Source organism: Stenotrophomonas sp. YJH_SMC_14-1 (assembly GCF_059372275.1).
The window spans coordinates 111,854-166,657 of record NZ_JCAFVK010000003.1 but is presented as its reverse complement, the minus strand read 5'-3'; the positions used below and the strand labels follow the sequence as shown (position 1 = coordinate 166,657).

54 protein-coding genes (2 of these 54 only partly in view) are annotated in these 54,804 nt (G+C 67.3%); 20 read left to right on the top strand and 34 right to left on the bottom strand.

Annotation, left to right across the window (positions count from 1 at the left end):
- Both AC5P9P_RS10225 and AC5P9P_RS10220 read left to right on the top strand, forming a co-directional pair.
- On the top strand, positions 1-513 hold the 3' portion of the coding sequence (locus tag AC5P9P_RS10225; RefSeq protein ID WP_495232740.1) for an NAD(P)-dependent oxidoreductase. 126 nt of this gene lie to the left of the window's left edge; 513 of the gene's 639 nt are visible here — the last part of the coding sequence; its start codon lies off the left edge, out of view; its stop codon occupies positions 511-513.
- A 138-nt stretch (positions 514-651) separates the two neighbouring features.
- Positions 652-1,563 carry an MBL fold metallo-hydrolase gene (locus AC5P9P_RS10220; protein ID WP_495232739.1) on the top strand — a complete coding sequence of 304 codons (912 nt, stop codon included), beginning with the start codon at positions 652-654 and terminating at the stop codon, positions 1,561-1,563.
- Positions 1,564-1,882: 319 nt separating this feature from the next.
- Here the strand turns inward: AC5P9P_RS10220 and dinB are convergent, their stop codons facing one another.
- Entirely contained in the window at positions 1,883-2,971 is a 1,089-nt protein-coding gene (gene dinB / locus AC5P9P_RS10215; protein WP_111172507.1) for a DNA polymerase IV, read from the bottom strand.
- A 190-nt stretch (positions 2,972-3,161) separates the two neighbouring features.
- Here dinB and fabA point away from each other — a divergent pair, with 190 nt between their 5' ends.
- Both fabA and fabB read left to right on the top strand, forming a co-directional pair.
- Complete coding sequence (fabA, locus tag AC5P9P_RS10210) at positions 3,162-3,677, top strand: 3-hydroxyacyl-[acyl-carrier-protein] dehydratase FabA (RefSeq protein WP_005407930.1); 516 nt, start codon at positions 3,162-3,164, stop codon at positions 3,675-3,677.
- Complete coding sequence (gene fabB / locus AC5P9P_RS10205) at positions 3,677-4,885, top strand: beta-ketoacyl-ACP synthase I (protein WP_495232738.1); 1,209 nt, start codon at positions 3,677-3,679, stop codon at positions 4,883-4,885. Before fabA ends, fabB begins: the two co-directional genes overlap by 1 nt.
- A 94-nt stretch (positions 4,886-4,979) precedes the next feature.
- On the opposite strand, the gene AC5P9P_RS10200 is transcribed toward fabB, so the two are convergent.
- The 3 genes from AC5P9P_RS10200 to AC5P9P_RS10190 are packed head-to-tail and all read right to left on the bottom strand — an operon-like array spanning position 4,980 to position 7,422.
- Positions 4,980-5,663 (bottom strand): HAD family hydrolase, encoded by a 684-nt coding sequence (locus AC5P9P_RS10200; RefSeq protein ID WP_495232737.1) that lies wholly within the window; start codon positions 5,661-5,663, stop codon positions 4,980-4,982.
- On the bottom strand, positions 5,660-6,361 hold the full coding sequence (locus AC5P9P_RS10195; RefSeq protein WP_049402679.1) for a pseudouridine synthase: 702 nt from the start codon (positions 6,359-6,361) through the stop codon (positions 5,660-5,662). The genes AC5P9P_RS10200 and AC5P9P_RS10195 overlap by 4 nt, the downstream gene beginning before the upstream one ends.
- On the bottom strand, positions 6,358-7,422 hold the full coding sequence (locus tag AC5P9P_RS10190) for a class I SAM-dependent methyltransferase (RefSeq protein WP_111109134.1): 1,065 nt from the start codon (positions 7,420-7,422) through the stop codon (positions 6,358-6,360). Before AC5P9P_RS10190 ends, AC5P9P_RS10195 begins: the two co-directional genes overlap by 4 nt.
- A 156-nt stretch (positions 7,423-7,578) precedes the next feature.
- On the opposite strand from AC5P9P_RS10190, the gene AC5P9P_RS10185 reads away from it, so the two are divergent.
- Positions 7,579-7,842, top strand: a complete 264-nt coding sequence (locus tag AC5P9P_RS10185) for a hypothetical protein (protein WP_005407925.1) — start codon at positions 7,579-7,581, stop codon at positions 7,840-7,842.
- 82 nt (positions 7,843-7,924) lie between these two features.
- Here AC5P9P_RS10185 and AC5P9P_RS10180 read toward each other — a convergent pair whose 3' ends face one another.
- A complete protein-coding gene (locus AC5P9P_RS10180; RefSeq protein WP_024957100.1) occupies positions 7,925-8,215 on the bottom strand; it encodes a DUF3247 family protein in 291 nt (96 codons plus the stop codon).
- A gap of 43 nt (positions 8,216-8,258) precedes the next feature.
- Positions 8,259-10,244 carry a hybrid sensor histidine kinase/response regulator gene (locus AC5P9P_RS10175; RefSeq protein WP_495232736.1) on the bottom strand — a complete coding sequence of 662 codons (1,986 nt, stop codon included), beginning with the start codon at positions 10,242-10,244 and terminating at the stop codon, positions 8,259-8,261.
- A gap of 244 nt (positions 10,245-10,488) precedes the next feature.
- On the opposite strand from AC5P9P_RS10175, the gene AC5P9P_RS10170 reads away from it, so the two are divergent.
- Positions 10,489-11,052 carry a DUF3016 domain-containing protein gene (locus AC5P9P_RS10170; RefSeq protein ID WP_033833711.1) on the top strand — a complete coding sequence of 188 codons (564 nt, stop codon included), beginning with the start codon at positions 10,489-10,491 and terminating at the stop codon, positions 11,050-11,052.
- Between the two features lie 186 nt (positions 11,053-11,238).
- Here AC5P9P_RS10170 and alr read toward each other — a convergent pair whose 3' ends face one another.
- The gene (gene alr, locus AC5P9P_RS10165) at positions 11,239-12,306 is read right to left on the bottom strand and encodes an alanine racemase (RefSeq protein WP_005412128.1); all 1,068 of its coding nucleotides are present in this window, start codon (positions 12,304-12,306) and stop codon (positions 11,239-11,241) included.
- Positions 12,285-13,589, bottom strand: a complete 1,305-nt coding sequence (locus tag AC5P9P_RS10160) for a D-amino acid dehydrogenase (RefSeq protein ID WP_495232735.1) — start codon at positions 13,587-13,589, stop codon at positions 12,285-12,287. The genes alr and AC5P9P_RS10160 overlap by 22 nt, the downstream gene beginning before the upstream one ends.
- Positions 13,590-13,738: 149 nt before the next feature.
- Between AC5P9P_RS10160 and AC5P9P_RS10155 the strand changes: the two genes are divergently transcribed.
- Positions 13,739-14,218 carry an Lrp/AsnC ligand binding domain-containing protein gene (locus AC5P9P_RS10155; RefSeq protein WP_004140558.1) on the top strand — a complete coding sequence of 160 codons (480 nt, stop codon included), beginning with the start codon at positions 13,739-13,741 and terminating at the stop codon, positions 14,216-14,218.
- Between the two features lie 60 nt (positions 14,219-14,278).
- Here AC5P9P_RS10155 and AC5P9P_RS10150 read toward each other — a convergent pair whose 3' ends face one another.
- On the bottom strand, positions 14,279-14,455 hold the full coding sequence (locus AC5P9P_RS10150; RefSeq protein WP_033833709.1) for a hypothetical protein: 177 nt from the start codon (positions 14,453-14,455) through the stop codon (positions 14,279-14,281).
- A gap of 144 nt (positions 14,456-14,599) precedes the next feature.
- The gene (locus AC5P9P_RS10145; RefSeq protein ID WP_033833708.1) at positions 14,600-14,977 is read right to left on the bottom strand and encodes a hypothetical protein; all 378 of its coding nucleotides are present in this window, start codon (positions 14,975-14,977) and stop codon (positions 14,600-14,602) included.
- Positions 14,978-15,117: 140 nt separating this feature from the next.
- Between AC5P9P_RS10145 and msrB the strand changes: the two genes are divergently transcribed.
- From msrB to AC5P9P_RS10120, 5 genes are all read left to right on the top strand, one after another.
- The gene (gene msrB / locus AC5P9P_RS10140) at positions 15,118-15,585 is read left to right on the top strand and encodes a peptide-methionine (R)-S-oxide reductase MsrB (RefSeq protein WP_005412124.1); all 468 of its coding nucleotides are present in this window, start codon (positions 15,118-15,120) and stop codon (positions 15,583-15,585) included.
- A gap of 93 nt (positions 15,586-15,678) precedes the next feature.
- Positions 15,679-16,533, top strand: coding sequence for a flagellar motor stator protein MotA (motA, locus tag AC5P9P_RS10135; protein WP_005407915.1), 855 nt, complete (start codon positions 15,679-15,681; stop codon positions 16,531-16,533).
- Between the two features lie 3 nt (positions 16,534-16,536).
- Positions 16,537-17,475 carry a flagellar motor protein MotB gene (motB, locus tag AC5P9P_RS10130; RefSeq protein ID WP_012479024.1) on the top strand — a complete coding sequence of 313 codons (939 nt, stop codon included), beginning with the start codon at positions 16,537-16,539 and terminating at the stop codon, positions 17,473-17,475.
- 127 nt (positions 17,476-17,602) lie between these two features.
- Positions 17,603-18,091, top strand: a complete 489-nt coding sequence (locus tag AC5P9P_RS10125) for a hypothetical protein (RefSeq protein WP_012479023.1) — start codon at positions 17,603-17,605, stop codon at positions 18,089-18,091.
- Between the two features lie 13 nt (positions 18,092-18,104).
- Positions 18,105-18,380, top strand: a complete 276-nt coding sequence (locus AC5P9P_RS10120; protein ID WP_005412122.1) for a DUF4031 domain-containing protein — start codon at positions 18,105-18,107, stop codon at positions 18,378-18,380.
- A gap of 219 nt (positions 18,381-18,599) precedes the next feature.
- Here the strand turns inward: AC5P9P_RS10120 and AC5P9P_RS10115 are convergent, their stop codons facing one another.
- The gene (locus AC5P9P_RS10115) at positions 18,600-19,142 is read right to left on the bottom strand and encodes a DUF6630 family protein (RefSeq protein WP_005407911.1); all 543 of its coding nucleotides are present in this window, start codon (positions 19,140-19,142) and stop codon (positions 18,600-18,602) included.
- Between the two features lie 90 nt (positions 19,143-19,232).
- On the opposite strand from AC5P9P_RS10115, the gene AC5P9P_RS10110 reads away from it, so the two are divergent.
- Complete coding sequence (locus AC5P9P_RS10110) at positions 19,233-19,481, top strand: DUF3297 family protein (protein WP_005415112.1); 249 nt, start codon at positions 19,233-19,235, stop codon at positions 19,479-19,481.
- A gap of 99 nt (positions 19,482-19,580) precedes the next feature.
- Here the strand turns inward: AC5P9P_RS10110 and AC5P9P_RS10105 are convergent, their stop codons facing one another.
- The 3 genes from AC5P9P_RS10105 to AC5P9P_RS10095 all read right to left on the bottom strand — a co-directional run bounded on the left by AC5P9P_RS10105 (position 19,581) and on the right by AC5P9P_RS10095 (position 22,578).
- Complete coding sequence (locus AC5P9P_RS10105; RefSeq protein ID WP_005407909.1) at positions 19,581-21,230, bottom strand: Na+/H+ antiporter; 1,650 nt, start codon at positions 21,228-21,230, stop codon at positions 19,581-19,583.
- 117 nt (positions 21,231-21,347) lie between these two features.
- On the bottom strand, positions 21,348-22,136 hold the full coding sequence (locus tag AC5P9P_RS10100) for a dioxygenase family protein (protein WP_495232734.1): 789 nt from the start codon (positions 22,134-22,136) through the stop codon (positions 21,348-21,350).
- Between the two features lie 31 nt (positions 22,137-22,167).
- Positions 22,168-22,578 carry a DoxX family protein gene (locus AC5P9P_RS10095; RefSeq protein ID WP_005407907.1) on the bottom strand — a complete coding sequence of 137 codons (411 nt, stop codon included), beginning with the start codon at positions 22,576-22,578 and terminating at the stop codon, positions 22,168-22,170.
- 96 nt (positions 22,579-22,674) lie between these two features.
- Between AC5P9P_RS10095 and AC5P9P_RS10090 the strand changes: the two genes are divergently transcribed.
- A complete protein-coding gene (locus AC5P9P_RS10090) occupies positions 22,675-23,556 on the top strand; it encodes a LysR family transcriptional regulator (RefSeq protein WP_329772188.1) in 882 nt (293 codons plus the stop codon).
- 47 nt (positions 23,557-23,603) lie between these two features.
- On the opposite strand, the gene AC5P9P_RS10085 is transcribed toward AC5P9P_RS10090, so the two are convergent.
- Positions 23,604-26,666 carry a bifunctional diguanylate cyclase/phosphodiesterase gene (locus AC5P9P_RS10085; RefSeq protein WP_495232733.1) on the bottom strand — a complete coding sequence of 1,021 codons (3,063 nt, stop codon included), beginning with the start codon at positions 26,664-26,666 and terminating at the stop codon, positions 23,604-23,606.
- A 176-nt stretch (positions 26,667-26,842) separates the two neighbouring features.
- On the opposite strand from AC5P9P_RS10085, the gene AC5P9P_RS10080 reads away from it, so the two are divergent.
- Positions 26,843-28,954: a M13 family metallopeptidase gene (locus tag AC5P9P_RS10080; RefSeq protein WP_495232732.1), complete on the top strand. Its 2,112-nt coding sequence runs from the start codon at positions 26,843-26,845 to the stop codon at positions 28,952-28,954.
- A 224-nt stretch (positions 28,955-29,178) separates the two neighbouring features.
- On the opposite strand, the gene AC5P9P_RS10075 is transcribed toward AC5P9P_RS10080, so the two are convergent.
- Both AC5P9P_RS10075 and AC5P9P_RS10070 read right to left on the bottom strand, forming a co-directional pair.
- Positions 29,179-30,351: an MFS transporter gene (locus AC5P9P_RS10075; RefSeq protein ID WP_049402672.1), complete on the bottom strand. Its 1,173-nt coding sequence runs from the start codon at positions 30,349-30,351 to the stop codon at positions 29,179-29,181.
- Positions 30,348-31,559: an MFS transporter gene (locus AC5P9P_RS10070; protein WP_049402671.1), complete on the bottom strand. Its 1,212-nt coding sequence runs from the start codon at positions 31,557-31,559 to the stop codon at positions 30,348-30,350. The genes AC5P9P_RS10075 and AC5P9P_RS10070 overlap by 4 nt, the downstream gene beginning before the upstream one ends.
- Positions 31,560-31,692: 133 nt before the next feature.
- Between AC5P9P_RS10070 and AC5P9P_RS10065 the strand changes: the two genes are divergently transcribed.
- Positions 31,693-32,280: a TetR/AcrR family transcriptional regulator gene (locus AC5P9P_RS10065; protein ID WP_495232731.1), complete on the top strand. Its 588-nt coding sequence runs from the start codon at positions 31,693-31,695 to the stop codon at positions 32,278-32,280.
- Between the two features lie 263 nt (positions 32,281-32,543).
- On the opposite strand, the gene AC5P9P_RS10060 is transcribed toward AC5P9P_RS10065, so the two are convergent.
- On the bottom strand, positions 32,544-33,473 hold the full coding sequence (locus tag AC5P9P_RS10060) for an oxygenase MpaB family protein (RefSeq protein ID WP_495232730.1): 930 nt from the start codon (positions 33,471-33,473) through the stop codon (positions 32,544-32,546).
- A 309-nt stretch (positions 33,474-33,782) separates the two neighbouring features.
- On the opposite strand from AC5P9P_RS10060, the gene AC5P9P_RS10055 reads away from it, so the two are divergent.
- Positions 33,783-34,397: a hypothetical protein gene (locus tag AC5P9P_RS10055; protein ID WP_005407899.1), complete on the top strand. Its 615-nt coding sequence runs from the start codon at positions 33,783-33,785 to the stop codon at positions 34,395-34,397.
- 39 nt (positions 34,398-34,436) lie between these two features.
- Here the strand turns inward: AC5P9P_RS10055 and AC5P9P_RS10050 are convergent, their stop codons facing one another.
- From AC5P9P_RS10050 to AC5P9P_RS09990, 13 genes are all read right to left on the bottom strand, one after another.
- Positions 34,437-34,781 carry a hypothetical protein gene (locus tag AC5P9P_RS10050; protein ID WP_049402668.1) on the bottom strand — a complete coding sequence of 115 codons (345 nt, stop codon included), beginning with the start codon at positions 34,779-34,781 and terminating at the stop codon, positions 34,437-34,439.
- 34 nt (positions 34,782-34,815) lie between these two features.
- Positions 34,816-35,586, bottom strand: coding sequence for a LytR/AlgR family response regulator transcription factor (locus AC5P9P_RS10045; RefSeq protein WP_005407897.1), 771 nt, complete (start codon positions 35,584-35,586; stop codon positions 34,816-34,818).
- Entirely contained in the window at positions 35,576-36,835 is a 1,260-nt protein-coding gene (locus AC5P9P_RS10040; protein WP_005407896.1) for a sensor histidine kinase, read from the bottom strand. The genes AC5P9P_RS10045 and AC5P9P_RS10040 overlap by 11 nt, the downstream gene beginning before the upstream one ends.
- A gap of 212 nt (positions 36,836-37,047) precedes the next feature.
- Positions 37,048-38,697, bottom strand: a complete 1,650-nt coding sequence (locus AC5P9P_RS10035; protein WP_033833698.1) for a M28 family metallopeptidase — start codon at positions 38,695-38,697, stop codon at positions 37,048-37,050.
- A gap of 341 nt (positions 38,698-39,038) precedes the next feature.
- Positions 39,039-40,685, bottom strand: a complete 1,647-nt coding sequence (locus AC5P9P_RS10030; RefSeq protein ID WP_288468903.1) for a CsgG/HfaB family protein — start codon at positions 40,683-40,685, stop codon at positions 39,039-39,041.
- Positions 40,686-40,701: 16 nt separating this feature from the next.
- Positions 40,702-41,379: a hypothetical protein gene (locus tag AC5P9P_RS10025; protein WP_005407893.1), complete on the bottom strand. Its 678-nt coding sequence runs from the start codon at positions 41,377-41,379 to the stop codon at positions 40,702-40,704.
- Positions 41,380-41,476: 97 nt separating this feature from the next.
- Positions 41,477-42,577, bottom strand: a complete 1,101-nt coding sequence (locus AC5P9P_RS10020; RefSeq protein ID WP_005407892.1) for a hypothetical protein — start codon at positions 42,575-42,577, stop codon at positions 41,477-41,479.
- Positions 42,568-43,764, bottom strand: coding sequence for a hypothetical protein (locus AC5P9P_RS10015; protein WP_033833696.1), 1,197 nt, complete (start codon positions 43,762-43,764; stop codon positions 42,568-42,570). Before AC5P9P_RS10015 ends, AC5P9P_RS10020 begins: the two co-directional genes overlap by 10 nt.
- A gap of 107 nt (positions 43,765-43,871) precedes the next feature.
- Positions 43,872-45,134, bottom strand: coding sequence for an RNA polymerase sigma factor (locus tag AC5P9P_RS10010; protein WP_049402666.1), 1,263 nt, complete (start codon positions 45,132-45,134; stop codon positions 43,872-43,874).
- A 45-nt stretch (positions 45,135-45,179) separates the two neighbouring features.
- On the bottom strand, positions 45,180-45,536 hold the full coding sequence (locus AC5P9P_RS10005; protein WP_005407889.1) for a DUF1428 domain-containing protein: 357 nt from the start codon (positions 45,534-45,536) through the stop codon (positions 45,180-45,182).
- A 24-nt stretch (positions 45,537-45,560) separates the two neighbouring features.
- A complete protein-coding gene (locus tag AC5P9P_RS10000) occupies positions 45,561-45,971 on the bottom strand; it encodes a VOC family protein (protein ID WP_005415091.1) in 411 nt (136 codons plus the stop codon).
- Positions 45,972-46,007: 36 nt separating this feature from the next.
- A complete protein-coding gene (locus tag AC5P9P_RS09995; protein ID WP_005407887.1) occupies positions 46,008-46,430 on the bottom strand; it encodes a VOC family protein in 423 nt (140 codons plus the stop codon).
- 67 nt (positions 46,431-46,497) lie between these two features.
- Positions 46,498-46,911: a YciI family protein gene (locus tag AC5P9P_RS09990; protein WP_033833692.1), complete on the bottom strand. Its 414-nt coding sequence runs from the start codon at positions 46,909-46,911 to the stop codon at positions 46,498-46,500.
- Between the two features lie 728 nt (positions 46,912-47,639).
- Here AC5P9P_RS09990 and AC5P9P_RS09985 point away from each other — a divergent pair.
- On the top strand, positions 47,640-48,047 hold the full coding sequence (locus AC5P9P_RS09985; RefSeq protein WP_010484148.1) for a YciI family protein: 408 nt from the start codon (positions 47,640-47,642) through the stop codon (positions 48,045-48,047).
- On the opposite strand, the gene AC5P9P_RS09980 is transcribed toward AC5P9P_RS09985, so the two are convergent.
- Complete coding sequence (locus tag AC5P9P_RS09980) at positions 48,025-50,106, bottom strand: gluconolaconase (protein WP_495232729.1); 2,082 nt, start codon at positions 50,104-50,106, stop codon at positions 48,025-48,027. The two genes, AC5P9P_RS09985 and AC5P9P_RS09980, sit on opposite strands and share 23 nt — an antisense overlap.
- Before the next feature lie 165 nt (positions 50,107-50,271).
- Between AC5P9P_RS09980 and AC5P9P_RS09975 the strand changes: the two genes are divergently transcribed.
- The gene (locus AC5P9P_RS09975; RefSeq protein WP_024958636.1) at positions 50,272-51,792 is read left to right on the top strand and encodes a tetratricopeptide repeat protein; all 1,521 of its coding nucleotides are present in this window, start codon (positions 50,272-50,274) and stop codon (positions 51,790-51,792) included.
- 48 nt (positions 51,793-51,840) lie between these two features.
- Here the strand turns inward: AC5P9P_RS09975 and AC5P9P_RS09970 are convergent, their stop codons facing one another.
- Together AC5P9P_RS09970 and cycA are read right to left on the bottom strand one after the other, a co-directional pair.
- Positions 51,841-52,617, bottom strand: coding sequence for a lytic transglycosylase domain-containing protein (locus tag AC5P9P_RS09970; RefSeq protein WP_049433474.1), 777 nt, complete (start codon positions 52,615-52,617; stop codon positions 51,841-51,843).
- A 225-nt stretch (positions 52,618-52,842) separates the two neighbouring features.
- The gene (gene cycA / locus AC5P9P_RS09965) at positions 52,843-54,216 is read right to left on the bottom strand and encodes a D-serine/D-alanine/glycine transporter (RefSeq protein WP_049433473.1); all 1,374 of its coding nucleotides are present in this window, start codon (positions 54,214-54,216) and stop codon (positions 52,843-52,845) included.
- Positions 54,217-54,446: 230 nt separating this feature from the next.
- Between cycA and AC5P9P_RS09960 the strand changes: the two genes are divergently transcribed.
- Positions 54,447-54,804 carry the beginning of an EAL domain-containing protein gene (locus AC5P9P_RS09960; RefSeq protein ID WP_005412097.1) on the top strand. The gene runs 1,259 nt beyond the window's last position, so only the first 358 of its 1,617 coding nucleotides appear in the window; the start codon lies at positions 54,447-54,449; the stop codon falls past the right edge of the window.

Below are 54,804 nucleotides of genomic sequence, written 5' to 3'. Positions count from 1 at the left end.
GGCGCCCATCCGGTGGTCGCCCCGCTGGATGACCAGGACGCGCTGATCGCCGCCATCGCCGGCCACGACGTGCTGGCCAGCGCCTACGGCCCGCGCCCGGGCGATGACATCGGCCGCGTCGGCGACGTGGCTGCACAGCTGGCCGCCGCCGTGCGCAAGGCCGGTGTACCGCGCCTGGTGGTGGTCGGTGGCGCCGGCAGCCTGGAAGTCGCGCCCGGCGTGCAGCTGGTCGATACCCCCACCTTCCCGGAGGCCTACAAGCCGTACGCACTGGCCCATCGTGAAGCCTTCAATCGACTGCAGGCGGTGGACGACCTGGACTGGACCTTCTTCTCGCCGGCGGCCGAAATCGGCCCGGGTGAAGAGCGCGGCCAGTACCGCGTGCAGCCCAAGGCCTTCCTGGCCGACGCCAGCGGCCACAGCCGCATCAGCTATGCCGACTACGGCGCCGCGTTCGTCGCCGAGCTGGAAGCGCACCAGTACCCGAAGCAGATCATCACCGCGGCGTACTGATCGACGCGCGTGCCCTGTAGAGCCGAAGGCAACGGCAGGAGCCGTTGCCAACGTCACTTGCGACGGCCCGCAGGGGCCCGGGCAAGGACGCCCGGCATAGCCCACGTTCGGCTCCCCATTCGACACAAGGAATTTCCCATGCGCACCGCTGCCCTGCTGCTTCCCCTCGCCCTGGCCGCCAGCTTCACCACTGCGCCGCTGCTGGCCGCACCGGCCACCGCGGCGCCCGCGGCAGCGACAAAATCCCAGCTGCACCTGCAGACCTTCCACCCCGGCCCGCAGGCAATGTTCTCGGTGTCCTCGGTGCTGATCGGAGGCCGCCACGACGCGATCCTGATCAATGCGCAGTTTGGTGCCAGCGATGCGCGCAAGCTGGTCGAGCTGATCCGCGCCAGCGGCAAGCAGCTGACAACGATCTACATCAGCCACGGTGATCCGGACTACTACTTCGGCCTGGCTACCCTGCAGGACGCGTTCCCGCAGGCACGCATCGTCGCCACTGCGCAGACCGTTGCCCACATCCAGCAGACCCAGGCCGGCAAGCTGGCCTACTGGGGGCCGAAGATGGGTGCCGACGTGCCGTCGCGCATCGTGGTGCCGCAGGTGCTGGATGGCGATGCCCTGCAGCTGGAAGGCCAGCGCCTGCCGCTGATCGGCCTGGATGGCCCGACCCCGGACCGCACGGTGCTGTGGGTGCCGTCGCTGCGCGCGATCGTCGGCGGCATTCCGGTAGTGGCCGGTGAACACGTGTGGATGGCCGACACGCAGACGCCGAAGTCACACGCCGACTGGCTGCAGACCCTGCAGCGGTTGCAGGCGTTGAAGCCGAAGGTGGTGGTGCCGGGGCATTACGCGCCGGGTGCCGCACTGGATGTCAGTGCGCTGGTGTTCACGGCGGACTACATCCGCGCGTTCGATGCCGAGACGGCAAAGGCCAGGGACAGTGCGGCGCTGGTGAAGGCGATGCAGGCGCGCTATCCGAAGCTGGCGGGCGTGGCGTCGCTGGAGCTGAGTGCGAAGGTGGCCAAGGGCGAGATGCAGTGGCCATGAGGTAGGGGAGGCTTTTGCAGGGCTGCGCCCTGCACCTGCTCAATGCAACGGCAACAGCCGAAGCAACAGCAACAGCTGGCTATCCGTGGGATGGCGAGGTGTGTCCGGTTGCGGGGGACGCCGTGAATCCGTCCATGGAGGCTCGGTCGCGCCATCCATGGCGCTCACGCCCCCGCAACCGGACCCACCCCGCCTTCGACAGTTCTCTGCGATCTGCCTGGGTGGCATGTCTGCGCAACCTGTCGGGATGGAATGACCTGCTCTTGGTGGGTGTCGACCTTGGTCGGCACGTAGATCCACGCCGTGCGTGGATGAACGATCAGGAGCGATCGGTCTGGGTGTGCTCGAACAATTCGCCCTGCACCACCGGTTCCTTCTCACGAAAGCCACCAAGGCCGACGCCGACCAGGCGGTAACGGGTCTCCGCCGGCAGGTCGACGCGGGCGCGCAGGGCCAGCGCGATGTCGCGCAGCTCTTCCATCGATTCCGGCGGGCGCTCCGGGGTGAAGCTGCGGGTGAGGATGCGGAACTGCGCGGTCTTCAGTTTCAGCACCACGGTGTGGCCGATGCGCTCGGTCTTGCGCGTGGCGTTCCAGGTCTTCCCTGCCAGCTGCACGATCGCCTCGGTCAGGTCTTCCAGCAGCAGGTCTTCGGCGAAGGTGTCCTCCGAGGAGATCGACTGCACCTGCTGGTCCGGTTCCACCGGCCGCTCGTCGATGCCACGTGCGCGGTTGTACAGGCTGCGGCCGAAGCTGCCGAATGCCTCTTCCAGATCGATCAAGGCCCACTGCCGCAGGTCGCCGCAGGTGACGATGCCGCGCGCGGCCAGCTTGCCTTCCATGACCTTGCCGACGCCGGGCACGCGGTTCACCGGCAGCGGCGCCAGGAACGCATCCACGCGCTGCGGCGGAATCACGAACTGGCCGTCGGGCTTGCGCCAGTCCGAGGCGATCTTGGCCAGGAACTTGTTCGGCGCGATCCCGGCTGAAGCAGTCAGGTTCGTTTCCTCGCGGATCTGCGCGCGGATGGTGCGGGCGATGTCGGTGGCCAGTTCGATGCCACTCTTCGGCTCGGTCACGTCCAGGTAGGCCTCGTCCAGCGACAGCGGCTCGACCAGGTCGGTATGGCGCAGGAAGATCGCGCGTACCTGCTGTGACACCGCCTTGTAACGCGCGAAGTCCGGTGGCACGAAGATCGCGTCCGGGCACAGGCGCTCGGCACGCACGGCGGGCATCGCCGAACGCACGCCGAACACGCGCGCCTCGTAGGACGCCGCGCATACGACCGAGCGGGCACCACGCCATGCCACGACCACTGGCTTGCCACGCAGTGACGGATCGTCGCGCTGCTCCACCGACGCGTAGAACGCGTCCATGTCAACGTGGATGATCTTGCGCAGTCGGGTCATGTCAGCTGGGAAAGGCGGGGCCGGGCCGGGTGGGCCACACGCCGAAGTATGGTCGTTGCACATCAACAGGATGCGCGTATTCCCTTGAAAACACTACGGTTGCGTACGGTTGAAATGTTTGATCGGCGCAGTTTCCACGGGCATTCTCGGGCGCTTGTTTCCCTGTTCTTCGCTTCCAGGATTGTGCTTCATGACCCGTCTCCACGCGTTCAACCGCGAACAGCTGCTGGCCAGCGCACGCGGTGAACTGTTCGGCACCGCTGCCGGCCGTCTGCCCAACGACCCGATGCTGATGTTCGACCGCATCACCGACATCCGCGAGGACGGCGGACCGCATGGCAAAGGCATGGTACGCGCCGAACTGGATATCCGCCCGGACCTGTGGTTCTTCGGCTGCCATTTCATTGGCGACCCGGTGATGCCCGGCTGCCTGGGCCTGGACGCCATGTGGCAGCTGACCGGCTTCTTCCTGACCTGGCTGGGCGCCCCCGGCAAGGGCCGCGCGCTGGGCTGTGGCGAAGTGAAGTTCACCGGCCAGGTGCTGCCGGAAGCCAAGCTCGTGCGTTACGAGATCGACATCAGCCGCGTCATCAACCGCAAGCTGGTGATGGCCCAGTCGGACGCCCGCATGTACGTGGATGACCGCGAAATCTACAGCGCGCGCGACCTGCGCGTCGGCCTGTTCACCGAAACCGGGAGCTTCTGATGCGTCGCGTCGTCATCACCGGCATGGGCATCACGTCCTGCCTCGGCAATGATCTGGATACCGTTTCGGCCGCGCTGCGCCAAGGGCGCTCGGGCATCACCGCCCTGGCCGACCACGCCGAAGCGGGCCTGCGCAGCCAGGTCGGCGGTCGTGTCGACCTCGATCTGGAGGCGCTGATCGACCGCAAGCAGAAGCGCTTCATGAGCGATGCAGCGGCCTTCGCCTATCTGGCCATGCGCGATGCCATCGCCGATGCCGGGCTCAGCGCCGAGCAGGTCAGCAGCCTGCGCACCGGCCTGATCGCCGGTTCCGGTGGCGGCTCCAGCGAATGGCAGATCGGCGCGGTCGACCTGCTGCGCGAACGTGGTGTGCGCAAGGTCGGCCCGTACATGGTGCCGCGCACGATGTGCTCGACGGTCTCGGCCTGCCTGGCGACGGCCTACCAGATCAAGGGCGTCAGCTATTCGCTGTCGGCCGCCTGCGCGACCTCGGCGCACTGTATCGGCGCGGCCGCGGACATGATCCGCCATGGCGCGCAGGACATCATGTTCGCCGGTGGCGGTGAAGACCTGCACTGGTCGATGAGCGTGATGTTCGATGCGATGGGCGCGCTGTCGACCAGCTTCAACGAAACCCCGGCCAGCGCCTCGCGTCCGTACGACAAGGACCGCGACGGCTTCGTCATCGCCGGTGGTGGCGGCATGCTGGTGCTGGAGGATTACGACCACGCCGTCGCACGCGGTGCGCACATCCATGCCGAGCTGATCGGCTATGGCGTGACCTCCGACGGTGCCGACATGGTCGCGCCCTCCGGTGAAGGTGCGGTGCGCTGCATGAAAATGGCGCTGCAGGGTGTCGATCGCCCGCTGGACTACCTGAACACCCACGGCACCTCGACCCCGCTGGGCGATGTCACCGAGCTCAACGCGATCCGCGAAGTGTTCGGCGATGCGGTGCCGCCGCTGTCTTCGACCAAGGCGTTGTCCGGGCACTCGCTCGGTGCAGCCAGCGTGCACGAGGCAATCTACTGCCTGCTGATGATGCGCGATGGCTTCGTTGCCGGTTCGGCCAACATCGGCGAGCTGGACCCGAAGGTGGAGAGCTTCCCGATCCTGCGCGAGAGCCGCGAGGAGAAACTGGATACGGTGATGTCCAACAGCTTCGGCTTCGGTGGCACCAACGCTGCGCTGGTGTTCGGGCGGGTGTGATTGAACAGGTGTGCCGACCAACGGTCGGCACCCACCAGAAGATGTAGAGCCGAGCCATGCTCGGCTCAGTGCCAACCAAGGTCGGCACCCACCGCTACTTCGGCAGCAACGGCAGCAGCAGCGCGTGCGCGTCCACCAGGGATCCAACGATGCGGTGTCCCAGGGCACGCAACTCTTCATCCGGATGGACCAGGTCAGGCACCTGGATCACGGTCATGCCGGCCGCCAGCGCCGCACGCGTACCGGCCGGTGAGTCTTCCAGCGCCAGACAGCGTTCCGGCGCCTGGCCCAGCCGCTGCGCGGCCAGCAGGTAGATATCCGGCGCCGGCTTCGGCCGCGCGACGTCACCACTGGTGATCACCGCATCGAAGTATGGCAGCAGGCCGGCCGCAGCCAGCTTGCGGTTGGCGCGCGGCTGCCGCGTGGTGGTTGCCACCGCACGCGGTACCGCATGCGCCTTCAGCAGTTGCAGCAGCTCCAGGATGCCCGGCCGCAACGGCAGGCCGGTCTGCGTGCGTGCTTCATACAGGTCGTGGCAGCGCGCGGCCATCGCCTCGATCACGCTGTCCTCGATGCCCTGCGCACGCAGCAGCGCGTGCGTGTCACGGTCACCGAGGCCGACCATGCGCAGGAACACGGCCTCGTCCAGGCCCAGTCCGAATTCGTCGGCGGCCTCGCTCCAGCAGGCCAGCGAGACCCGCTCGCTGTCGATCATCAGGCCGTCCATGTCGAAGATGACGGCGTCGGGGAGGAACGGCAGCGCAGCGATGGTGGTCATGGAGCGAACAGCGTATCCAGGTCGGTGGAGGTGAGCTGCCGCCATTGCCCTTCGTCCAGCCCCTGCAGGTCCAGCCCGCCGACGCGGCTGCGGTGCAGGGCCTGCACGTGGTTGCCGGTGGCGGCGAACATGCGGCGTACCTGATGGTAGCGGCCTTCGTGCAGCACCAGGCGCGCGTGGCGCGCATCCAGCACTTCCAGTTCAGCCGGCAGCAGGGGCGTCTTCTCGGACTCCAGCATCAGCGTACCGCTGGCGAACAACGCGACCTCGTCGCCGCGCAGGTCGTCGCTCAACTCGACCTCATAGACTTTCGGCAGCTTCGACTTCGGCGAGATGATCCGGTGCAGCAGGCCGCCATCGTCGGTCAGCAGCAGCAGGCCACTGGTCTCGCGGTCGAGGCGGCCCACCGTGGACAGCACCGGATCGCGATCGCGGAAGCGCGGCGGCAGCAGATCGTAGATCAGGCGGCCGGTGTCCTTGGTCGAGCAGGTGTAGCCGGCCGGCTTGTGCAGCGCGATCGACAGGCCCACCGGCGGGTCCAGCGGCTCGCCGTCGACACGGATCGCCTCGTGCGGCACCTGGTCGTCGGCATACAGCACCTCGCCATCGGCGTCGGTGACGCGGCCTTCGCGGAACATCCACTGCACCTGCTTGCGGCTGCCATAGCCCAGGTTGGCGATGAGCTTGACCAGCTTCACTTGCCCTTCCCCTTCACCGCTTCCACCAGCTTGAAGCCATCACGCTCGGCGATCACGCGCACCGCGCCAAAGCTCTCGTTGAGCGTGTACTCGTACGGCAGGTGGCGGTTGGCCACCACGTACAGGCGTCCGCCCGGGCGCAGCGCCTGCGCGGCCACGGCGATGAAGCGCTGGCCGATGTCCGGGCGATCGGCGCGCGACGGCGTGTGGAACGGCGGGTTGCTGATGATGACGTCGTAGCCCGGTTCGATGCCGGCGGTGACGTCCTGCCACAGGAAGCGCAGCGGCAGCGGGCGCGGCGGCGGCGCCAGATTGAGTTCGGCCAGTGCCAGCGCGCGCTGCTCGGCTTCGTACAGGTCCAGCGCGGTGATCTTCGGGCAGCGTTCCAGCAGCTCGCGCGACAGGTAGCCGTAGCCCGCGCCGAGGTCGGCGGCACGCCCGGCCAGGTCGGCCGGCAGGTGTTCGGCCAACAGCGCCGACGCCGGGTCGATGCGATCCCAGGCGAACACGCCTGGGCGGCTGAGGAAACGGCCCCCGACAATCGGGCGCACTGCATCCAGCGCCGACCAGCGCTTGGCCAGGTCGGCGTCGTGCTGGCCCTGCATCGGCGCGGTCCAGTACACGCGGCAGTGATTCTTGGTCAGGCTGCCGCCGAGGCCGGTCAGCTGCTTGAGGTCACCCTCGCCCGAGCGTGCGCCTTCGTTGTTGGACTGGCAGGCAACGATGCGGCCGCCGTCGGCGACCAGCGCCAGCGCGCGGGCGAACAGCGCGCGGGCTTCTTCACGCTGGCGCGGCGGCAGCACCAGCACCAGCGGGTAGCGGCCCTTGCCGGCCACATCATCCAGCTGGCCGCTGACGGTCCAGCCGGCGGCCTGCTGCAGCGGCTGCGCGAACGGGGCGAAGCTCTGCTCGCAATGCACCTCGCGGTTGCCGGCCACTTCGCGCAGCGGCCAGCCGTCGCGGGCCCGCAGGAAAGCCACGGAGCCTTCCGGCCAGCGCAGGGCGCCTTGGGAGTACGGCAGGAACAGGGTCTGCAGGGGGGCGTCGTCGCTGGAGGCCATCGGCGCGGGTACTTCAAGCGTGAGGGCCGTCCATTGTACCGGCTTGACCGGGCCGGCCCCGGCAGCCGCTTTGCGAAACCCGAACGGGGCCTTGATCTGCCAGCAACATCGTAACGTTCAGGGTAGAGGCTCCCCCGGAAACCCAGGAGAACCTGCATGCGAGCCTTGTTCGTCGGTGGCGTGGTCGACAACAGTGAAATGGACCTGGAAGGCAGCCATCCGCCCGTGCATTACCCCGAGGACACCGGCGGCGGCCACTCGCGCTACCGGCTGCACCAGGTCGGTCATGGTGCCGACGGCAGCGTGGCCTATGCGGTGTATGGCGCGCCGGACCTGGCCGATGACGAGGTGGCGAGGGTTGCGGAGGAGCGGGCGTATGCACGCCGGTTCGAGGCGACGCCGACCCTGTTCGAGCACTGAGCGCAGCAGCCACGCATGGCGTGGCTCTACTGCAACCTCTGGTAGATCCACGCCAAGCGGGGATGGACCCGGCAGGTTGCCGTCAAACCCTCGGCGGCAACCTGCGGATGCTGGCGATCTCGTCCAACCACACATGGTGCTGCTGCACCGGCGTGTCGTAGTCATCCAGGCGCAGCTGGCCGTTGCTGCCTTCATCACCAGCGACGTTGCGGTATTGCTGCACGGTTGGCCTCACGGCCACCGTGCCGAGCAGGCGGCGGCCATCGTGCAGAATCAGTTCCACCTGCGTTTCGCCATCCAGCTGCGGCAGCAGGGCTTCCAGGCGCGCGATCTGCGCCGGATCGGTGTGGATACGTGGAGCTATACGGGACATCGGCGACCTCCTGATTGCAGGGTCGCCGATCGGCCGTGAATGTTCAGTGCAGCGCGTCCGCGCGCGGCACCTGCACCTTGCGTACGGCAGCCACCAGCTGCGCCACCGAGTACGGCTTGGCGACATGCTCCTGGAAGCCCGACGCCAGCGCGCGGCGGCGGTCATCGGCACGCGCCAGTGCAGTCACCGCCACCGCAGGCAAGGTTGCCGCGTCCACGCCCATGTCCTCGCGCAGCGTGCGCACCAGCCCATAGCCATCCATGCCCGGCATGCCGATGTCGGTCAGCATCACGTGGTACTGCAGATGGCCGTTGTCGGCCAGCAGTGCCAGTGCCTCGCCGGCCGAGCTGGCCGCCGACACGCTGGCGCCCTGCTCTTCCAGCATGCGCCGCAGATACTCCAGCACCTCCGGCTGGTCTTCCACCGCCAGCACATGCATGCCCCGCAGCGGATACGGTTCGACGATCACCGGCTCCAGGATCGGCCCGCTGATGACTTCGCGCAGCGGCCGGCGCTCGGCATCCGGCAGGTGCTGGGGCAGGCGCACGGTAAACGTGGCGCCGTGGCCATGGCCTTCGCTGGCGGCGGCGACGGTGCCGCCGTGCAGTTCGACCAGCTGCTGCACGATCGCCAGGCCCAGGCCGAGGCCGCCATGGCGGCGCGTGGTGGTGCCATCGGCCTGGCGGAAGCGGCTGAACAGGTGGTTGAGGAACTCCGGTGCGATGCCATCGCCGGTGTCGCGCACCGTAATCACCCAGTGGATGCCGTCGGCCTGCAGCTGAACGTCGATGCGGCCCTCGGCCGGGGTGAACTTGATCGCATTCGAGAGCAGGTTCCAGAACACCTGCTGCAGGCGCGTGGCATCGCCCAATACCAGGCTGGGCTGCTCGGGCAGCTGCAGGTGCACGTCCAGCGCCTTGCCTTCGGCCACCAGTTCCTGCGCGCCGATGGCTTCGCCAAGCAGCGTGCGCAGGTCCAGCACTTCCACCTCCAGCTGTACCTTGCCCAGCAGCATGCTGCTGAGGTCGAGCATGTCCGAGATCAGCCGCTTCTGCGCACCGGCGCTGTTGGCGATCACGTTCAGGCCCTTGTACAGCGGGCTGGTGTTGTCCACGCGCTGCAGCAGCAGCTCGCTCCAACCGAGGATGGTGGTCAGCGGCGTGCGCAGCTCGTGCGACAGCGTGGCCAGGAACTCGTCCTTCAGCCGCGCCATGTTCTCGGCGGCGCTGCGCGCGGCGCGTTCGGACTGCAGCAGTTCCTCGCGTGCCAGTTCGATCTCGCGGCGCTCGGTCACGTCCGGACTGCTGCCAGCCAGGCCGATGAAGCGGCCCATGCGCGAGAAGCGCGGGCGCGCGTTCATCTCCAGCCAGCGCCACTGGCCGTCGGCGCGCCGCGCACGTACCAGCGCATGCATCGAACGCTGCGCCTTCAGTGCTTCCTGCAGCTCGTACTCGAATACGGACGCATCGTCTGGATGTACCAGGCCGCGCCAGACATCTTCCGGAACGCGCGTTTCGTCGCCACCGAAAAACTCGCTGAAGGCGCTGTTGACGAAGCGGGCGTGGCCGCGCTCGTCGAGCACCCATACCGGCATCGGCAGGCCATCGGCCAGTGCGCTGAAGCGGGCTTCGCTTTCGCCCAGCTCCACTTCCATCTGCTTGCGCGCGGTGATGTCGAAGAACAGGATGCCGACCTTGTCTTCGCCCGGACGACCAACGCGCACCGCATCAACCGCGAACGAGCGGCCCAGGGCGCGCGCTTCCATCTCGAACTGGGCGGGGCGACCACTGCGGGCCACTTCACCGTAGATGCGGAACCAGTCTTCCTCGTGGTTCGGTTCCAACGCACTCATGCGCTGACCGCGTGCGTCCTTCAGGCCGGTATGGCGCTCGAAGGCGTCGTTGACCTCGATGAAACGATAGTCCACCGCGCGGTCGCCTTCGAACAGCACCTGGATCACGCAGAAACCGGCGTTGATGCGCTCAAGCACGCCATGATGCAGGTCGGATTCGGGCGCCGGCACCATCATCGGTGGGCGCTCCACTAGGGGCGGCAGTGTGGACAAGGGCGTCTGGACGGGCCGGATTGGAGACACAGCATGTTCCAGAGAGCGTATTCACAGCGTCAAGCGCCGTCAGTCAGGGTTGACGACGATGAATTGGCGGTAACCCCCCTTGCATACGACGCAGCCGGCCATTGCAGTGACCCGGCCACAGGATCACACTCGATCCGTGATCAACATCGTCCCCAGCGCGGGGACGCAGGAGACCGTCATGAAACGCGCACTCGTGATTGCCCTGCTGGCAGGCGCCCTGGTGGCGGGCGGCGCCAACGCTGCAGCCCGCAACGTAACCGGTACGGACGCGCCGCGTGCGTTGCAGGCCAATGGCCCGGTCAGCGTGAAATGGGAGGATCCGGCCACGTTCACCGAGATCCGCCAGAGCACCAACCGCTTCGAGGCCGAACGCGGTGACTGGGTACAGCAGCTGGCCCGCTACCTGCAGACCACCGCTGCCAAGCCGCTGCAGCCTGGGCAGACCCTCGATGTCACCCTGGTGGACATCAAGCGTGCCGGTGACTACGAGCCGTGGCACGGCCCGCGTGCGCGCGACATCCGCGTGATGCGTGATATCTACCCGCCCCGCATCACCCTGCAGTACACGTTGAAGGACGCCGACGGCCGTATTGTGAGCGAAGGCGACGCCCGCCTGAGCGACTCCGGCTACCTGCAGGGCAGTGGGTTGCTGACCAACAGCGATCCGCTGCGCTACGAGAAGCGCCTGATTGATGACTGGGTGAAGCGCCAGCTCGCCAGCCAAGCCACCGCTGCGCGCTAGGCCCCTCGGCAGGTGTCGACCCTGGTCGACACGCATTCACCGCGCCGACCAAGGTCGGCCGCGACCAGAGCTGCGCATGGCGACCGCTGCGCGCCAGGCCCCCCGGTAGGTGTCGACCTTGGTCGACACGCATTACAGGGCGCCGACCAAGGTCGGCCGCTACCGAAGCCGAGCGTGGGCTCGGCGCTACACGTACACCTTCGCCACGCGCTTGACCGCGCACGGCAGCTGGTACGCGCTCACGCCGCATCGCGGCGCCAGTTCCGCCAACGTCGGCGCACTGCCCCACAGTTCCACCACGCTGCCCACCGCGGCCTGCGGATGCGCGGTCAGGTCCACCGTCAGCATGTCCATCGACACGCGCCCGATCAGTGCGCCGGGCTGGCCATCGATCAATACCGGCGTGCCATTCGGGGCGAACTGCGGATAACCGTCGGCATAGCCGAGTGCAACCACACCCACGCGGGTGCGCGCCTTGGCCACGAAGCGCGCGCCATAACCCACCGGCTCACCCGCTTCGATCCAGCGTTCGGCAATCACCTTCGACTGCATCGTCATCACCGGGCGCAGGCGCTCGGTCAGCGTGGTGTCGTCCGGCAGCGGGTTCGCGCCATACAGCATCAGGCCCGGGCGCACCCAGTCACTGCGCACGTCCGGCCAGCCCAGCAGCGCCGGCGAGTTGCAGACGCTGGTCTCGCCGTGCAGGCCGTCGATGGCGCGCGCGAAGGTCGCCGCCTGTTCGTGGGTGCGTTCGCTGTCCAGCTCGTCGGCGCGCGCCAGGTGGGTCATCAGCACGATGCGCTCGACCTGCGGCAGCGCTGACAGGCGCGCGTGCGCCGCGCGGAAGCTGTCCACGTCCAGGCCGAGGCGATGCATGCCGCTGTCCAGCTTCAGCCACACCGTCAACGGGCGCGGGCTGTCGAAGGCGGCGACGGCCTCCAGCTGCCACGGCGAACCCACGGCGAACCAGAAATCATGCTCGGCCACCAGCGCCATGTCGCTGGGTTCGAAGATGCCTTCCAGCAGCAGGATCGGCGCACGGATGCCGGCCTGGCGCAGTTCCAGCGCCTCTTCGATGGTGGCCACGCCGAAGCCATCGGCCTCGCCTTCAAGCGCCTGCGCACAGCGCACCGCGCCATGCCCATAGGCATCAGCCTTGATGATCGCCAGGGCCTTGCCACCGCCCAGTTCACGGGCGAGCCGGTAATTGCTGCGCAGGGCGCCCAGATCGATCAGCGCGCGGGCAGGACGCATGTGCGGTTCTCTTGTTGCGGCGCGTGACCGTACTGGCCGTAGCGGAAAATATCCAGGCCTTCGGTGCTGATCTGCGGCTGGCGCGCGCTCATCAGGTCAGCCAGGTAGCGGCCCGAGCCGCAGGCCATGGTCCAGCCCAGGGTGCCGTGGCCGGTGTTGAGGTACAGGTTGCGGAACGGCGTGGCGCCGATCACCGGCGTACCGTCCGGCGTGGCCGGGCGCAGGCCGGTCCAGAACTGCGCGCGCGACAGGTCGCCGCCCTTCGGATAGAGGTCGCTGACCACCAGCTCCAGGGTCTCGCGGCGTCGCTGCGACAGCGACAGGTCGAAGCCGGCCACTTCGGCCATGCCACCGACGCGGATGCGGTCGTCGAAGCGGGTGACCGCCACCTTGTAGCTCTCGTCGAGGATGGTCGAGGTCGGCGCCATCGCCGGGTCGGTGATCGGCAGGGTCAGCGAATAGCCCTTCAGCGGGTACACCGGCAGGCGCATGCCCAGCGGTGCGACCAGCGCCGGCGAATAGCTGCCGAGCGCGACCACGAAGCGGTCGGCGGTTTCCAGCTTGCCGTCGATGCGCACGCCGGTGATGCGGTCGCCATCGACCTCCAGGCCGGTGATGTCCTGGTCGAAGCGGAACTCGACACCAGCATCCACGCACATCTGCGCCAGGCGACGGGTGAACAGCTGGCAGTCGCCGGTCTGGTCACGCGGCAGGCGCAGCGCGCCGACCAGGCCATCGACATGGGCCAGGGCCGGTTCGGCCTGGATGATGCCGGCGCGGTCCAGCACCTCGTACGGCACGCCGTACTGGGCCAGGATCTCGATGTCCTGCGCCGAGGCATCCAGCTGCTGCTGGGTGCGGAACAGCTGGGTGGTGCCCAGGTCGCGGCCTTCGAATTCGATGCCGATCTGCGCGCGCAGCTCGTTCAGGCAGTCGCGGCTGTACTCGGACATGCGCACCATGCGCGCCTTGTTGATCGCGTAACGCTCGTGGGTGCAGTTGCGCAGCATCTGCCACAGCCAGCGGTACTGGGCCAGGTCCATGCCCGGTTTGATCGCCAGCGGCGCGTGCTTCTCGAACAGCCAGCCGATGGCCTTCTTCGGCACGCCCGGGGCCGCCCACGGCGAGGTGTAGCCGAATGACAGCTGGCCGGCATTGGCGAAGCTGGTTTCCAGCGCCGGGCCGGGTTGGCGGTCGATGACCGTGACTTCAAACCCGGCCTGTCGCAGGTACCAGGCACTGGTGGTACCAATCACGCCGCTGCCGAGAACTAGGACTCGCATGGGACTTCTCCAACCCGATCATTCCCTGCACTGGAGCGCACAGGGACCATAATTGGGGAAGTATAGACAGCCATTCCCAGTTGATTTGCCTGTTTTGAAATCAACCGGCAGGATGTTCTCCTGCAATTCATTCCCCAAGGTTGACGACCATGGCCACCCGTACCCGCGAACTGGACAAGATCGACCGCAAGATCCTGCGCATCCTGCAGGCCGAGGGCCGTATTTCCTTCACCGAACTGGGCGAGCGGGTCGGCCTGTCGACCACGCCGTGCACGGAGCGCGTGCGCCGGTTGGAGCGCGAAGCGGTGATCACCGGCTACCACGCCCACCTCGACCCGGCCGCAGTGAAGGCCAGCCTGCTGGTGTTCGTGGAAATCAGCCTGGCCTACAAGTCCGGCGACATTTTCGAGGAGTTCCGGCGCGCGGCGCTGAAGCTGCCCAACGTGCTGGAGTGCCATCTGGTGTCGGGCGACTTCGATTACCTGCTGAAAGCGCGGATCAGCGAAATGGCCTCCTATCGCAAGCTGCTCGGCAGCACGTTGCTGACACTGCCGCACGTGCGCGAGTCGAAAAGCTACATCGTGATGGAAGAAGTGAAGGAAACGCTGAGCTTGCCGATTCCGGATTGAGGCGGTTGCGATCGGGGTCAGAGCCCGCGTTGCGGGCTCTGACCCCGGTCATGGCAACAGTCAACGCTGCTGTGGATGTTTCTGCGAGCGCTGTTCCTGCTGCTTGCCGCCCTTATGCGGCTGCTGCGGGTCCATCTGCTGTTGCTGTTGCTGCTGCGGGTTGCGGCCCTGCGGTTCCTTGCCGGGATGACGGTTCTGCTGGTTTTTCATGATCGCGATCCAGTGGACAAAGGACATGCGGCGGCGAAATGCCGGCGCACGGTCACGTTGGTCCCGGAACGGTTAATCGCAGGCGAAAAAGCAGTGATTGGCAGACCGTTGTTTTCGTGCGTTCAGCCCGCACAGCCTGCAGCCGCTGCCCACCTGGATTGGCGTTGGAGGTCAGCGCTTGATCTGCTGGCCATCGCCGGCCGGCACGCTGTCGTAATAGCGGCCGGTGCGCGAGTCGAACACGCGGTTCGGGCCGGCCGGGCGCACCCCGGGAACGATGCGGCCATTGCGGTCATAGACCTTGTCGGCAGACTTCGGGACCGGCGCCGGCGCGACCTGGGCCGGACCGGTGGACTTGATCGGCTGCGTCGGCTGTGGCGAGGGCAGTACCTGCGGCTGCGGGCGCGCGGCCTGTGGTGGCGGCACCACCGGCTGCGGTGCCACGGTGGTGGCACTGCGGGTGGCGGTCGGGCTCGACGACGTCGGTACCTGGGCCTGCGCGACCAGCGGCAGCAGGGCCATCAACAACAGGGGAAGTATCGGTTTCATGGCACGCTCCGACGTGGATCGTCTTCACCATGCGCCAACGCCTGTGTGCCGCCCATGAACGGCCATCGCACTTGCAAGCGGGCGCCAGCACCCCCACGTTTTCCGGCATCCCCAGGCCATCGACCCCACGGAGCGCCGCCATGACCGCCTTCGACCTGACGCCCCCCACTGCCACCCAGACCGAGGCGCTGGTTGCCGGCCTCAGCAGCGAGGAGCGCCGCGTGCTGCTGCAGCACGGCACCGAAGCGCCGTTCTGCGGGGTATTCCTCGACAACAAACGCGAGGGTGTCTACTGCTGCCGCCTGTGCGCGCTGCCACTGTTCCGCTCCAGCACCAAGTTCGATTCCGGCACCGGCTGGCCCAGCTTCTTCGCACCATTCGACCCGGCGCACGTACGCGAGATCCGCGATACCAGCCATGGCATGGTGCGCACCGAGATCACCTGCGCGCGCTGCGGCAGCCATCTGGGCCACGTATTCCCGGATGGTCCGCCGCCCACCTACGAGCGCCACTGCCTGAACTCCGTCTCACTTTCGTTCACCGGCAATGGCGAGCCCTGGCCCGACCCGTTGCAGCGTGGCGGCGCAGAAAGCGGTGTGGCGGGCTGAAACACCCCCCCTTGACCGATTTCACAGAATTCCCTCTTCAGAAAACCGGGCGACGGGCCGACAAGGAGATATCCCCTCTCCTTGCGTCGCCCCATGCTCATCATCGTTGGATTCCTGGTCGTCATCATCAGCGTGATCGGGGGCTATCTCGGTGCCCACGGCCGCCTGGGTGCCCTCTGGCAGCCCTACGAGCTGGTCATCATCGGCGGCGCGGCGCTCGGCGCCTTCCTGGTCGGTACCCCGGCCAAGACCGTCAAGCAGACCCTGCAGGCCATGGTGGGCGTGTTCAAGGGCCCGCGCTACAAGCAGCAGGACTACATCGATGTGCTCAGCCTGCTCTATGAACTGCTCAACAAGGCCCGCCGCGAAGGCTTCATGGCGCTGGAAGACCATGTGGAGCGGCCGGCCGAGAGCGCGCTGTTCGGCAACTACCCCAAGGTGCAGGCCGACCACCACCTGATCGACTTCATCACCGACTGCCTGCGCCTGATGATCGGCAGCAACATCGAGCCGCACGAGCTGGAACCGCTGCTGGAACTGGAACTGGAAAAGCATCACGCCGAAGCCATGGCGCCGTCGCAGGTGTTGACCAAGGTCGCCGACGGATTGCCCGGTTTCGGCATCGTGGCGGCGGTGCTGGGCATCGTCATCACCATGGGCTCGATCGGCGGGGACATCGTCGAAGTGGGCGGCCATGTGGCCGGTGCGCTGGTCGGTACCTTCCTCGGCATCCTGCTGGGCTACGGCTTCGTCGGCCCGATGGCGGCGGCGATGGAAGCGCGCGCCGAACAGGACAGCCGCATCTACGAATCGGTCAAGACCGCCCTGCTGGCCTGCCTGCGCGGCTACAACCCGAAGATCGCGCTGGAGTTTGCCCGCAAGACGCTGCCGTCGAACGTGCGCCCGGCCTTCTCCGATTTCGAGCAGCACCTGAAGACGGTCAAGTAAGCCATGGCCGAGAACAAGCCCACCGTCATCGTCCGCCGGGTCAAGAAGGCCGGCCACGCCGCCCACCACGGCGGCTCGTGGAAGGTGGCCTACGCCGACTTCGTGACCGCGATGATGGCGTTCTTCCTGGTGCTGTGGCTGATGGCCACCACCAACAAGAACGACCGTGCGGCCATTTCCGAGTACTTCCGCAACCCCAGCCCGCTGAGTGGGCAGAACGCCACGCCTGCACCCGGCATGGCCGGACCGGGCGGCGCCAGTACTTCGATGATCAAGCTGGGCGGTGCCACCGACATCTCGCGCGGCAACAGCAACGATCCCTTCCAGAACCAGAAGGAGGCCGTGCCGCAGCCGGTGGACCAGCAGCAGCGCGACAAGCAGCAGCTGGAAGCGCTGATGAAGGAGCTGCAGGAGGCGATCAGCAGGAGCCAGGCGCTGGAGCCGTTCAAGGACCAGCTGCTGCTGGACCTGACCCCGGAAGGCCTGCGCATCCAGATCGTGGACAAGCAGAACCGGCCCATGTTCGACCTTGGCAGCGCCACGCTGAAGCCGTACACGCAGCAGATCCTGCACGAACTGGCCGAGTACCTGAACCATGTGCCGAACCGGATCAGCCTGACCGGCCACACCGACATCACCGCCTATTCGGCCGCACGCGGCTATGGCAACTGGGAACTGAGCGCCGATCGTGCCAACGCCGCACGGCGCGCACTGGTGGACGGCGGCCTGGAGGACAGCAAGATCACCCGCGTGGTCGGCCTGTCCTCGTCGGTGCTGTTCGATAAGACCGACCCGCAGAACCCGATCAACCGCCGCATCAGCATCGTGGTGATGACCAAGGCCGCCGAGGAGGCCGCCCTGGCCGGTGCCGGCCCGCAGGTGGGGCTGTCGGCGCCCACCGCCGACCCGGACGTGCAGGCCGCGCAGGGTGAGGCAAAGTAGACGGTGGGTGCGGACCCTGGTCCGCACATCCGGGAAAGCGTGCGGACCAAGGTCCGCACCCACCAGGGGCATCACCCGGCGCACCCGCTACAATGGCGGTCTTTCCGTTTCCAGGTGATCCCACCCCATGTCCCAGAACTCCAAGGCCAAGCGCGACAAGCGCAAGAAGCAGCAGGCCAAGCGCCCGTTCCTGCGCCTGAACGCACAGCAGCAGGTGCAGAACCATGCCGTGCTGACCAACGAAGACGGCCAGGTGGTCGCGGCCATCGGCCTGCAGGGCCGTGAGTGGCTGCTGGCCATCGGCGGCCAGACCATGGGCAACGCCGAGAACCCGGTGCCGATGCTGGCCATGCTCAAGCACCTGGCCAACGTGCAGGAGAAGGAAGGCCGCAAGGTCAACCTGGAATACTCCGAACTGCTGCAGAAGCTGCTGGACACCCTGGCGGCCGAATCCGAGCAGACCGCCGACGAGTACCTGGACAAGCTGGTCGCCGAGTTCGAAGGCGTCGACGCTGCTGAAGGCGAGGAAGGCGAAGCCGCCGAGGGCAACGTGGCCGAAGAAGCCGCTGCCGAGGCCGCTCCGGCCGCTGACAGCGACAGCAAGCCGCAGGCCTGAACCGGCCGCGGCGGTGACGGTCTACGTCGATGACGCGGTGCATCCCTGGCGCGGACAGCGCTGGGCGCACCTGATGGCCGACACCCTGGCCGAGCTGCACGCGATGGCGGCGCAGCTCGGCATTCCCCCGCGGGCCTTCCAGAACAAGGCCAGCGGTGCCCACTACGATGTCACTTCCGAGCTGCGCGCACAGGCGATCGCGCTCGGTGCGCGGGCGATCTCACGGCACACCGACCGTGAACTGGTCAAAACGGTGATTGCCAACGCCAGGGCGCAGTACCGGCCGTAGGCCACGTCGCGGGTTCGCCGGCCACCAACCGGCACCGACCGGGTAGAGTCGACTGTCAGTCGACTGCTCTCCCATCCGGCCGCGAGAACCCCGCGCTGCGCGCGATAGTCGACCAACAGTCGACGCTACCCCGTCGGGTCGTCTCCAGCGGATCAACCCATCAGGCCGTGCCCAGCAGATCGTCCCCGCCGGGTGGTGCCGGGCGGATCGGCCCATCGCTCAGAACGGGTCGCTGCCCAGGCGGATTTCCACGTTCAGCAGCGAGCACAGCGCCAGCATTGCGTCGTCGTCGCGGGTCAGCGCCATCACGCCGGTGAAGCCGTCACTGCCGGCATCCACGCTCCACAGCGTGTAGTTGTGCTCGCGCAGGCGGTCGAAGGCGGTGGACATCAGCTGCACGCCGTCCAGGTCTTCGGCGAAGTCCTCGTCATCCAGGTCGCCGCCCCAGTCCAGCTGCAGATTGAAGCGCGCCGACAGCTCGTTCACTGCCGACTGCAGCGATTCCAGATCATCACGCTCGACCTCGAAACCGGACTGCCAGGCGATGGCCGTGAACAGGGCCGGCAGCCAGTCGCTGTCCGCTTCCAGCGGCTGCCCGTCCTCGGCCAGGTGCTCGCGCCAGCGGTTGAACTGCTGCAGGGCCAGTTCCTCGTCGCCCGGGTTGATCAGCACCAGCAGGTTCCAGACCCGTGCCTCGAAGCCATCTTCGTCGAAGTCGTGGATGTCTTCCTCGAAGTCGAAATAGTCGCTGTTGTCGGGCATGGCGGAACTTCCTCTGGGGCAGGCCGGCATTCTACGGTTTATCCTGTGCCGCTGAAGCCGGCCTTGGTGGCCGTCACTGTGAATGAAGCGATGAGCGATACCCCTCCCGACCACCTGGCGATCAACCCGGCCAGCCCCTTCCATGATGCGCAGGCGCTGGAGCGCGGCGTCGGCGTGCGTTTCAACGACGTCGAGCGTGACAACGTCGAGGAATACTCGGTCAGCGAAGGCTGGATCCGCGTGCAGGCCGGCAAGGCCCGCGACCGCCGCGGCAACCCGATGACCATCAAGGTCAAGGGCAAGGTCGAGGTGTATTTCCTGGACCAGAAGCCGGAATAAGCACGGCTCCCGGATCCTGGGGTCAGATCCCTTTCCTGCGGAAAGGGATCTGACCCCGATCAACGCGGACCAAGGTCCGCACCCACCCGGAGTACACGGTCATTCGCGCTTGCGCGATTCCAGCAGGTCCAGGTTGCGGATCAGGCGCCGCGAGATCTCATCGGAGATCACCCCGCGCCGGGTCAACCGGAACAGCTCCTCGCGCTCGGCATTGAGGCCGGCGCTGCGCAGCTGGCGGTAGCCCATTTCCATGCGCCGTACCTTCTCCGGGTCCACGTCGGGCCCATCACTGTCGCGCTCCAGGTGGCGCTGGTAGAGCAGGCTCACCCGCGAGGCGGCGTCGTTGTACAGCTGCACGTTCTCGGTGTTCTGGTTCATCACCAGCTGCTGGCGCATGCGCTCGACCCCGGCCAGCGCGGCCTTCGACGACAGCCGGCGTGCCAGGTCCTCTTCCTTGCGCTCGCCCGAGTCAGCCGGCAGCTGCAGGCCCTTCAGCAGCTGTGGCAGCGCGATGCTGGCGCCCAGCAGCGAGAACAGGATCACCGATGCGGCCAGGAAGATCACCAGATCACGCGCCGGGAACGCACTGCCGTCGGGCAGGAACAGCGGCAGGGTCAACACACCGGCCAGGGTGATCGCACCGCGCACGCCGGCCACCGAGGTCGCCACCACGATGCGCCAGTTCGGTGCCTCGCCCCGCTCCAGGCCGCGACGGCGCGCGCGCAGCAGGTTCCAGCGCAGCGACAACCACACCCACAACAGGCGCAGCACGACCAGTGCCAGATTGATCACCACCACATACACCAGCAGCCACCACGCACTCTGGTGGCCGGTCTCGTTCATGGTGGTGGTGGCGCGTTCGACGATGCCCGGCAGCTGCTCGCCCAGCAGCACGAACATGATGCCGTTGAAGCTGAACTGCAGCATGTTCCAGACCCCGGCGCGCTGCACGCGCATGCTGCCGGAGACGCGACCGGTCAGCTCGACATAGCTCATCGCGATACCGGCGGCGACCGCAGCGAGAATGCCCGAGGCATGGATCTCTTCGGCCAGCAGGTAGGCCGCGAACGGAATGAGCAGGTTGACCAGCATCGCCGCGCCGGGCTCCTCGCCAAAGCGGCGCCACAGCCAGCGCTGGAAGGTGGACACACCCAGCGTCACCGCCACGCCCACCGCCAATCCCGCCACCGCCACCCACACGAAGGTCAGCGAGGCCGTGGCCAGCGAGAAGGTGCCGGTCATCACCGCCGCCACCGCGAAGCGGAAGCAGACCAGGCCCGAGGCATCGTTCAGCAGCGACTCGCCTTCCAAGATGTGCATCAGGCGCTTGGGAATCGGCGCCTTCGAAGCAATCGCGCCCACCGCCACCGGGTCGGTCGGCGAGACGATGGCCGCCAGCGCGAAGCACACCGCCAGCGGCATCACCGGAATCAACCAGTGGATCAGGAAGCCGGCGCCGATGACGGTGAACACCACCAGGCCGAACGCCAGTTCGAGGATCGCGCCCTTGTCGCGGAACAGGCCCTGCTTGGGGATGCGCCAACCATCGAGGAACAGCAATGGCGGCAGGAACAGCAGGAAGAACACTTCCGGCTCCAGCGCGTGGCCACGGTTGAACACCCCGGCGATGACCGCACCCAGGCCGATCTGCACCAGCGGCAGCGGCAACGAGAACGGCAGGACGCGAACCAGGTAGCCGCTGGCGACAACGGCCACCAGCATCGCCAGGACGACTTCAATGGTATGCATGCTTCTTCCAGGAAGCGGCGCGTGGGGAGGCTTGGAGGCCAGCGCCGGAAACCCGGAAAAAACTACCACATGCGGCCATGGCCGCGACGGCCGGGGCCGCCGCGCGTCAGCCCCGGCTCATGCCCCGTCGAAGCGGTACAGATCCATGGCAAGGAAGCCGGCATCGATGCCGGCATCGATGCGGCGTGCGCCGAAACCGCCCTTGCCGGCCGCGCCCATTGCAAAGAACAGCGGCAGCAGGTGCTCGTCGGTCGGGTGCGCGCGTTCGGCGAACGGCGCCTGCCGACGGTAATCCAGCAGGGCCTGGCGGTCATCGGCGGCCAGGCGCTGCTCCACCCATTCGATGAAGGGCCGCACGTACGCCGCTTCCTTGCCGTCCTGGTAGTCGCCCCAGTCGTGCAGGTTGTGGGTGATGCTGCCGGAGCCGACCAGCAGCACGCCCTGTTCGCGCAGCGGCGCCAGCGCACGGCCCAGCGCGAACTGATGCTCGGGGCCGAGCAGCGGCTGGATCGACACCGGCACCACCGGGATGTCCGCCTGAGGGCGCAACAGCCGCAGCGGTACCCACGCGCCGTGGTCGAGGCCACGCTGCGGGTCGATGGCCACTGGCAGGCCTGCGGCGGCGATGCGGCCGGCCACTTCTTCGACCAGTGCCGGATCACCCGGTGCCGGGTACTGCAGTTCGAACAGCGCGCGCGGGAAGCCACCGAAGTCGTGGATGGTCGGCGGCTGTGGATGCGCACCGACCAGCGGCTGCCGGCCCAGCCAGTGCGCCGAGGCCATCACGATGGCGCGTGGCGTCGGCAGATCGCGCGCCAGCTCGGCCAGGCGCACGCCAACCTGGCCCGGCTGCAGGGCAGTCATCGGCGAACCATGGGAGATGTACAGCGAAGGCAGGCGGGACATGGAATTCTCCAGTTGCAGGATCAGGCGGCGATCAGCGCGAACGCAGGGTCCACTTGCCATCGCCGAGCAGGAACAGCACCACCAGCGCCAATGCCCAGAACGCCGGGTATTCCCAGCCGCCGCCGGCATTGGCGAAACCGAAGCCGTTGGCGCCGTGCACGGTGACGATGGTGCCCAGCAGCAGCGGCACGCCGACCAGGCCCACCCAGCGTGCGTAGATGCCCAGCAGCAGCGCGACGGTGATCACCAGCTCGACGCCGATGGTGAGGTAGCCGAGCACACCAGGCAGGCCCAGAGACTCGAAGAACGCCGCCGTACCGGCCGGGGTGAACACCAGCAGCTTGGTCAGTGCGTGGACCAGGAACAGCACGCCCAGAGCCAGGCGCAGCAGGGTGGCGCCATACGGCGCCAGCGGCGAAACAGGAGCGGTCGTGGTGTGCATGGCAAAGCACCTTGAAGGGAGTGGGCACAGGTTATTGCGCCTTCACGGGCCGATAAATACGATCGTTTGACCGTATTTATTTCACAAGGCGCAACAATGGACACCCTGGAAGCGATGCGCGTGTTCGTGGCGGTGGTCGAGCGCAACGGCTTCAGTGCCGCCGCCCAGGCCATGGACATGTCCACCGCCGGCGTCACGCGCCAGGTCGCGGCGCTGGAAAAGCGCCTGTCCACCCGCCTGCTCCACCGCACCACGCGCCGGGTCAGCCCGACCAGTGCCGGCGCCGCCTACTACGCCCAGTGCGTGCGCCTGCTGGCCGAATTCGACGCGCTGGAGGCCAGTATCGGCGCGCAGGCGCTGGAGCCTTCGGGCACGCTGCGCATCAACGCACCGGTGAGCTGGGGCATTGCCCGCCTCGGCCCGCTGCTGGCCAGTTATCGCCAGCGCTTCCCGCAGGTGGAGCTGGACCTGGCGCTGTCCGACCGGCTGGTGGACATGGTCGAGGAAGGCTACGACGTGGCCATCCGCATCACCCGCGAGCCCGGTCCCACGCTGATCGCACGTCGCCTGGGCGAATCGCGGGTGAGCCTGTGCGCCGCGCCGGCCTACCTGGCCGCACACGGCACCCCGCAGACCCCGCAGGAGCTGCAGGCACACGCATGCCTGAGCTACAGCTACTGGGCCGCCGGCAACAACTGGCCGCTGCAGGGGCCCGGTGGTGAGGTGAAGGTGGCGGTGAACAGCCTGCTGCACGCCAACAACGGCGACGTGCTGCGCGAAGCCGCGATTGCTGGCATGGGCGTGATCCTGCAGCCGGATTTCCTGCTGGAAGACGCGCTGGCCGATGGTCGCCTGGTGCGCATCCTGCCGGAGTGGGAGGCCTCGCCGATCGGCATCTTCGCGGTCTACACCAGCCGCAGCCACCTGGCACCGAAGGTGCGCAGTTTCATCGATCATCTGGTGGAAAGCGGGGTGTAGACGAGTCTGGTGTTTGCCGGCCAGCGACCGGCAAATCCGAGATCCGCTCAGGCAGCGACTTCGTCCAGCGCATCGATGATCCGTTCCAGCGGTGCCGGCCGCCCCAGCAGGTAACCCTGCACCTGGTCGCAGCCGTGCGCGGCCAGCCAGTCCAGCTGCCCCGGCGTTTCCACGCCCTCCGCGATGATGGTCAGGCCCATGCTGTGGCCCAGCGACAACAGCGCGCGGCAGATCGAGGCATTGCGTGGATTGGTTTCCACGTCGGCGACGAAGCTGCGGTCGATCTTCAGGATGTCCAGCGGCAGGTGCTGCAGGTAGGACATGCTGGAATAGCCGGTGCCGAAATCATCCAGCGACACGCTGATGCCCTGCTCGTGCAGGCGCTGCATGGTCTGCATCGCCTGCGCCGGCTTGCGCATCAGGCTGCTCTCGGTCAGCTCCACGTGCAGGGCACCGCGGGCCAGGCCGAAGTCCTGCTGGGCACGGGTGAATTCGGCCACCAGGTCGCTGTTGAAGAACTGCACCGCCGATACATTGACCGCGATCGGCAGCTCGCCCCAACCGGCCTCGACCAGCCGGCGCTGCGCTTTCGCCGCCGCGCGGATCACCCAGCGGCCCAGCGCGAGGATCAGCCCGGTCTCCTCGCACAGCTGGATGAACTCGTTGGGCGGGATGAAGCTGCCGTCGGCCTGCGGCCAGCGCAGCAGCGCCTCCAAGGCGGCCGGGGTGCCATCGCTGGCATGCCGGATCGGCTGGAAATAGAGCTGGAATTCGTTGTCGATGGCGGCATGGATGCGCCCGGCCAGGCGCAGCCGGTCGGCCAGCCGTGTGGTCACCGCCGCATCGAACCAGACCACCACGTTGCCCTCGGCACGCGCCGCGTGCGCCGCCTGCGCGGCCATGCCGATCACCTGTTCGGCGCTATGGCCGTCACCGGCCACATGCACCGCAACGCCGATGCGCGGCTCGAACTGGTGCAGTGAATCCTTGCCGCGCATCGGCGCCGACACGATCTGCAGCAGGTCGTCCAGCACGCGCTGGGTATCGTGCTCGGCACCGATGGCCAGCACGAAGTCCTCGGCTGGCTGGAAGGCCAGCGTGCCGCAACGCGCGCCCAGTCCACCGAGCCGGGTCGCCATCGACTGCAGCACGGCATCACCGATCTCACGGCCCAGCGTATCGGCCACCAGCTGCAGGCCACGCAACTGCACGAAGGCGATGGTGTAATTCTGTTCCTGCTCATCCAGCTGTTCGGTCAGGGCGCGCACGTTCAGCAGGCCAGTGGCCGGGTTGTGCCGTGCCCGATAGGCCAGGTCACGCTCGTAGGCCAGCCGTTCGCTGACATCCTCGGCCAGCACCAGGCAGGCCGGCTGGCCATCGAAATCGAGCTTGGACAGGTGCGCGCGCACTTCGAACACGCTGCCATCCTTGCGCCGGTGCAGGCGCACGGTAGCGTCCTGCAGTTCGCCGACACGTGCTTTGGCGATCGCACCCTTCACCTCGTCCCAACCTTCGCGCGGGCGGATGTCGAGGATGCTCATCGCCAGGAACTCCTCGCGACTGTAGCCGTACTGGCGCACGGCGGCATCGTTGACCTCGATGAAGCGCAGCGTGTCCGGATCGAACACCCAGAACGGCGCCGGATTGCGGTCGAACAGCAGCCGGAAGCGCCGTTCCACTTCGCTCACCTGCTCGCGCGCCTGGTAACGCTCGCTCAGGTCGGTCAGCGCGCCGATCATGCGCCGCTCGCTGTCGGCCACTTCCACCCGCTGCCCACGCGCGCCCACCCAGCGCACCTCGCCCCCGGGCAGTACCAGGCGGAACACCTGGTCGAGCACGGCGCCGCCGGCGAAGGCCTGGTCAAAGGCATGCTGCAGGCGCGCGGCATCGTCGCGGTGCACGCGTGCGAAGAAATCGGCCACCGGCAGCGCATCGGTCTGCACGCCAAAGATCTCGCGCGCCAGCGGCGACCAGCGCAGCAATGCGGCGTCCTCATCCACGTACCAGGTACAGACACGACCGACCTGGTGCGCAAGACGCAGCTCGGCGTGGCCTGTTTTCAGCTCCTCGGCCATCGCCTGCTGGCTGCGGGTGCTGCGCCGCACGGCGTACAGCAGCACCAGCAACACCGCGATGTAAGCCAGTACGATCGCCACCGACGCCTGCAGGTACGGCCACCAGGGCGCGAGCACGTCCTCGTCGGCCAGGCCGACCTGCACCGCCAGCGGGCTGCGTTCCAGCGTGCTGATGGTGATGATGCGCGGCACGCCGTCGACGACGCCCGGCATGCTGCCCAGTTCGACCACCGCCTGCTTGCCGAGCAGGTCGCGGCGCGGGAGATCGTAGCGACGGCCCACCGTGCCATGCGGATCGGGTACGCGGGCCAGCATGTAGCCCTCGGCATCGCTGATCGAGACCAGTCCGTTGGGGCCGACATCGAGGCCGCCGACGATGCGTTGCAGTTCGCCACAGCGCAGCCGCGCTAGCAGCCAGCGTTCATCGGCCATCGGCAGCGCCAGCGGGACCACCCAGCCGCCATCGCTGGCCCGCTGCGGCGGGCCGATGTACAGGGCGCTGCCCTGGCCACGACGCTGCGGGTCGGTCCACAGCGGCAGCTGCAGGTCGCCCTCGCCGGCCGTCAACGGTCGGCCATGGCGGTCGAGCACGGCGATGCTGTGCAGTTCGGCATGCCGGCCCAGCACCCCGCCGATGGAGGCATCCATCAAGGCCGGCGCCTGCGCCGGCACGCTGCGGAACAGCTCGGCGGCGTCGGCGGCGATGCCGGACATGGCCCGCTCCAGGTTGCGCAGTTCCAGCGCCAGCAGGCGCTCGCTGCCCACCGCCAGCGCCCGGCTCTGCCGCTGTGCCGCTTCCAGGCGGCGGTGGTAGTCATTGACCAGCATGAGGGTCAGGCCGGTTACCAGCAGCACGCCCAGCAACACCCCGCCCCAGGTAATGGCGCGCAGCGGCCGGGCCAACGCCCGTTTCAGCGCGGGCATCGGTTGGTCTTCCTTGTGCAGTCGGCTGGCTTCATGCGCGAACGAATCCTCCACGTCCCCGACCTCAACGGCCGGCGGACGCCATTCTTGACGCCTGACCCCGTCCTGCATGGCCACCTCCCCGTGTCCGCGCAGGGCTCCAGGGCCCAGCATGCACCACCCCGGTGACGGCGTGAAGATCGCTTCGGCGCGTTCAGCCAGATCCTGCACAGGACCGGCCAGCCACAGGGACGGCCAGCCGGGCTGCGGCGGATTAGACTTGGGGTTTTCCGCTGCAAGAGAAGTCCATGTCCAAGCTGCGCCGTCCCACCCTGGCACTGGCCATTGTTGCCAGCCTGTCCCTGGCTGCCTGCGACCGTCCGGCCGATCCGGCCGCTGGCACCGCCAAGCCCGCCGAGGCTGCACCCGCTGCCGCCAAGCCGATGCTGGGCAGCTTCGGCTTCGATGCCAGCGGCATGGACCGCAGCATCGCGGCCGGCGATGACTTCTTCGGCTTCGCCAACGGCACCTGGGTGAAGAACACCGAGATTCCGGCCGACCGTTCGCGCTTCGGCAGCTTCAACGTCATCGCTGAAAAGACCCTGGCCGACACCCGCGCCATCCTCGAGGGTGCGGCCGGCAATGCGCAGGCCAGCGGTGACGACAAGCTGATCGGCGACTACTACGCCGCCTACATGGACGAAGCCGGCATCGAGCAGCACGGCATCGCCCCGGTGCAGCCGCAGCTGAAGGCCATCGATGCGATCGCCGACAAGGCTGGCCTGGCACGTGCCCTCGGCGGCGAGATGCGCGCCGACGTCGACCTGCTCAATGCCACCAACTTCTACACCGACCGCCTGTTCGGCCTGTGGGTGTCGGTGGACCTGCTGCAGCCGGACCGCACCGCGCCGTACCTGGTGCAGGGCGGCCTGGGCATGCCCGACCGCGACTTCTACCTGGGCGGTGGCCGCATGGCCGAGCTGCGCAAGCAGTACCAGGCCTACATCGCACAGATGCTGCAGCTGGCCGGCGTCGCCGATCCGGCGGGCAAGGCACAGCGCATTCTCGCGCTGGAAACGAAGATCGCGCAGGCGCACGCCACCCAGGAAGAAACCAATGACGTGACCAAGGGTGCCAATCCGTGGACCCAGGCCGACTTCAATGCGAAGGCGCCGGGCATGGACTGGAGCGCCTTCCTCGACGCGGCCGCACTGGGCAAGCAGCAGGACTTCATCGTCTGGCAGCCCAAGGCCGTGGCCGGCCTGTCCAGGCTGGTCGCCACCGAGCCGCTGGATGCCTGGAAGGACTACCTGGCCTTCCACGCGCTGGACCGCGCCGCTGCCTACCTGCCGAAGAAGTTCGCCGATGCCCGCTTCGCCTTCCACGGCACCGCGCTGAGCGGCACGCCGCAGCAGAGCGACCGCTGGAAGCGTGCGGTGGACGACGCCAACCATGCCGTCGGCCAAGCGATCGGCAAGCGTTACGTCGAGAAGCACTTCGACGCCAGGACCAAGGAACGCGCGGACGAGATGGCGAAGAACATCATCGCCGCCTTCGCCAAGCGCATCGATGCGCTCGCGTGGATGTCGCCGCAGACCAAGGCCAGCGCCAAGGCCAAGGTGGCCGGCCTGACCGTGGGCATGGGCTACCCGGAAAAGTGGCGTGATTACACCGGCCTGGAGATCCGCCGTGATGACGCGCTGGGCAATGCGCAGCGCGCCGAACTGTTCGAGTACCAGCGCAACATCGCCAAGCTGGGCAAGGCAGTCGACCACAGCGAGTGGGCGATGCTGCCGCAGACCATCAATGCGATGAACGTGCCACTGGAAAACCGCCTGGTGTTCCCGGCCGCGATCCTGCAGCCGCCGTTCTTCGACGGTGCCGCCGACGACGCAGTGAACTATGGTGCGATCGGCGCGGTGATCGGCCATGAGATCAGCCATGGCTTCGACAACGCCGGCGCGCTGTTCGACGAGACCGGCAAGCTGCACAACTGGTGGACCGCCGAGGACCTGAAGCAGTTCAACGCCGCCGGTGATGCGCTGGCCGCGCAGTTCAGCAGCTACGAGCCGTTCCCGGGCGTGCATGTGAACGGCAAGCTGACCCTGGGCGAGAACATCGCCGACGTGGCCGGCCTGGGCACTGCCTACGATGCCTACCAGCTGTCGCTGCAGGGCAAGCCGGGCCAGACCCTGGAAGGCTTCACGCCGGACCAGCGCTTCTTCCTGGGCTTCGCCCAGGCGTGGCGCAGCAAGAGCCGCGAGCAGGCGCTGCGCAACTCGCTGCTGACCGATGTGCATGCGCCAGGGCAGTTCCGCGCACTCACCGTGCGCAACATCGACGCCTGGTATCCGGCGTTCGAAGTAAAGGAAGGCCAGAAGCTCTACCTGGCCCCGGACAAGCGGGTCAAGGTGTGGTGATGTAACCGGAACGGGCGCCGCGAGGCGCCCGTTTCATTTCCCGGTAGCTGCCAACCTTGGTTGGCGAATGCCCCGCTCGGGTGGATGCCAACCTTGGTCGGCACATGCCTCGCTCTGGTAGCTGCCAACCTTGGTTGGCAAATGCCCCGCTCGGGTGGATGCCGACGTTAGTCGGCATATCTACAGGTCTACAGGACTACAAGCCATCCATGCATGGCGTGGATCTACCGGCGCGTTGTGGCAATCACCAGCGTGGCGACCATGGCAAGCCCGGCCGCGGCCCACAGATTCGCATGCAGGCCCACGCCATCCAGCAGCCATCCACCGCCCCACGCGCCCATTGCGATGCCGATGTTGAACACACCGACATACAGCGCGGTGGCGATCTCCACCGCATGCGGCACTGCCTTCATCATCCAGCTCATCAGGCCGACCGACACGCCGCCATAGGCCAGGCCCCACAGCAGCAGCACCACAATGCCGCCGGTGGGTGTGCCGCCCAGCCACAGGAACAACAACGGCGTCAGCAGCAGGCCGCAAGAGATCGCCAGCAGCATGCCGCGCGGGTGACGAGCGGCCAGTGGCCCGGCGATGAAGTTGCCCGCGATGCCCGCCATGCCATAGGCGAACAGCAGCGCGCCGATCCAAGCGGCATCCGCGCCCGATCGCAGGGTCAGCAACGGGCGTACATAAGTGAACGCAATGAAGTGACCCGCTACCAGCAGCAGCGTCAGGCATAGGCCGCGCTGCAGGCCACGGTGGCCGAGCAGCTGCACGAACTGCGCCGGGCGCACCGACGCCACCACCGGCAAGGCGGGAACCACCCACAGATGCAGCAGCATCACCGCCGCACTGAACAGCGCCATCGCTGCGAACGCGAAGCGCCAGCCCAGGGCGTCGCCGATCAGTGCACCCAGCGGCACCCCCAGAACCGATGCTGCGGCCACGCCCCCGAAGATGATCGAGGTGGCCAGGCCGATGCGATGCGCCGGTACCAGGCGGGCTGCCAGCCCACCAGCGATGGCCCAGATCCCGCCCATGCAGAACCCCACCAGTACGCGCGCGGCCAGCAGCCAGCCGATGCCGGGTGCCAGCGCCGAAGCAACGTTGGCGACCAGCAGCAGCCCCAGCAGCACACACAGGATGCGACGACGATCGATGCCGCCGGCTGCGATCACCACCAGCGGTGCGAACACTGCCGCCAGCAGGGCCGGCAGCGAGATCATCAGGCCGACGGTGCCGGTGGACGCGCCGAGATCTTCGGCGACAGGGGTCAGCAGGCCCACCGGCAGCATTTCGGTGGTGACCACCGAGAAGGTGGCGAGGCCAACCGCAGAAACCGCCCACCACGGATGGCGATGCACAGGCGCGGCATGCGCAGGCGACGAAGCGCTCACGGGATAATTCCTTCAGGGGTGGATGCGGCAGCCGGGCGCAAGGCACGTCGCGCGAGAACGGCCAACAGCAGCACGCCCCCGCCTGCCACCAGTGCAACGACAAAGCCGCTACGCACGCCCCCCGCATCGACGCTCTGCCCGGACAGCGCCGCGCCCAGCGCCACGCCGATGTTCAATCCGGCCAGCAGCCAGGTCATGCCCTCGGTCAGGCGCGATTCGGGCACGCGTTGTTCGACCAGCGACATCGCCACGATCATCGTCGGTGCGAAGAACACCCCGGCCAGCAGCACCGCCACGGCCAGCCCGGGCAGGCTGCCGACCCACGGCAGCGGCAGGGTGGTCATCGAGGTAGCTGCTGCACCGAGCAGCAACAGGCGCCGCAACGGCGCCTGCAGCTTCAGTGCCCCGAACAGCAGGCCCGCCGCGCAGCTGCCCAGCGCATAGGCCGACAGCACCACGCTGGCGGCAAGCGGCTGCCCCCGCTGTTCGGCGAAGGCCACGCTGGTGATGTCGACCGTACCGACAATCACGCCCATCGCCAGCATCAGCAACGCCAGCAGGCGGATCTCCGTGTGCCGCAGCAGCGAGCCCGAGGGAGTTGCACCTTCGTGCTGCTGCAGCGGCGGCTCGGTGCCCCGCTGCAGCACCAATGCGGCGACGCCGACCACCAGCAGCAGGGCGGCCGCCAGTACGCCGGCCTGTGGCCATACCGCCACCGACAGCCCCACTGACAACGGTGGACCGACGATGAAGGTCACCTCATCGAACACGGTCTCCAGCGAATACGCGGTCTGCAGCTGCGGGCGACCGCGATGGATCGCAGTCCAGCGTGCGCGCACCATTGCGGACACGCTGGGCATGCACCCAGCCAGCATGGCGGCGACGAAAAGCGCCCAGTCTGGCGCAGCCAGCAGCGTGCACGCGAGCAGCAGCAACAACCCTGCCGCACTGGCCGCAGTAGCCCATGGCAGCACCCTGCCCTGCCCGCGCCGGTCGACCCAGCGCGATACCTGCGGTGACAGCAGCGCATAGGTCAGCACGAAGGTGGCAGACACCGCACCGGCCAAGGCATAGCTGCCGCGCAGCTGCGACAGCAGGGTGATGATGCCGATGCCGGTCATCGGCAGCGGCAGGCGGGCCAGCAGGCCGGCCAAGGCAAGGCGGGCGGTGCCGGGGGCGGCGAACAGGTCGCGGTAGGGGGTGGCCATCGGGATCTCCAGGGCAGCGGCTTGCCTGGCGCTCCCGGCGCCACGACAATACATACAGAGCGTATGAATAAGAGCCTACATTCATACGCGACGTATGTAAATAATCATGCACTGCGTATGTAAGGAGTTCCGGATGGTCCGTCGCACCCGCGCCGAGATGGAAGAAACCCGTGCCAGCCTGCTGGCCACCGCCCGCCGCGTGTTCAGCGAGCATGGCTATGCCGCCACCTCGATGGATGACCTGACCGCCCAGGCCGGCCTGACGCGGGGTGCGCTCTACCACCACTTCGGCGACAAGAAGGGACTGCTGGCCGCAGTGGTCGCCCAGCTCGATGCCGAGACCGACCTGCGCCTGCAGGCGATCAGCGATGGCGCGGATGATGCCTGGGACGGTTTCGTGCAGCGCTGCCGTGCCTATCTGGAGATGGCGCTGGAGCCGGAGATCCAGCGCATCGTGCTGCGTGACGCGCGCGCGGTGCTGGGTGGCGCCTCACCGGAATCGCAGCGCCACTGCGTGCACTCGATGCAGCGCCTGATCGAACAGTTGATCGCGCAGGGCGTAGCGATGCCGGTGGATGCGCATGCGCTGGCATCGCTGATCTACGGCAGCCTGGCCGAGGCCGCGTTCTGGATCGCCGAGGGCGAGGATGGCGACACGCGCCTGCGGCAAGCGACGGTGGCGCTGGAGATGCTGTTGCGTGGGTTGAAGTCGGCCGGGTGAGGCCCATCCACGCATGGCGTGGATATACTGCCGCATCCGCTCTGGTAGAGGCCAACCTTGGTTGGCCCTTCTGCGGCACCGCGCGCAACGCGTGTGCCAACCAAAACCATGGCATCAGTAGATCCACGCCATGCGTGGATGAAGCTTTATCGCGCAGCGCGTGCCAACCAAGGTTGGCACCTACCAGAACCATGGCGTCAGTAGATCCACGCCATGCGTGGATGAAGCTTTATCGCGCAGCGCGTGCCAACCAAGGTTGGCACCTACCGGGGAACGGTGGGCCACTCGCGCAGGGCTTCCACTGGCACGCCCATGCGCGCACAGGCGCGGCTGGCGAGGCCATCGGGCAGCGCACGGCGGAACAGCGGCGCCATGCCCTGCATCAGCTTCGCTGAAGCGACCGCCTGCGCACGCTGGCGGCCGCTGCGTTCAAGCATGCCTTCGGCCCAGTCCGGCAGCAGTGCCGCACCGGCGCCAAGGAACACCTCGCGCGACAGCCCCGGCACCGGTACCGGCAGGCGCACGCCGGACAACACCTCCAGCACTTCACGCGAGCGCTCGTCCACACGCAGCTCCGGTTGCCGCGCGCAGAAGTACGCTGCCACCTCGGCTTCACTGCGCGGCACATCCACCGCACCCAGTGCTTCGGCCACGCGGCGGTACTCGTCGTAGTAGCGGTCGGCGATGTGCGCCGGCACCTCGCGCCCGTAGCGACGAAAGCCCTGCAGGAAACCAAACGCCTCAGTCACGTGCACCCATGTCAGCAGTTGTGGATCGTCCGCCGCGTAGGGCTCGCCCTGCGCGGTCTGGCCGCGGATCTGTGCATGGATGCGGCGCACCTTGGCCACCAGCGCCTCTACCTCCCCGCTGGGTGCATAGCTGGTACCGGCGACAAACGCGGTGGTGCGACGCAGGCGACCCACCAGGTCCTGACGGAAATTGGAGTGGTCGTAGACCCCGGCCAGCGCGCGCGGATGCAGGGTCTGCAGCATCAGCGCACACAGGCCCCCGGCCAGCATCGAGGGGAACTCCGCGTGCAGGCGCCAGGTCACGCTGTCAGGTCCAAACCAGCCCGGGTCACCCAGCGGCTGGTCGTAATCGATGCCGCTCTGACCACGCGGGAAGGCCTCCAGTACCCAGCGCCGGATCGGCGCGGTGACGGGGCGGGAGAGTCGCTGCAGCAGAGCCGGCATCACAGGTCCAGGAAAAGCGAAAGGGTGGCCGCGAGTTGCGCGGTCGGCCCCGATTCTGGGCGATCACGACGCCGGCGGCGAGTCTTCGCACTCAGCCACGGTTTCATGTGCGCCCGCAGCACATTTCACCCTGCGACATCCTGTCGCAGGCTCCGGCCTCGATGCTGCGATGCAGCAACATTCACCGATTCAGAGAAGGCCCTTACGCGGCTTGGCATGGCGCCCATTGCACGGCTCGCTGGAAGTGCTAGAACTGGACCCGCCACACCGTCCAATGCTGATCGACGCACGTTCCACAAGGAGCCAGCCATGATTGCTTTGTTCAAGGGTTTGGGAATTCTGCTTCGCGACAACGAGCTCTACAGCAGCCCGTTCGATAAACAGGTTGCGCATTGGCGCAATCTCAGCGAGCAGCAGATCCGCGATGAAGTAGCCGTGCTGGCGCAGGCCAAGTGCCAATGGCTGATCGCCTCGATCGTCGGCTGGCAGGCAGCCTCGCTGCTGATTCTTGGCCTGATCGCCAACTACCTGTGGCGTGACGACTTCCATATCACGTTCACCCGCGTGGTAGTCGTGTTCGGCTCGTGGGTCTCGATCCTGTTCGTGATCTGGTTCATGGCCAACATGTTCGATCAGCAGGCCGGTTTCGAGCGCTGGATGAAGGCGTTCAACAGTCGCGCACGCATCAGCTCCAAGGCCGACAGCGTCGAGCACGTGGCCGAGGCCCTGGAACTGGCCGAGCATTACCCGGAAGTGCTCGATTACAAGCAGGCGGTCACCGCCAAGCGCGAGCTGCGCCACGAGGACATCCGCATCATGACCGAGATCGGGCGCATGAAGCAGCACTCCGAACTGGTCGGCCGCCTCAACCACGTGGGCGAGAACGAGCACCACCACGACCTGACACTGCAGCCTGCCTACTGACCCTTCAGGGAAGCGGGGGGACCCACAATGCCACCGTGATCACTCACGGTGGCATTGTTCTTTCCGATCCTCGCTGACGCACTGGGCGAAGCCTTTCGGCAGGTCCCTGAACTCCTGGGTGGTGCCGACCGCCAACGCGAACGACCGTATCGGCGCTTTCGCACACGCCGCGTCAGGACGACAGGCCGGGTCCAGCAACAGGTAATGGCACTGACCGCTGCGGCTGGCCATGCACTCAAAACGCGCCACGCCGTCCACTACCGTGCGCTTGCTGTACAGCGTGTCCACGCCATTGGCAGTGGTGCGGGTGATCGCGGTTTCGGTGGACTTCTGGCAACCGGCAAGCGCCAGTGCAGCGAGGGCTGCAAGCAGGAAAAGACGCATGCAATGCTCCTGGTAGCGGAAAGGAGCGGTGCGGCTACATGCCGCGGAACAGGCTCATGAATGGTTGGCTGACCACCAGTGTTTCCGTCCGGCCCCGCAGCCGCAGCACACCGCGCCCGGTATCGTCGCGGCTGACCGCCGCCACCGCCTTCATGTTGACAATGGTGGAGCGGTGGATCTGGCGGAAGTGCTGCGGGTCGAGTACTTCCAGCAGTTCGCGCAATGGTGTGCGCAACAGGCTCTCGCCGGCAGCGGTGACCACGGTGGTGTACTTGTTGTCGGCACGGAAGTAGGCGACATCTTCCAGCATGATCAGCTGCGTCTCGCGGCCGTTGCTGGCGGTGATCCAGGCCAGCGGCGGGCGCTCGGCAGCACCCTGCGATGGCCCCAGCCGCTGCAGCAGGCGTTCAAGCACGGCGTCATCCTGGCGCGTCGATGGCAGCCGCGACAGGATGCGCTCACGCGTCGCCAGCAGGCGTTCGTCACTGACCGGCTTCAGAAGGTAATCCATCGCGCCCTGCTCGAACGCGTCGATGGCGTACTGGTCATAGGCGGTGACGAACACCACCTGGGTACGCGGGCTCAGCTCGGACAGCGAGCGCGCAACTTCGATGCCACTGATGCCGGGCATGCGGATGTCGAGGAACGCAATGTCCGGCTGCGTCTCGGCCAGCTGCTCCAGCGCACTGGCGCCGTCCTCGCACTCGGCCACCAGCTTCAGCTCCGGCCACAACCGGCGCAGCTGTTCCACCAGTGACTGCCGCAGCAGTTCCTCGTCTTCGGCAATGAGGGCTTCAAGCGGCATGGCTGCGCTCCTTGTGTGTCTGCGGCAAGGTCATGGTCGCGGCCACACCGCTGGGGAAGTTGGCAACGATCGCCACGCCGGCCTGCTCGCCACAGGTCAGGCGCAGGCGTTCGCGCAGGTTCTTCAGGCCGATGCCGGTGCCGCTGGTGCCTTGGCCGAAGCCGAGCCCGTCGTCGGCGACGGTCACGGTCACATGGTCATCAAACCCACGCGCCAGGATCCAGATCGTGCCACCGCCGGGCTTGGGTTCCAGGCCGTGCTTGATCGCGTTCTCCACCAACGTCTGCAGTGCCATCGCCGGCAGGTGCACGCCATGCAGCTCATTCGGTACCTGCACTTCCACCGCCAACCGTGCGCCCATGCGGATACGCAGGATCTCCAGGTAGGCGCGCGTGCGTTCCAGCTCCACGCCCAGCGTCGACACCGACTCGTCCACCTGCGGCAACGAGCTGCGCAGGTACTGGATCAGGTGGCCCAGCATCTGCTCGGCACGTGCCGGGTCGGTGCGGGTCAGCACCTGCGCGTTGGCCAGCGTGTTGTACAGGAAGTGCGGCTCCACCTGCGCATGCAGCAGGTTCAAGCGCGCGACCGACAGTTCCTTTTCCACCTGGGTCTGTTCGGCGGCGGCCTGCTCATCGCGGCGCTGGTCGGCCACGCGGCGGCTGATCGCGCGGGTGACCGCTTCGGCGTTCTCGAAGTTGCTGCCCTCATCCAGCGCCAGCAGATCGGCCCACCAGCCAGCATCCGGTTCGAACAGCAGAGTGACGGTACTGGTGCCCTGCCCCGGCGTGACCGTCGCCAGCACGCTGTTGCGCTTGATCGCCAACCGCGCCGGCAGGTTCCAGCGCGACGGCTGGCGGCCATTCCAGAGGTCGACCCGGCGCACGTAGGCGCGCACCTGCAGGCTGCCGGCCGAGCTTTCCACATCTTCCACGCGCGGAAGTTCGGCAATCGCCGCTTCCACCACGGCATAGGCCTGGCCGGCATCCATCGGCAGTTCCACCTGGCGGCGCTGGCGCCCGGACAACGTGGTCGAATCCAATCGGCCGGCCACCAGCCACACCCGGCGCACATGGGTGATCGCGCTGCCCAGCGCGGAGATCATCAGGAACATCGCCAGCAGGCCGAACACCCAGCCCGGGCCATCGTTCATGCCGCTGAAGATGCCGCTCCAGACCATGCCGGCGACAACCAGCGCGGCGGCCCAGGCCAGCAGGTGGCGGATCAGGAGAGAGAGGCTGGCGAACACGGCGGCGCCTTGGAGGAAGGGGGTGAGCCGAGCATAGAGCGGCCCGCCGGGCAAACAAGCGGACTGCGACGAAGGCCGGAAAAGCGGGGATGGAAAGCCATCTGGTAGTGCCGGCCGCTGGCCGGCTCCCCACTATCTCCGCATGCATCACAGGGATGCCGGCCAGCGGCCGGCACTACCCGGGAGGTGCCGGGCGAACCCGGCGCATGCCCTTACTTGCGCTGGTCGGCGCTGGCATCACGCACGGCGCGGAACGATTCGTCCTTGCTCCAGTTCGGCCAGCTGCGCGTGTTGGCCAGCTGGTTGCCGAGCGTGTACAGCACTTCCAGGTCGCGGGCGGCACCGGCGAACACCCAGTCCGGCTGCCATTCGTCGCCCTGCTGGTGGTAGCGCTTGGCGGTGTAGTCCTCGGAGGCCTTCTTGCCTGCGGCCACCCCACCGTCCACCCAGTCCTGGCCGGCCGACCACGACAGCGCCGGCACGCCACGCTTGGCGAACGGGAAGTGATCGGAGCGGAAGAACAGGCCGGCTTCCGGCTTCGGGTCCGGGGTGTAGCGGATATCCCAGCCCTTGGCCACGTCCTTCAGCTGGTCCAGCAGCTCGAAACGCGCGGCACCGTAGATGCCGAAGTCACGTGACGGCCCGAACGGCGCCATGCCGTCCATGTTGATCACCGCCACGGTCTTCTCCAGCGGATACAGCGGATGGGTGGCGTAGTACTCCGAACCCAGCAGGCCCTTTTCCTCGGCGGTGACCGCCAGGAACAGCACTGACCTCTCCGGACGCTTGGCCTTGGCGAAGCCACGGGCCAGTTCGATCAGCGAGGCGGTGCCACTGGCGTTGTCCAGTGCGCCATTGAAGATGCGGTCGCCACGTGCGTCGGGCTCGCCCACGCCGATGTGGTCCCAATGCGCGCTGTAGACGATGGTCTCGTCCGGGTGGCGGCTGCCTTCCAGGCGCGCGGCCACGTTGTGCGAGGTGATCACTTCGGTCTTCACCGCGTACTTCGCGTCCAAGCTGGCGCCGGTCAGCGGCACCGGGGTGAAGTCGCGCTGCTGCGCCTTCTTCTTCAGCGCCTCGAAATCCTGCCCGGCCGAGCGGAACAGCTCAACGGCCAGGTCGCGCTGGATCCAGCCTTCCAGCAGCGGGTGGCTGTCGGCCGGGTTGTCGCGCACCACATCGAACATGGTGTTGGTGTTGGAGCCGGCCACGGTCGCCCAGCCATACGACGCCGGTGCGGTCTCGTGCACGATCAGCACGCCCAGCGCGCCCTGGCGGGCGCCTTCTTCGTACTTGTAGGTCCAACGGCCGTAGTAGGTCATGCCCTTGCCGTCGAAGTCACCCTGGCCGGTCTCGAAGTCCGGGTCGTTGATCAGCACGACGGCGATCTTGCCCTTCAGGTCCACGCCCTTGAAGTCGTCCCAGTTGCGCTCCGGGGCCTTCACGCCGTAGCCGAGGAACACCAGCGGGGCCTTGCTGATGTCGACGTTGCTGGCCCCGTTCATGGCGGCGCGCACGGCAATCTGCTTGCCCTGTTCCAGCGGCAGGGTCTTGCCGCCCTGGTGCAATGCCAACTGCGGCGCGCCGACGATGTCCCCCTTGCGCAGCGGCACGGCCTGGGTCCACAGGCGCTTGCCGTCCTTGAGGTCACCGCCCGGCTGCAGGCCGGCGTCGGCGAACTGCTTGCTGAGGAAGGCGATGGTCTTTTCTTCGCCGGCGGTGGCCGGGGAGCGGCCTTCGTAGGCGTCGGAGGCCAGTTCCTTGACGTCGGCGGAGATCCGCGCGCCATCGAATTTCGGGGTCGCCGCCATCAGTGCGCTCGACACCGACAGAGCCAGCACGCCCAGTACTACTCGTTTCATTGCTCTCTCCAGCAGGAAATCCTTCTGGAGTGTAATGGGATTCGGCAGGGCTGCGCCCTGCACCTGCCGATGCCAGGGCAACAGCAACAGCAGAAGCAGGCATTCGGTGGGATGGCGGGGTGGGTCCGGTTGCGGGGGACGCCGCAAACCCGTCCTTGGGGGCTTGGCCGCGGCATCCATGCCGCGGACACCCCCGCAATCGGCCCCATCCCGCCTTCGACAGCTTCCCGCTGCTGTTGGTGGGTGTCGACCTTGGTCGACACGGACTGAAACAAGAAGGGGTCAGATCCCTTTCCCGGCGGGAAAGGGATCTGACCCCATCGGTGTGTTGCTTGAGCCTGTTACCAGTTCGGGTCTTCGGCCGGCGTGGCAGCGGGCTTGGGCTTCGGCTTGGCGGCCGGGCGTGCGGCAGCTGCGGGAGCGGCCGAGGCAGTCGCACCTGCGGCGGCGGCGGCCGGCTTGCTGCCCAGCTTCTGGCGCAGTTCGATCTGGCCCGGACGGAAACCGCCGCGCATCGCGTCGACGCCGTCTTCGATGGTGCCGTACGAGGTCTGTGCAGCGACGCGGTCGATGCGGATGGTGCAGCACGGGTGTTCGCTGCGGCCCAGCGAGCGGCCGGTCTGCGGGTCCTTCAGTTCTTCGCCCAGGCGCACGGCCTGCCAGCGCTGGCCGGCCTGCACGGTGTCACCGCCCTGACTCAGCACCACCTGGTCACCGTCCACCGAGACCACCGACACCGGAAACAGCGTGGTGACGATGCTGGTGCCGATCTGGCCCGACAGCGATTCCATCATCGCCGCGGCCATGTTGCGGCCGTTGACCACGCGCGGCAGGGTGCTGGGGCCGGTCGAGGCCAGCTGGTGGTCGAAGCTGTCGGACATCACCACCTGGCCGGTGGTGGCGTTGACCAGGCGCAGGGTGATGCGGCCGCCACCGGAGTACGAGGTCACCTGGCGGTCGGACATGCGCAGGTTGCGCACGCTGCGCGGGTACTCGAAGCGTTCGATGGTCGGTATCAGGATCAGATCGGTCGCCAGCTGCTGGCCCACGCGCGCGGTGTCCTGCAGGCGCACGTTGCCGCTGTTGATGTGGTCGATCTCGGCCTGCAGTTCGTCGCCGAACTCGCGGTCCAGCACGATGAAGCGCTGGGTCTGGGTCAGCGTGTCGGACAGGCGCGCACGGATCGCGTCGGCCACTTCATCGGCATCCACGCGGCCATCGCCTACGGCGTAGCTGCCGGCCTTGGTGCGCGGCAGTGCAACCACGATCTTCGGCTTGCCCTGTTCGTCCGGTGCGCGGTACTGGGCGATCTGTGCACGCACGCGCACCTTCCAGTAGCTGCGCATGCTGCGGTGGGTCACGTCGGAATCGAACGAGCTTGCACCACGCTTGGCATCGACGCTGACCTTCTCGTCGTAGCTTTCCCTGACGCTGGCCGAGGCCGAACCGCTCTTGGCCGAGGCTTCGCCGGACGCAGTGGCCGACGCCGAGCCCTTGAAGCTCCAGCCTTCATCGCTGGCGCGCACGCGGGCGATGGTTTCCTCGTCCAGCTGCCGCACTTCATCCTGCGACAGGATTTCATAGCCCAGCACCGCGCCCTGCGAGCCGGCGATCATCTGCTGGGTGAACGCGTCGGCGCGGATATCGCCGACGTGTTCGCCATCCACATCCACATGCAGGCCTGCGCGCAGGCCCTGCATCTGGCTGGCCACGCGTACGCCGTTGACCTGCGCCACGGCCGACTGCAGCGCCGCCAGCACCGCCAGTTCCGGGGTGCTGCCGATGCCGTCGGCTTCGCGCGCGACCTGGGTGGTGCCGCCGAAATCCGGCGTGCCACGCAGGGGCGCTGCTTCCACTGGCGCATTGCTGGCCAGTGCACTGGTTGCCTTGTCCTTGGCGGGCGCGGCGGCCGGGGTGTCCTGCTTGCCGCAGGCTGCAAGCAGCGCGGCGGCCAGGCCCAGGCCGATCAAACGGGTTGTCATACGCATGGAGATTCGCCTCGGATCAGATCGAGTCGAGCATCGAGTCGGCGTTGGACGGCACCTTCACCTTGCTCTTCCTGGCGAAGGTCACGGCCGACTTGGTCGAACCGTACAAGCCCTGGATGAAGCCCGGCGATTCCTTGGCCACCCATGCGCCCGCTGCCAGCTTGCGGCCAACGGTGGCCAGCTGGGTCGCGCCCAGGTTCTTCATGCCGGCGGTGAAGCTGCTGGCTTCGCCGCCCAGCTTCTGTGCTTCGGCTGCCGACGCCAGCAGCGAGACCAGGCCTTCGGCGTAGTGCTGCTTGGATTCAGCGTTCAGTTCCGGCTGAGCGGCCTGGCGCTCGTTGATCGCGGCCTGCGCAGCTTCGCTGACCGACACCGACTTCTTCATCGCATCGACGCTGACCGAACCCGACGACAGCGCCTGGCGCTCGGCTTCCAGCAGCTGCACCTGCTCGGCCAGGCCGAAGGCGCGGGCGAACGAAGTCTGGGCCTGCAGCGAGTGCGACTGCGAGCTGACGAAACGACGCACCAGTGCTTCCTGCGCGGCTTCGTCCGGAGCGGCGGCGTTGGAGGCGCTGCTGCTGGAGGTGCCGGTGGCGGCACCGGCCAGGTCCTTCAGCTTGCCCAGGCCCGCGTGGGCCGGCATCGACAGGGTGGCGGCAGCGATGGCCACGACAAGAGCGGTATTGCGGATCATATGAGTGTCCTTTGGGAGAGACGGCCGCGAAGCGGCACGTGGGAATCGGTAACCCCAGCGCGATGCCGAGCGAGCTCGGCACCCACCGGGTGGCGTATCAGCGGACTGCCTTGACGTTCAGTTCGTTGATCATCTGCTGGGCGGCCTTCTCGGCAGCCAGCTGCAGGGCATTGGTACGGGCCACGGTTTCATTCGGGCCGGTGCCGGAGAACTGCACCGGGCCCACCGACGACACGGTGCGCGGGAAACGACCGGTCACGTCCAGCACCTTGCCGGTGACCGTGACGAACACGCGGGTGTTGCCGCTGGCCGGATCGCGGTCGCGCATGCCGACGTCGAGGGTACCGACGGCGATGTAGGGGATGTTGGCCGCTCGGATGCCGTTGGCGGTATCGCGCAGGGTGGCGGCAGACAGGTCGTTGCCGGTGCTGAAGTCCTTGCGGATGCGCTCGATGCTCAGCAGGCCGCGCGATTCGCCTTCCACGTACTCGGCTTCAACCACTTCGTAGCCGGCGGCGCTGAAGGCACCGGTCATCGCGGTGTTCACTTCAGCGGCGTTGGCCACCTTCCAGCTGATGTTGTCGCTGCGCTGGGTGGTGCTGCCACCGCTGGTGACCGACACCGAACCGTTCTGGTTGATGCTGCCGTTGGTGCTGACCGAGTTGCCACGGAAGCTGTCGCCTTCACGGGTGTTCTCGCTGTAGCTGCTGCTGGCGTCGACGCGACGGTATTCCTTGTCCTGGAACGACTGCACGGTGTCCTGCGAGCGTGCCATGAACAGGAAGGTCAGCAGCGAACGCTGCGCGGCGGTGGCACCGGCCACGGCCGAACCTGCGTCCAGCTTGGTCTGCAGCAGCGTGGTGTTGATCTCGGCGCGGACAGTGACGGTGTAGGTCTTGGCCTTCTTGTCTTCGGTGTCCGACAGCGGTACGGCACTGAGCACATAACGGTCGATCTCGCCGATGAACTCGGCGCGGCGGGCTTCGAACAGGCGCAGCTTGGCCGCACCGGTTTCAGCGATGTACGCCTCCAGTGCATTGACCTTGGCCTTGTTCAGGGCCTGGGCACGGGTGTCGGCGCTCAGGCGCAGACCGTAGCTGGCCGAACCGGTACCGCGCGAACTCGCGGTCTGCGCGGCGACCGGGGAGGCCACCACCAGCGCGATGAGGATGAGCAGGATGGTACGCATCAACGACATGACTTGATCAACTCCTGGAGGGCTTGGGTCTGCTGCTGCAACGGGCGGCCGCCCGGCTTCTGTTCGTCCAGCCAAGCGCGCGAATCGGCACGCTTGGCGGCGGCGCCGGCGAAGGCATCGAAGCCGGCCAGCAGGGTTTCGTAGCTGGCCGACCACTGGTCGACCTGCCACTGCGTGACCGGCACCACCTTGGTGGCGCCCTTGCGCAGCGGCTGTTCGAAATAGACCTTGCCGGAGAAGGGCTCGGTCACCTTGGCGGTGAAGAATGCGCCGAACAGCATCGTCTTCATCGCCGGGGTTTCATTGATGACGCCGTTCTTCAGCGCATCGACCTGCACAGTGATGACGTAGTCCGGCTCGGGAATCTTCAGCTGGTAGACCTTGCCGTCGGCAAAGCGGGCGGCCATCGCACCACCGATCGCCTGGCCCGAGGCCGGCGGCAGCAGGCCGACGCCGGTATTGGACGACAGCGTCTTGGAAAGCTCATGGGCCAGCGTTGCACGCAGCGGGGTTTCCCACTTGGGGTCAGGCAGCTTGGCACGGACCGCGTCGGACAGGGTTACGCCACCGACCTGCAGGCGACGCACGGCGGCATCGGGCAGCTTGGCCTGGGCGAGACTGGCGGCCAGCACCTGCGACAGGCTGGTATCGGCGCTGCCGTACAGCAGATCGGCGACGATCGCGTCGATATCGTCGTTGTCCGGCCGGTAATCCTGCACGTCGATGCGCTGCAGGGTCAGCGGATAGGACGCGATCACCTGGCGCTCGCGGAAATCGAAGAACAGTGCCTGCAGGGCCACTTCCACCAGCACTTTGTACTGGTTGCCGATCGGCTCGACCGAGACCAGTTCGCGGTCCAGTGCGGCGGCCAGCACAGTCGCGCTGGTGGTGCCGTCGAGCATCGCCACCGGCTGGTCGATCAGCTCCAGGTTCGCCGGCGGCCGGCGCTTGAGCGCCTGCGCCAGGGTCTGGTTCAGCGGGATCAGGCCGCGCTTTTCCAGCACGGCATGCGCATGCGGCGTGGTCGCCTGCACGGCAGCGGCATCCGCGGTATAGGCAAAACCGGCCCAGTAGGCCTGCTGCGATTTGTCAGCCGCCTGCGCGGCCATCGGCCACACGGCCAGGCACAGGGCACAGGCAAGCAGGCGCGCAAAAGCGCGCGATGCGCTCTTCGTCCTTGAATACATCCAACCGCTCCTCGGTCAATACGCACGGAATGCGGACGCTGATGCGTCCGCTGGGCGCGAAACATAGCCGCTCAGGCGCCTGCCGACAAGTGCTGCGTTCGTCGCAGTCACTCCTGGGGCGGCAGTCCGGCCCGTTGGCGCAGCAGGCCCCGCTCCGCCTGGTTCTGGCTGAGTCTGGCGGCTTCGGCAAAAGCGTCACGTGCGTCGAGGTCGCGCCCCAGCGCCTGTAGTATCTCCGCGCGCACCACCTGCAGGGGCGCGTACTCGCGTAGTCGCGCATCCACCAGCAACGGCTGCAGCTGCGCCCACGCAGCGAACGCGCCCTCGCTGCGCAGCACCGCCACGACCCGATTCAAAGCGACAACCGGCGAAGGCATCACCTGCAGCAACTGGGTATAGAGCGAAGCGATACGTGGCCAGTCGGTGGCTTCAGCCCGACGCGCAGCCACATGGCAGGCGGCGATGCGCGCCTGCAGCACATAGGGATCATCAGCACCACCGGCGGCCAGCGCGCGGGCCAGCACCTGCTGCCCGCGTTCGATCTGCAGCCAGTCCCAGCGCGCGCGGTTCTGCTGGTCCAGCAGCACCGGCGCGCCCTGCGCGTCGGTCCGTGCCGCAGCACGCGATGCCTGCAGTTCCATCAGTGCCAGCAGGCCCAGCACCGGCGGCACCGGCAGCCGGTGCGCCAGGATGCGTGCGAGCCGCAGTGCTTCCTCGCACAGCGCCGGACGCATCCAGTCATCGCCGGCGCTGGCCGCGTAACCTTCATTGAAGACCAGGTAGATCGCCTCCAGCACCGAAGCCAGCCGCTCGGGCATCGCGTCCGCGCGCGGCACCTCATAGGGCACCTGCTTCTGCGCCAAGGTGCGCTTGGCGCGCACGATGCGCTGGGCGATGGTCGGCTCGGGCTGCAGGAACGCACGTGCGATCTCGACGGTGGTCAGGCCACCGAGCAGGCGCAGGGTCAGTGCCACCCGCGCATCAGCCGGCAGCACCGGATGGCAGGCCACGAACATCAACCGCAGCAGATCGTCACCCAGGTCATCCTCCAGCGCCTGGCTGTCATCCGGTGCCGGCAGCGCCGCTGGGTGCAGTTCCTCGCCCCACTGCGCATGCTGCTGCGCCACCCGCTGGTGTTGGCGCAGCACATCGATGGCACGGTTGCGCGCAGTGGTCATCAGCCAGGCTCCGGGGTTGTCCGGGATGCCCTGTTCCGGCCAGCGCTCCAGCGCGGCCAGCCAGGTGTCCTGGGCCAGCTCCTCGGCACGGCCGACATCGCCCCCGAGCAGCCGCGCCAGGCGCGCGATCAACACCGGCGACTCCATCCGCCAGAGGGTTTCCAGACGCTGCGTCAGTGCGGGATCGGGCATGCGCCGATCACAGCACGCAGGCCCGGCCCGCACAAGCGCCACAGCTCACGCTTCAACAATCGGCTTGAAGCCACCCCAGAACATGCGCCTGGTATCGAACGGCATGTCCTTCGGGCCCAGCGACGCCAGCCGCGGGTCGGCCATTACCCTGGCGTTGATGCGGTCGCGCGCCGCGCGCGAACGGAACACCACGAAGGCGACGATCACCGTTTCGCCGGGCTTTGCCTTGACCGCACGCGGGAACGAGGTGCTCTTGCCCGGTTCCACATCGTCAGCCACGCATTCCATGTACTGCAGCGCGCCATGGTCCTTCCACACCGCACCGGCCTTGCGGGCAAGGCGGCGGTAGGCCGCCACCTTGTCCTGTGGGCACGGCAGCACGTAAGCATCCACGTAAGCCATGAGGGTTCTCCCTTGCGGCGGCCGTCAGCCCGGCTCGCCGTCCATGTGTGCGATTTCCCAGAGATGGCCATCCAGGTCCTGGAAGCCGCGCTGGTACATGAAGCCGTAGTCGCGCGCCGGCTGCGGTTCGCTGGCGCCTGCGGCCAGTGCCTTGTCCACCAACTCGTCAACTGCCTTGCGACTGGGGGCCGAGAGCGCATTGATCACTTCCGTGTGAGTGTGCGCATCGGCAATCGGCTTGTTGGTGAACTGCTGGAAAAAAGGTTGGGTCAGCAGCATCACGTAGATGCTCTCACTGATGACCATGCCAGCCGCATCGTCATTGGTGTAGGTGGGATTGAAGCTGTAGCCCAACGCGGTGAAGAACGCCTTCGACTTTTCCAGGTCCTGCACAGGCAGGTTGACGAAGATCATCTGCGGTTGCGGTGCACTCATCGGTGAAGCTCCTTGTGGATGAAAGAAAGAGAGGAATCAGGGTTGCTTCATGCAGTTGACCATCCACGGTTTGCCGTAGCGGTCGATCAGCATGCCCCAGCGGTGCGCCCAGAACGTTTCGGCAATCGGCATCTGCACCTGGCCACCCTCGGCCAGTGCAGCGAACACGCGTTCGGCTTCTTCGATGCTGTCGACGTCGACATTGATGGTGGTCGAGCCACCCTCGCCACCGCCGGGACCGTCGGCCGCCATCACGATGGCGCTGCCGATTTCCAGCTGGCTGTGCGCGACGTGGTCCAGGGTTTCCGGCGGCATCTCGTTGCAGCCGGGCGACCCATCGGAGGGCGGCATGTCGCGGTACTTCATTTCCGAGGTGACCTGGCCACCCAGTGCCTTGGCGTAGAACGCCATCGCCTCATGGGCCTGGCCGCTGAAGCCGAGGAAGGGAATCAGTTTCATGGCAATACTCCGTTGTGCGGTTCAGGGCAGTAGTGCCGTGTCGTGCCCGGCAGGGAGATGAATCGGGTCAACCTTCCAGCTGTGCACGCAGACGCTGTTCCTGCTGCTGTAAGTCGGGGGTGAAGGCTTCACCGAAGTCTTCGGCGGAGATCAAGGGACGCAGTTCGAGCGTGCCGCCACTGCCGAACGGCGCACGGCTGGCCCACTCGACGGCCTCGTCCAGCGACCGCACCTCCCACAGCCAGAAGCCGGCGATCTGTTCGCTGGCAGGACCGAACGGACCGGCCTCGACCTTGGGTGCCCCGCCGCCGAAATGAATGCGACGGCCGCGCTGGGTGGCGTGCAGACCTTCACCGGCCAGCATGATGCCGGCGGCCACGAGTTGCTCGTTGAAGGCGCCCATTTCGGACAGTTCCTGTTCGCTGGGCATGCGGCCGGCTTCGGAGTCGGCGTTGGCCTTCACGATCACCATCACTTTCATTTTGGTCTCCCGTGGGACGCGTGGTGCGTGCCCTTCACTGGGTACAACGAACCAGGGGGCTGGGAATCGACACGTCTGTTGGGAATTCTTTTCTTGCGCGGAAAGCGCGCCTTCGGCGAGGGTCGGCGAACGGCGGAGCCCCTCCGTGGTGGGGTTGGGTTGGTCGCTGAAAGCTCGGGTTCATGGTTTTGGCCGGGTGGGGAGGCAGGGCAGGGGACGCTGCAAGTACGTCCATGTAAGCTCGGTCGCCGCATCCATGCGGCTCACGCCCCTGCCCTGCCTCCCCACCCGGCCTTGGACAGTTTCCTGCCTCCGGCACGCACCACGGGAAGATCAAGAAAAAAGGCAAAAGCAAAAGCAAAAACAACGGCGATTGGCTGGCGGCCTCGGCTTTGCGAGCGAAGCGATCCGCTTTTGCTCTTGTTTGTGATTTTCCGTGGTGGATCAGCTGCAGAGATCTGTCCAAGGCCGGGTGGGTAGGCGGGGCGGGGGTGTCCGCGGCATGGATGCCGCGGCCAAGCCCCCATGGACGGGTTTACGGCGTCCCCCGACCCGCCTACCCGCCCGGCCAACCGCCAGGAACCAGCTTTCAGCGACCAACCCAACCCCACCACGGAGGGGCTCCGCCGTTCGCCGACCCTCGCCGAAGGCACCGCCTCCCGCGCTGCAACATGCCCACGCGCAATCCTGCGCGATCATGGACACCCCGCCGCCGCCAGGACCGTCCCATGCAGCAGTACCTGCTTCTGATCTATATCGAGCCTGCCCTGCTGCAGGCCCTGCCCATCGAAGAATTCAACGCGCTGATGCGCGACTGCCTGGCCCATGCCGACAAGCTGCAGGCCGAAGGCACGCTGCTGGCCGCGCAGAAGCTGCAACCGGTCGACACCGCGCAGACCCTGCGCGTGCGTGATGGCCACAGCCGTGTATTGGATGGCCCGTTCGCCGAAACCCGCGAACTGCTGGCCGGCTTCAACCTGATCGTCGCCCGCGACCGCGACGAAGCCATGCGCATCGCCCGCGACTTCCCATGGGCGCGCTTCGGCAGCATCGAGGTGCGGCCGCTGGAAGACATGGACGCCGAGCGCGAGCGCTGCGGCGCCCCGGCTGCGGCTATGGCAGCAGCCGTACCCTGATCTCGCGCGGGCCGACGCCTTCGTTACCGCTGTAGTCGCGCACGCTGGCGCGCACGATGTACTCGCCCGGTGGCAGCGCCGCCGGCTGCCAGCGCCCGGTTTCCATCAGGCCATCACGCACGGTGTTGGTAGCCAGGTAACGGAACCGGGTCACCGCACTGCCATGCACCGTGATACCGCTGTCCGGCGCGTAGGCCACGCGCACCGCTTCCTTCTGCGGCGGCATGCGGTTGAACACGATGTTCCAGCGCGGCTGCTCGTAACCCTGCAGCGGCTGTCCGCCGGCATCGAGGATCTGGTAGCCCACCTGGTACATGCCCAGGCGACGACGCGGCAGGTTGTTGTCGACCTGGTCCCAGGCCTCGATCACGATCTGCACGCCACGCCCCTGCCGTGCGACCATCACCACGCCATCACTGCCGGCGGCCATCGGCTGGTCGTTGTCGTCCAGCAGTGCGACATCAGTGATGCGCGGTGCGAAGTGATCGGCGTAGTCGTGGAAGCCCAGCGCCACGGCATTGGTCTCGAAACCACCGGTACCCACGGCCAGGTGCACGTGCGCCTGGTTGTTGACGCTGCCCAGACGGTCGCCGACGTGGATGCGCATGCCGCGGCGCACGCGCATCCGCTCAAGCTTGCCCTGCTCGTCATACAACGCCTGCCAGCGCGCATCGTAGGGCTCATCGCGCGGGGTGCGGCCGACGCGCATGTGGATGTACTTGAGGCGGTCCACCGCCAGGCCCTCGGCCTGCTCACCCAGGTTCCAGGCGGCCACCGGGCTGCTGATCTTGCCCTCGGCAATCGCCAGTACGGTCTGGCCCACATCACCGCGCACGTCGAAACCGCCATGCAGGTGGTGGCGGCTCTCGCCGGTGAAGTTGCCGCGCACCTCACCCAACGTACCGACCACTTCATGCCAGCCGTCCTGCGGTGCCAGCGGCCAGCGGCCGCCCGTCTCCGGCAACGCCGCATCGGCAGCCGGGCCGACCAGTGCCGGTGCCGGCAGTTCGCCCACCGGCAGCGGGCGCAGGCGATGCAGGCGGTAGCTGGCGGCGTCGGCCACCAGCACGCTGCCGTCGGCGTCCATCGCCAGGCCACTGGGGCGGGCCAGGCGTGGCAGTCGACCGTTGCCGACCAGCGCGATCTGATGGCCCTGCGGCGTCACCTGCACGATGCGGCCATCCATGTCGCCCACGTACAGCACGCCATCGTGGGTGGTGGCCAACGACAGCGGCCCATTGATCACGCCACCACCACCCACCACGGTGCTTACCGTGCCATCGGCACCGACGCGGCGCACCGCGTTGTTGAACAGGTCGGCCACCAGCAACGCGCCCTGCGCGTCGAAGGCCAGTGCCACCGGCGTATCGAAGCGCGCAGCGGCGCCCGTGCCATCGGCCAGGCCCGGCCGATCGCCACCGGCCAGTGTGCGCACGTTGCCATCGGTACCGATCACCCGGATGCGGTCATTGAAGGTATCGGCCACGTAGACCTGGCCCTGCGCATCCACTGCGATGCCCATCGGCGCATCGAAGCGCGCCTGCGCGGCAGGTCCATCAACGTGGCCCTGTTCACCACCGGCCAGCGTGGTCACCTGGCCGTCGGTGCCGATGCGGCGGATGGCATGGTTGCCGGTGTCGGCCACATACAGGTTGCCCTGCGCGTCGGCGGCAATGCCCGAAGGCGTGTTGAAACTGGCCTGCAGTGCCGGGCCATCAACGCGCCCCTCGCCCTGCCCGGCCACCGTTTCGACGCGGCCATCGGGCAGGCGGCGACGGATCCGGTTGTTATCACCGGCATCAGTGAAATAGACACTGCCATCGGCACTGCGCAGCAACGCATAGGGATCGGCGAAGCGTGCCTGCGCGGACGCGCCATCGCGGTCACCCGGGTGGCCATCGCCGGCCAGCGGTTCGATCTGCGCGGTCCACGCCAGCGGCGTTGGAACCGGACCCGCCGGTTCAGCCAGCGTATGCAGCGGTGTCTCCCACCAGGTTGCGGCCAATGCCACTACCGTCGCCAATGCTACGCCTGCCGCCATCCATTGCCACCGTGCCATCGTGCTGCGCTGCCTGCCTGCTGTCCGAAGAGGCACCGACAATAGTCGCTGAACGCACGATCCGCCATGGTCAATCGTGCGGTCAAACGCCAGAGTTCCATCCACCGCGCTTGTTCTCGCTGGCTGCAGCGGGTTCAATGCGGTTCCCACGGATGGAAATCCTCCATGCCCCGCATCCTCCCCGTCGCCGCCCTGCTGATTGCCGCATTGGCCAGCACATCCGCCACTGCTTCGATCACGGTGGTACCGCAGAAGCCGTCCGTCACCGCCGATGCGATGCACCAGGCCTATGCCACGCGATGGGATGAAGCCATCCAGCAGTCGCGCAGTGGCAACACGCTGGGCGCGCTGATCGCGATGGAACGGCTGATGGAAGATCCGATGCTGGATGACTTCGATGCCGAACACCGCGGCCGCGCCGCGCAGGTGGCCGGCTGGACCGCAATGGTGCAGAAGAAGCCGGACCAGGCGCGCCGCTACCTGCAGCGCGCACAGGAAGCACTGCCGGACGACGCGCAGATACTGCTGACCCTGGTCTCGGTGGAACTGTCCGAGAACCAACCGGCACCTGCCACGAAGCACCTGGTGCAGGCGCTGAAGCATGCCGACGCGCCGTTGCCGGTGGACCACCACGCGATCAACTACCTGCAGTTCCGCCTGCGGGACCAGCCCCAGCAGCGCATGGAACTGCTGCAGGCGCTGTTCGACAACGGCTGGAAAAGCGGCGGCCTGGAACCCACCGGGCTGTGGCTGGCACTGGCCACGCTGCAGGCCGACAACGGCCGTGGCGACAGGATTCCCGCCACGCTGGCGCGCATCACCGGCCCCGCCGAGATCATCCGCCTGCGCAGTGACAAGCGGTTTGATCGCTATGTCGACCGCGCCGATGCCCGCTTCGATCCGGTGCAGGCTGCACAGAAACACCTCGACGAACTGCGGGTCTCCGGCCTGCTCGACCGGGCGCTGGACGCACGCATGGCCGAGTTCAGCAGTACGCTGCTGATGCTGGACCGCAACGAGGAAGTGCTGGCACTGACCGATGGCATGGCCGGTGCGGCGGCCGAAGGTGAGTCGCCCTCGGCGGCGGAAGCCGAATGGGTGGCATGGCTGCTCAACAGCCGGCTTACGGCGCTGCGCCGGTTGGGCCGTACCGACGATGCGCTGGCCACAGCCAGGCTGGCCGCACGCATCGGTGCGCTGGGCCCGGATGGTGCCGAGCACCAGTTCAACGTCGGCTTCGTGCTCAGTTCGCTGGGCCGCATGCAGGACGCTGCTGCCGCAGTGAATGACATGCCAGGCCTGGCCGGTTACGGCAAGGCGGCCCAGGCACTGCTGCAGTTCGCTGCCGCCCGCGAACGCGGCGATGCCCAGGCAGTGGAAGCCGCCCGCTCGGTGATCCTTGCCCAGCGCGACGACGCACGCCTGTTCCATCGCGAGATGCTGCTGGACGAAGGCAACCTGGACGGCGCAGCCGCAGTGCTGATCGAACAGCTGCGCTCCCCCACCGACCGTGGCGAGACGCTGGCCTCCCTGCAGGACATGCGCACCTACCCCTCGCTGCCCGGTGACGTGAAGATCGATGCGGCCTGGCGTGCGCTGAAGCAGCGCGCCGACGTGCAGGCCGAGGTGGCACGCGTCGGCCGCATTGAGCGCTACGACCTGGTCAGCGCTTCCACTTCGCGCTGAGCCGATTTTCTGTGGCGCTGAGCGTGGGCTCGGCACTACACCTTCCGCCTAGCGGGCTGGCACCTCGGTACGGATGCCCATCGCTTCGCGGTAGCGTGCGTACAGGGCCATCACCTTGTCCACATAGGCCAGGGTTTCGGCGTAGGGCGGCACGCCCTTGTAGCGGGTGACTGCACCGATGCCCGCGTTGTAGGCGGCCGCCGCCAACGGGCGATCGCCGTTGTAGCGGCGCAGCAGCGCGCGCATGTAGCGCGCGCCGCCCTCGATCGACTGCTGCGGCGAGAACGGATCGCGCACGCCATATTCCTGTGCGGTCTCCGGCATCAACTGCATCACGCCCTGTGCGCCCTTGGTCGAGACCGCCAGCGCATCGAAGTTGCTTTCGGCATGGGCAATCGCGCGCAGCCATGCGTCATCGACACCGGTGGCCTTGGCCGCGGCCTTGAACTGCTTGGCGTGCTGCGCCAACTGCGGCTTGCCGACCTTGCCCAGGCCTTCGTGGGCAGGTTCGCCCGGCGGCGTGGCCACTGTGAACTTCAGGAACACCCGCGAGCCGGGCAGGTTGCGGGTGGAGTAGACCAGCGCGCCATCCTGCTCGCGCTCGTACAGCACGCCGCTGAACACGCCCATGTTGCCCCACAGGTTCGGGGTCTGGATGGCGTTGTCGTCGATTTCCTTCGGGGTGCAGCGTGAACCGGGTTCCGGCGCGGTGGCCAGGCTGACGGTGTTGCCCTGCACGCAGCGGTAGACGGTGCGCGCGGCGGCCAGCCCGGGCCACAGGCTGGGCAGCAGCAACAGCGCAAGCAGGAGCGGGTGACGGGACATGGCGGCCGGATCATCCGGCCGCGCCCGCTAATGTTGGGTGAATGGGGGCCGGCAGGGCTGCGCCCTGCACCCGCGCGGGCACCGGCGCCGGCGGCGGTAGAGTCGACTGTCAGTCGACTATCGCGCGCAGCGCGGGGTTTTCCGGAAGCCCACGGGAGAGCAGTCGACTAACAGTCGACGCTTCCGACGTTCCCGATTTCGGCCTTGCCGCCCCCGCATCCCCGGTCATCTCGCGGTCCTCCGACGCACCCAATACCCCACGCCCAGCAGCACGAACCACACCGGGCTGGCGATCAACGCCTGGCGGGTGTCGGCCTGCAGGCTCAGCAGCACCAGCACGGCGGCGAAGAACACCAGGCAGGCCCAGCACATGGCAACACCGCCGGGCATCTTGAAGATCGACGCAGCGTGGCGTTCCGGGTAGCGGCGGCGATAGGCCATGTAGGCCACCAGGATCAGCGACCAGACGAAGATGAACAGCACCGTGGCCAGCGTCGTCACCAGGGTGAAGGCGGTCACCAGGTTCGGAATCAGGTAGATCAGCAGCGTGCCACCTAGCAGGCACAGGCACGAGAACAGCAGGCCACGGGCCGGCACGGCGGCGCGTGACAACTTCGACAACCCGCGCGGGGCATGGCCCTCTTCGGCCAGGCCGTACAGCATGCGGCTGGTGGAGAAGATGCCGCTGTTGGCCGAGGACGTTGCCGAGGTCAGCACCACGAAATTGATCAGGCTGGCGGCGGCAGGGATGCCGGCAAGGACGAACAGCTGCACGAACGGGCTCTTGTCCGGCACCACCTGACGCCACGGGGTGACGGCCATGATCGCGATCAGCGCCAGCACGTAGAAGATGATGATGCGTACCGGGATCGAGTTGATCGCCTTGGGCAGGTTGCGCTCGGGGTCGGCGGTTTCGGCGGCGGTGGTGCCGACCAGCTCGATGCCGACAAAGGCGAACACCGCAATCTGGAAGCCGGCGAAGAAACCGACCAGGCCCATCGGGAACATGCCGCCGTCGTTCCACAGGTTCGACAGCGACGCCGTGTGGCCGCTGGGCGAGGTGAAGCCCCACGCCACCAGGCCGGCGCCGGTGATGATCAGCGCGCAGATCGCCACGATCTTGATCAGCGCGAACCAGAATTCCATTTCGCCGAACAGCTTCACCGTCACCAGGTTCAGCGACAGCAGCAGCATCACGCACGCCAGCGCCGGCTTCCAGGCGTCAAGCCCGGGGAACCAGAACTGCGCGTAGGCGGCAATGGCGATCACATCGGCAATGGCGGTGACGATCCAGCAGAACCAGTACGTCCATCCACAGAAGAAGCCGGCCCAGGGGCCGAGCAGATCGGTGGAGAAATCGATGAAGGATTTGTACTGCAGGTTGGACAGCAGCAGCTCGCCCATCGCGCGCATCACGAAGAACAGCATCGCGCCGATGATCAGGTAAACGAAGACGATGGACGGGCCGGCCAGGCTGATGGTCTTGCCTGAGCCCATGAACAGGCCGGTGCCGATGGCACCACCGATGGCGATCAGTTGCAGGTGGCGGTTGGACAGGCTGCGGCGCAGGTGCTCGGGGGGCGTTGCGGGCTCGGTCATGGGCGCGGGCAAAAGGGCGGGCGAAGCGTTCGACGGTAGTCCTCCACAGGCCGGAGCGCCAGCGCCGGATGGGCCAATCCCGTCAAACTTCGCCGCTTTCATCACAATGTGACCGAATACCGGATTCATCCCATTCCGCCCGGCCCGGCGCCATGCTCAGATAGCCGCACCTGCCCAAGGATCGGCCCGACCATGCGCCCTGCCCTGCCCGCCCCGCTGGAGCCCCAACCATGAGCCGGCTGCGCGTGATCATCGGCGGCACCGCACTGGCGCTGCTGGCCGCAGCCGTGCCGATCGCGGTGATGGCCTATGCCACCTGGGACCGTGCGGTCAGTGTCGAGCAGCAGCGCCTGCGCGACATCGCCGGCCGCACCCTGCGCCGCGCCGACCAGTCCTACCTGGAAGCGCTGGCCGCGTTGAAGTCCGCCGAAGCCGGCGCCTACGATCCGTGCGGGCCGGACCACATCCGGCGCATGCAGACGCTGGTGATGACCTCGCCGTCGGTCGACCAGATGGGCTACTTCGAGGGTGGCAAGCTGCGCTGCACGTCGTGGGGCCCGTTCCTGTCCGACGTCAACCAGCCCAGGT

What these genes read in the sequence shown, in the direction of transcription:
- AC5P9P_RS10090 (WP_329772188.1), top strand. Translation starts at nt 22,675, where the DNA reads ATGGACACCCTGGAAGCGATGCGCGTGTTCGTGGCGGTGGTCGAGCGC.
- AC5P9P_RS10045 (WP_005407897.1), bottom strand. Translation starts at nt 35,586, where the DNA reads ATGCCGCTTGAAGCCCTCATTGCCGAAGACGAGGAACTGCTGCGGCAG.
- AC5P9P_RS10000 (WP_005415091.1), bottom strand. Translation starts at nt 45,971, where the DNA reads ATGAGTGCACCGCAACCGCAGATGATCTTCGTCAACCTGCCTGTGCAG.
- AC5P9P_RS10160 (WP_495232735.1), bottom strand. Translation starts at nt 13,589, where the DNA reads ATGCGAGTCCTAGTTCTCGGCAGCGGCGTGATTGGTACCACCAGTGCC.
- AC5P9P_RS10110 (WP_005415112.1), top strand. Translation starts at nt 19,233, where the DNA reads ATGAGCGATACCCCTCCCGACCACCTGGCGATCAACCCGGCCAGCCCC.
- AC5P9P_RS10190 (WP_111109134.1), bottom strand. Translation starts at nt 7,422, where the DNA reads ATGGCCTCCAGCGACGACGCCCCCCTGCAGACCCTGTTCCTGCCGTAC.
- AC5P9P_RS10035 (WP_033833698.1), bottom strand. Translation starts at nt 38,697, where the DNA reads ATGAAACGAGTAGTACTGGGCGTGCTGGCTCTGTCGGTGTCGAGCGCA.
- AC5P9P_RS10095 (WP_005407907.1), bottom strand. Translation starts at nt 22,578, where the DNA reads ATGCACACCACGACCGCTCCTGTTTCGCCGCTGGCGCCGTATGGCGCC.
- AC5P9P_RS10085 (WP_495232733.1), bottom strand. Translation starts at nt 26,666, where the DNA reads ATGCAGGACGGGGTCAGGCGTCAAGAATGGCGTCCGCCGGCCGTTGAG.
- AC5P9P_RS09995 (WP_005407887.1), bottom strand. Translation starts at nt 46,430, where the DNA reads ATGAAACTGATTCCCTTCCTCGGCTTCAGCGGCCAGGCCCATGAGGCG.
- AC5P9P_RS10175 (WP_495232736.1), bottom strand. Translation starts at nt 10,244, where the DNA reads ATGATGGTGCCGGCGCCCGAATCCGACCTGCATCATGGCGTGCTTGAG.
- cycA (WP_049433473.1), bottom strand. Translation starts at nt 54,216, where the DNA reads ATGACCGAGCCCGCAACGCCCCCCGAGCACCTGCGCCGCAGCCTGTCC.
- fabB (WP_495232738.1), top strand. Translation starts at nt 3,677, where the DNA reads ATGCGTCGCGTCGTCATCACCGGCATGGGCATCACGTCCTGCCTCGGC.
- fabA (WP_005407930.1), top strand. Translation starts at nt 3,162, where the DNA reads ATGACCCGTCTCCACGCGTTCAACCGCGAACAGCTGCTGGCCAGCGCA.
- AC5P9P_RS10145 (WP_033833708.1), bottom strand. Translation starts at nt 14,977, where the DNA reads ATGAAACCGATACTTCCCCTGTTGTTGATGGCCCTGCTGCCGCTGGTC.
- AC5P9P_RS10055 (WP_005407899.1), top strand. Translation starts at nt 33,783, where the DNA reads ATGATTGCTTTGTTCAAGGGTTTGGGAATTCTGCTTCGCGACAACGAG.
- AC5P9P_RS10015 (WP_033833696.1), bottom strand. Translation starts at nt 43,764, where the DNA reads ATGTATTCAAGGACGAAGAGCGCATCGCGCGCTTTTGCGCGCCTGCTT.
- motB (WP_012479024.1), top strand. Translation starts at nt 16,537, where the DNA reads ATGGCCGAGAACAAGCCCACCGTCATCGTCCGCCGGGTCAAGAAGGCC.
- AC5P9P_RS10050 (WP_049402668.1), bottom strand. Translation starts at nt 34,781, where the DNA reads ATGCGTCTTTTCCTGCTTGCAGCCCTCGCTGCACTGGCGCTTGCCGGT.
- AC5P9P_RS10010 (WP_049402666.1), bottom strand. Translation starts at nt 45,134, where the DNA reads ATGCCCGATCCCGCACTGACGCAGCGTCTGGAAACCCTCTGGCGGATG.
- AC5P9P_RS10020 (WP_005407892.1), bottom strand. Translation starts at nt 42,577, where the DNA reads ATGTCGTTGATGCGTACCATCCTGCTCATCCTCATCGCGCTGGTGGTG.
- AC5P9P_RS09970 (WP_049433474.1), bottom strand. Translation starts at nt 52,617, where the DNA reads ATGTCCCGTCACCCGCTCCTGCTTGCGCTGTTGCTGCTGCCCAGCCTG.
- AC5P9P_RS09990 (WP_033833692.1), bottom strand. Translation starts at nt 46,911, where the DNA reads ATGAAAGTGATGGTGATCGTGAAGGCCAACGCCGACTCCGAAGCCGGC.
- AC5P9P_RS10030 (WP_288468903.1), bottom strand. Translation starts at nt 40,685, where the DNA reads ATGCGTATGACAACCCGTTTGATCGGCCTGGGCCTGGCCGCCGCGCTG.
- AC5P9P_RS10200 (WP_495232737.1), bottom strand. Translation starts at nt 5,663, where the DNA reads ATGACCACCATCGCTGCGCTGCCGTTCCTCCCCGACGCCGTCATCTTC.
- AC5P9P_RS10100 (WP_495232734.1), bottom strand. Translation starts at nt 22,136, where the DNA reads ATGTCCCGCCTGCCTTCGCTGTACATCTCCCATGGTTCGCCGATGACT.
- AC5P9P_RS10080 (WP_495232732.1), top strand. Translation starts at nt 26,843, where the DNA reads ATGTCCAAGCTGCGCCGTCCCACCCTGGCACTGGCCATTGTTGCCAGC.
- AC5P9P_RS10150 (WP_033833709.1), bottom strand. Translation starts at nt 14,455, where the DNA reads ATGTCCTTTGTCCACTGGATCGCGATCATGAAAAACCAGCAGAACCGT.
- AC5P9P_RS10185 (WP_005407925.1), top strand. Translation starts at nt 7,579, where the DNA reads ATGCGAGCCTTGTTCGTCGGTGGCGTGGTCGACAACAGTGAAATGGAC.
- motA (WP_005407915.1), top strand. Translation starts at nt 15,679, where the DNA reads ATGCTCATCATCGTTGGATTCCTGGTCGTCATCATCAGCGTGATCGGG.
- AC5P9P_RS09985 (WP_010484148.1), top strand. Translation starts at nt 47,640, where the DNA reads ATGCAGCAGTACCTGCTTCTGATCTATATCGAGCCTGCCCTGCTGCAG.
- AC5P9P_RS10220 (WP_495232739.1), top strand. Translation starts at nt 652, where the DNA reads ATGCGCACCGCTGCCCTGCTGCTTCCCCTCGCCCTGGCCGCCAGCTTC.
- AC5P9P_RS10170 (WP_033833711.1), top strand. Translation starts at nt 10,489, where the DNA reads ATGAAACGCGCACTCGTGATTGCCCTGCTGGCAGGCGCCCTGGTGGCG.
- msrB (WP_005412124.1), top strand. Translation starts at nt 15,118, where the DNA reads ATGACCGCCTTCGACCTGACGCCCCCCACTGCCACCCAGACCGAGGCG.
- AC5P9P_RS10025 (WP_005407893.1), bottom strand. Translation starts at nt 41,379, where the DNA reads ATGATCCGCAATACCGCTCTTGTCGTGGCCATCGCTGCCGCCACCCTG.
- alr (WP_005412128.1), bottom strand. Translation starts at nt 12,306, where the DNA reads ATGCGTCCTGCCCGCGCGCTGATCGATCTGGGCGCCCTGCGCAGCAAT.
- AC5P9P_RS09975 (WP_024958636.1), top strand. Translation starts at nt 50,272, where the DNA reads ATGCCCCGCATCCTCCCCGTCGCCGCCCTGCTGATTGCCGCATTGGCC.
- AC5P9P_RS10125 (WP_012479023.1), top strand. Translation starts at nt 17,603, where the DNA reads ATGTCCCAGAACTCCAAGGCCAAGCGCGACAAGCGCAAGAAGCAGCAG.
- AC5P9P_RS10060 (WP_495232730.1), bottom strand. Translation starts at nt 33,473, where the DNA reads ATGCCGGCTCTGCTGCAGCGACTCTCCCGCCCCGTCACCGCGCCGATC.
- AC5P9P_RS10155 (WP_004140558.1), top strand. Translation starts at nt 13,739, where the DNA reads ATGGCCACCCGTACCCGCGAACTGGACAAGATCGACCGCAAGATCCTG.
- AC5P9P_RS09980 (WP_495232729.1), bottom strand. Translation starts at nt 50,106, where the DNA reads ATGGCACGGTGGCAATGGATGGCGGCAGGCGTAGCATTGGCGACGGTA.
- AC5P9P_RS10065 (WP_495232731.1), top strand. Translation starts at nt 31,693, where the DNA reads ATGGTCCGTCGCACCCGCGCCGAGATGGAAGAAACCCGTGCCAGCCTG.
- AC5P9P_RS10005 (WP_005407889.1), bottom strand. Translation starts at nt 45,536, where the DNA reads ATGGCTTACGTGGATGCTTACGTGCTGCCGTGCCCACAGGACAAGGTG.
- AC5P9P_RS10180 (WP_024957100.1), bottom strand. Translation starts at nt 8,215, where the DNA reads ATGTCCCGTATAGCTCCACGTATCCACACCGATCCGGCGCAGATCGCG.
- AC5P9P_RS10105 (WP_005407909.1), bottom strand. Translation starts at nt 21,230, where the DNA reads ATGCATACCATTGAAGTCGTCCTGGCGATGCTGGTGGCCGTTGTCGCC.
- AC5P9P_RS10115 (WP_005407911.1), bottom strand. Translation starts at nt 19,142, where the DNA reads ATGCCCGACAACAGCGACTATTTCGACTTCGAGGAAGACATCCACGAC.
- AC5P9P_RS10070 (WP_049402671.1), bottom strand. Translation starts at nt 31,559, where the DNA reads ATGGCCACCCCCTACCGCGACCTGTTCGCCGCCCCCGGCACCGCCCGC.
- dinB (WP_111172507.1), bottom strand. Translation starts at nt 2,971, where the DNA reads ATGACCCGACTGCGCAAGATCATCCACGTTGACATGGACGCGTTCTAC.